This window comes from Spirabiliibacterium mucosae, from assembly GCF_014884965.1.
In the GTDB taxonomy this organism is placed as follows: Bacteria; Pseudomonadota; Gammaproteobacteria; order Enterobacterales; family Pasteurellaceae; genus Spirabiliibacterium; species Spirabiliibacterium mucosae.
The window spans coordinates 54979-112649 of sequence record NZ_JABTBO010000001.1 but is presented as its reverse complement, the minus strand read 5'-3'; the positions used below and the strand labels follow the sequence as shown (position 1 = coordinate 112649).

The following is a 57671-nucleotide window of genomic DNA, read 5'->3' as shown; positions in this document are numbered from 1 at the left end:
CGCTTTTTAGAAAACTTTTTCCGCCTACCTGAGGCCTTCCGCGCGCTAGAAAACACGCTGCGCGAAACGCTGCGCCAACGCATCACCCGTGGCAAGGTGGAGTGCAGCTTGCGTGTTGAACTTAAAAACCAAAGTGCGGTTGAGCTGCAACTCAACCAAGCCCTTGCCAGCCAAGTGGTGCAGGCGCTGCAATGGGTCAAAACGCAAGCGGGCGAGGGGCAAATCAACCTGATGGACGTGCTGCGCTACCCGGGTGTGGTGGAAACGCCCGAGCAAGACATTGACCAAATCAGTCAAGATTTGTTGGCGGGCTATGATGCGCTGCTCAACGATTTTGTTGCCGCCCGCGCCCGCGAAGGTGAGAAGTTGCGCAGCGTGATTGAAAGCCGCCTGCACGCCATCAGCGCCGAGGCCGCCAAAGTGCGCGCCCAAATGCCTGATATTCTGCAATGGCAACGCGCCAAGCTGCAACAACGCTTCGACGACATTCAACTGCAAGCCGACCCGCAGCGATTGGAACAAGAAATGGTGCTGCTGGCGCAGAAAATTGACGTAGCCGAGGAGCTGGATCGCTTGAATATGCACGTGCAAGAAACGCTCAACATCGTGCAAAAAGGCGGCGCAGTCGGCCGCCGGCTGGATTTCATGATGCAAGAGCTCAACCGCGAGTCCAACACCTTGGCCTCAAAATCCATCAACCCCGACATCACCAACGCCGCCGTTGAACTCAAAGTCCTCATTGAACAAATGCGCGAGCAAATTCAGAATATTGAGTGATAAAACCGAAAAAAAACCGCACTTTAAAAGTGCGGTTTTGAGCAAAGTGCGGTTATTTTTGCTCGTCGCGAGTGGTGGTGAATACCGCTACAGATTGTTTGATAGGGCTGCTAGGGTATATTGGATCAGCCATTTTTAGAGTACCTGCGGCTTCTTCGCCACTTGGTCCGTAGAAATGACCTTCATAGGTTAAGTCTTTCCACTCAGATTTGCCGCCAGTGGCTTTACCTCTAAAGACAACCTCATCTTCATAAGTCCAATCATTCATTGCTGTCTCTATCTTCGATTTTTCAAGTGTAATATCACTAACCGAACTTTTGGCATCTTTAAGATCGGTAATTTTGCCTTCCACTGTTTTTTCGGCAAAATCGGTATTTAAGATAACATTACCGTTCAGCGCATTAGCGCCTTTGATTGTTCCGTAATATTTTGCAGAACCTTCTTGTGGTAGCGCATTGATGTCATCGAGCGGTGTACCATAAATGTCTGAAGCGGTGCGAGCATCAAAGTCGGCAAAAATGATGGTCGAATAAATATTGTTGTAACCATACTCTGTTTTGCGTAAGTTACCAACACCATGCGTTGGTAAAGTAAAATCACCCAATGGTAAATTGACAAAGCCTTCCTCGTTTTCAACATTGAGCGAAGCGCCATCCCCCATGACAACATTGACGTCTGCCGTATAGTAACGCTCTTCGCCATCATAATTTTGGGCTTGCAACGATTTAGCTGAATCTTGGTAATTGCGTTGATTAAAGGCCTCAATTTTCTCAGCGGTGATTTGTGCTTCAGTTTTTTCACCCGCTGGTGGCGCGATCGGTTCTGCTGGTTTGGCAGGCTCGACTGGCGGCTCAGGTTGGGCTGGATTTATTGGCTCGGCAGGTTTTTCAGGTTCTGCAGGTTTTGCGGGTTCAGCTGGTTTTGCGGGCTCGGCAGGTTTTTCAGGTTCTGCAGGTTTTGCGGGTTCAGCTGGTTTTGCGGGCTCGGCAGGTTTTTCAGGTTCTGCAGGTTTTGTGGGCTCGGCAGGTTTTTCAGGTTCTGCAGGTTTTTCAGGTTCAGCCGGTTTTTCAGGCTCGGCTGGTTTTTCAGGTTCAGCCGGTTTTGTCGGCTCTGCTGGTTTTTGGCCTCATCGGCAGGCGCGGCAGGTTTTTTTCCTCTTGTGTGGTGGAGCCTTGATCAACCGCACTTTGATTATTTTGACTGTTGCTCGCGGGTTTTTTATCCGCGTTTGTTTTTGTGCGCTGGTGTTAATCGGCTCTTTCGGTTGTGGCTGATCATTGCTTGTGGACAAGCAGCCCGTTGCGCCTAGGGCAACGAGAATACAAAGTGCGGTTTTTTTCGGTAAATTAAACATCTCTACTCCTTAAGGTTGTGGTTAGAAAGTCGCTTCAATCATAAAGCTGAAATAACGCCCAGGGGCACTAAAGCGGCCGATGCCTGCGTGGGTTTTGTTGTCAACGCGGTTGACGGTGCCAAACTCACGAATGCTACGCAGCGCATTCCAGGTGTAATAACGCTGATTAAATAGGTTAAACACGCCTGCTCGCACGGTGAGGTATTTATTGAGCTTGTAGTGCCCGTTGAGATCAACCGTAGTGTAATGGCGTGAATGAGTGGCATAGGGCCATGGTTTATACACGTCACTGTCACTGTGGAAGGTGTCTTGCGGTTTTTTGCCAGCAGTGTAGGTGATGTGCGCGGCCAAGCTCCATTTGTCTTCAGGCTGTTGATAACCCAGAGCGAATGTGCCCGAAAATGGATCTAGCTCATTGAGCGGAATATACACGCCTGAATCGTGCAGCTGGCGGCCTTTTGTATAGCTGGCATTCAGTGCGGTATAAAGCCCTTGTGGCGCACCGATGTTTGATAATTCCAAACGGCCATTGAACTCTATGCCCGCCACTTCAGCCTTGCGGCGGTTGATGTTTTGATACGCAGGGGCGTCTTCGTTACGCCAGTTTTTATTGACGGGGTCCCAAAACGGCACCGCTTGTTTGCCGAGATAAGCAAAATCAATAAAGTTATTGTAGCGGGTATAAAAGCCTGAAAGCTGCCCAAAACCCCATTCACTTTGATGAGCAAGACCTAGCTCAAGGTTGTGTGATTTTTCTGCTTTAAGCTCAGGGTTGGCTTTGACATAAAAATCAGGGTGAGGGAAGTTGAACCAGATTTCATCGGTGGTGGGCGCACGAAAGCCTGAGCTGTATTTGCCCAGCAAGTTAAAGCCCGCAGGCAGCTGATAGCTAAACGACAACCCTTGGCTAAGTGCTTGGAATTTTGCCTGGCGGTTGAGCAAATTGAGATCCGCCATCGCGGTGATGAATTTGTCGTTGGCCAGCGGCTGGCTTTTAATCCAATCATAGCGGATGCCGGCATTGAGTTTGAGTTTTTCACCAATTAGGAATGTGTTATCCCAAAACAGGCTGCGATTGTTGGATTTTGCTTCAATCAAAAATTCCTCTTCGCCTGTGTTGGTGGTTTTGATATTGGTATCAAACATCCGCACAAAGTACGAGAAATTTTCATTTTCATTGCGCGAGCGCCCAGCGCTGATGCCCGTTTTGATTTGCCACAGCCAATTGTCAAAGGCGAGCAGTTTTTCGGTGGTCAGCCGCGCTTGGTCAAGGGTTTGCTTGATGCTGCGATAAATGTAGTAAACCTCACTGTTGATGCCACTTTGGCTCTTGCTGATGTCTTCGGCCATATCCCAGCTCATGGTGTCCATGTTGATTTGCTGGTGATTAAACGTGAGTTTTAAGGTATCCCACGGGCCGTTTTCTAACGTGTTTTCATATTCAATGCCATAGCGCTGGCGGTAGCTGACATCGTTGCGCTTACGCAGCTCATTGCTTGGATTTCCTTGCCAGTCGGCCGTCCACAAATTGGAATATTCTTTGGTATAGCTGTCTTTGCGATAATCTTCAAACATCGCGTTGAGATAATGCTGGGCGTTAAAGCGGTAGCCTAGGCGTACCAAGCCACTTTTTGCCATATAATCTTGTGGGTCTGGCTCGCCGCGCACTTTGCCCACTGCACCATAATGGCCACTGCCACCGGTTGGATCATAGACGCGATCGGGTGATTTTAATGGCGCAACGCCGGCGTTATCATGGTTTTTCACCTCATGCCCATCGCGACGGGTTAACACGGCGAGGGCATCAAAGCCGTTGTATTGCCCCGCGGCGGTCACACTGCGCATCCACTCACGGTTTTTACCACTGTAGGCGCCTTTTGCGCTGAGGTAGTAGGGCTTGTCTTGCAAGAAATCTTGCGCTTTTTTGGTTTCGTAATTCACCGCACCACCTAACGCACCGCTGCCAGAGGCCAGCGAATCGGCGCCTTTTTTGATGGTGATTGTGCTGATGTTTTCAAGCTCCGCGGCATTGCGGTTGGCATTGAAATTGCCATAAGCGCCAAACAACTCTTGGAAGGCACTCGATGAGCGGCTTTCCGCCTGCGGCAAGCCGTCCACGTTAATAGCAACGCGGTCTTTATCCACCCCGCGAATGCTAAAGCCGTTTGAACCCGCGCGGCCGCCTTCCACTACGCTCACACTGGGGTTATAGCGCACCATGTCGTGAATATCTTGGCTTAAAGTGCGGTCAAGCTGTGCGCGCGTGGTGGACACTTCACCGAGTTTTTCTGTGAGTTATTCGGCCTGTTTATTTTGCTCGCCTTGCACCACAATGGTGTCGAGTTGCTCATCGGCGTGGGCGGTGAGTGCTACCAAAAGTGCGGTGCTAATTACAGATAATGAAAATCGTTTTTGCATGGTCAACCTCATTTATCCACTTGCGCGCCACCAAAGGCGGCGTTCAATGTTTTGTTATCAAATTCCGCCTTGCCGCCAATTTTGTCCCCCACATGGAACGAGCCCCACGCGGTGTTGCCAAAAAATGCGCCATCAACTCGGCCTTGTTGCCCTTCAGATTCCACTTTGCCTGCAAAGGTGTTGTCTTTAATGGCGACATCATTGAAGTTGATATCCCCGCCAAAATCCTTGTTGCCGACGATTTTGCCTTCGAGCTTTTTCTGGTCAAAATCCGCCACCAACACAGACCGCACTTTGACTTCATCTTTGTTGTATTCGCCAGCTGGCGTGTAGGCAGAGGTGACAGGCGCATTGTTGCGATAGCGCACGCCGAGCACTTCATAGCTCGCGCGGCCTTTTTCAGCCCAGGCGTTGAATTTCTCTTTATCCGCGAGTTTGCCACCAACAAAAAAGTCAGTCTCGCCTTGCGGAGAGACGTAAACGCCGTAGCGGAAGTCACTGCCTGTGTTCATGGCTGGGAAGCTAGTGCTGTTGGGGCTGCCTTCACAACACACAAAAATTTGCCCGCCGTTATCCAGCGCCTGGGTGGTGTGTTTGGTGCGCATGGCCAGGGATTTGCCGTAAAAGCCAGATGGCACAATCATAGTGGCAAAAGTGGTGAACCGATAAATTTTGCCATCGGGTGCTTGGTAGGCGAAACCTTCCGCGTTTTCGTATGAAAAGTCTTTGCTAAAATCCGATTGAATATAAAAAATCTTGCCTTGCTTTGGTGCAACGGTGTGGACAGGCGTTAACCGTTGTTTTTGTGTAAATGCCTTGGCCGTTGGAATGTCAGCCACCGCGGTGGGCGCGCTGACATCGCTACCGCCTGAACATGCCACCACAGCCAGTGAAAGCGAAACGACAGAAAATGCTGCATATTTTTTGCATAAAGGGTTCCTAGGTTATTTCACAACGATAAATTTTTCCAATGATAATGATATTAATTATTATTTGCAATAGTAAATTATTTCCCCCCGCTCACCAAATCTGCAATTGTGGCTGATGGATTCGCAATTGTGGGTTGATGGTGTACACTGGGGGTGTTTAAAAAGGAGCGTTTATGAAAAAACAAATTGATCAAACATTTTAAAAAGTGAAGGTTACATTAACGGTGCGTTTGTCCAAGCCAGTGATGGGGCACGCTTTGCGGTGCGCAACCCCGCCACGGGGGAGGTGATTGCGCAGGTGAGTGATTGCACAGTGGCAGACGCGAAAAAAGCGATCGCCAGCGCCAAGGCGGCGCAAAAAGCGTGGGCGGCGCTGACAGCCAAAGTGCGGTCGGATTATTTGATGGCGTGGCATGATGCGGTGATGGCCAAGCAAAACGAGCTTGCCGCGTTGCTCAGCCTTGAGCAAGGCAAGCCGCTGCAAGAGAGCATGGGCGAGATTGCCTATGGCGCGAGTTTTATCAAGTGGTTTGCCGAAGAGGGCAAGCGCGCTTATGGCGAGATTGTCCCGCAGGATAAGGCCGATCGCCGCATTTTGGTGCTCAAGCAACCAATTGGAGTGGTGGCGGCAATTACACCGTGGAACTTCCCGAATGCGATGATCACCCGCAAAGCCGCCCCTGCCTTGGCGGCGGGCTGCACCATGGTGCTGAAACCCGCGCAAGAAACGCCGCTGTCTGCCTTGGCGTTGGCGCAATTGGCGCATGAGGTTGGTATTCCTCAAGGCGTGTTTAACGTGCTGCCGAGCACTCACTCCGCCGAAGTGGGCAAGGTGTTGAGCGAGCACCCTGATGTGCACAAACTCACCTTCACCGGCTCCACCCGCGTGGGCAAAATTTTGATGGAACAATGCGCCAGCACGGTGAAAAAGGTCGCCCTCGAGCTGGGCGGCAATGCGCCGGCGATTGTGTTTGAGGACGCCGATCTTGATAACGCGGTGGACGGCGTGCTGGCGTCGAAATTCCGCAACGCGGGGCAAACCTGCGTGTGTACCAATCGAATTTATGTTCAGCGCGGCATTTTGCCGCAATTTGCTGAAAAATTTGCACAAAAAGTGCAGTCGCTGCGTGTGGGCGAGGCCTTTGAAGACGGCGTGGACGTCGGCCCTTTGATTAGCGACAGCGCGCTGGAAAAGGTAGAAGATCACATTCAAGATGCCCTAAGCCAAGGCGCTGAGCTGCATTGTGGCGGGCAGCGCCATGCACGCGGGCAGACTTTCTTTGAGCCAACGGTGCTCTCTGGCGTGACGCAGGCGATGAAAGTGGCGAAAGAAGAAACCTTCGCGCCATTGGCGCCGATTTTTGCCTTTGACGATGAGCAAGAGGTCATCGACATGGCCAATGACACGGAGTTTGGCTTGGCGGCTTATTTCTTCACGAAAGATTACGCGCGCATTTGGCGGGTGAGCGAGGCGCTGGAGTACGGCTTGGTGGGCGTTAACGAAGGGCTGATTTCCACCGAGGTGGCGCCATTTGGTGGCGTGAAGCAATCAGGCATTGGGCGAGAGGGCGCGCGTCAAGGCTTGGATGAATTTATGGAATGGAAATACGTTTGTTTGAAAGTGTGACGGAAAGTGCGGTTCGACCGCACTTTTTGTTTTACGAGCAACATCGTAAAAAAAGCGGAAAATCTAGCCGTTGGGGCAATATTGCGGTACAATCCGACAATTAATTTTTGTGATAAAAAAGACTGCTAAGAGAGCCTTTTTGTAGATGAACAACATTCGTAACTTTTCGATTATCGCCCATATCGACCATGGCAAGTCAACCTTGTCTGACCGTTTGATTCAAACCTGTGGTGGGCTGTCTGACCGTGAAATGGCCGCACAGGTGCTGGATTCGATGGATTTGGAGCGTGAGCGCGGGATAACCATTAAAGCACAAAGTGTCACGCTCAATTACACCGCAAAAGACGGTGAAACCTATCAATTGAATTTTATCGACACCCCAGGGCATGTGGATTTTTCGTATGAAGTTTCCCGCTCGCTGGCCGCCTGTGAAGGCGCGCTGTTGGTGGTGGACGCTGGCCAAGGGGTTGAGGCGCAAACGCTAGCCAACTGTTACACCGCCATCGAAATGGATCTCGAAGTGGTGCCGATTTTAAACAAAATCGACCTGCCGGCCGCTGAGCCTGAGCGCGTGGCGGAAGAGATTGAAGATATCGTTGGCATTGATGCCATTGACGCGGTGCGCTGCTCGGCCAAGACAGGCGTGGGCATTGATGACGTGCTCGAAGAGATTGTTAAGCGCATCCCCGCGCCACAAGGCGACCCCGACGCGCCACTGCAAGCGTTGATTATCGACTCGTGGTTTGACAACTACTTAGGCGTGGTGTCATTGGTGCGGATTAAAAACGGCACGCTGAAAAAAGGCGATAAAATCAAAGTGATGAGCACGGGCATTGCCTATGGCGTGGACCGTTTGGGTATTTTCACCCCGAAACAACTCGACACCACAGAGTTAAAGTGCGGTGAAGTGGGCTGGATTGTTTGCGGCATTAAAGATATTTTGGGTGCGCCAGTGGGGGATACCCTCACGCTGCAACACAACCCTGCCAGCGCACCGCTGCCAGGCTTTAAAAAGGTCAAACCGCAGGTTTACGCCGGCCTCTTCCCTGTCAGCTCGGATGATTATGAATCATTTCGTGATGCGCTGGGCAAATTGAGCCTTAACGATGCCTCGCTGTTCTATGAGCCTGAAAACTCGACCGCACTTGGCTTTGGCTTCCGTTGCGGCTTTTTGGGCTTGCTGCACATGGAAATTATCCAAGAGCGGTTGGAGCGTGAGTATAACCTGGATTTGATCACCACCGCACCAACGGTAATTTATGAAGTGCAGCTCACCGACAACACGGTGGAGTACGTGGACAGCCCGGCAAAATTGCCGCCGCTGAACAACATCGCTGAAATTCGCGAGCCGATTGCAGAGTGTAATATTTTGGTGCCGCAGGATTACCTCGGCAATGTAATCACCTTGTGCGTGGAAAAACGCGGCGTGCAGACCAACATGGTCTACCACGGCAACCAAGTGGCGCTGACCTATGAGATTCCGCTCGGTGAAGTGGTGCTGGATTTCTTCGACCGCTTAAAATCCACCTCACGCGGCTATGCCTCCCTTGATTATGGCTTTAAGCGTTTCCAAGCCGCTGACATGGTGCGGGTGGATATTATGATCAATGGCGATCGCGTGGATGCGCTGGCGCTGATTGTGCACAAAGACAACGCGCCGTATCGCGGGCGTGAGCTGGTGGAAAAAATGAAAGAGCTGATTCCGCGCCAGCAATTTGATATCGCCATTCAAGCGGCGATTGGCAACCATATTATTGCGCGCTCAACGGTGAAACAGCTGCGTAAAAACGTGCTGGCGAAATGTTATGGCGGTGATGTCAGCCGTAAGAAAAAACTGCTGCAAAAACAAAAAGAGGGTAAAAAACGGATGAAATCCCTCGGTAACGTTGAGGTGCCACAAGAGGCGTTTTTGGCGATTTTACATGTTGGTAAGGACTAACAGGAGAGTGTATGTCTAAATTCTTTCTGCCCATTTTACTTGTCGGTGGCTACATTTTTTGGCGCTTTTTAGATAGCCAAAATTTGCCGAACACGTTTTCGATTTTGTTAATTGTGTTCACGCTGATTTCAGGCGCGGTGTGGTGTTATAACCGCTTTTCGCTTGCGCCAAAACGCCAACGCCAAATCGCCCGCCTAGAGCAACGTTCAGGCAAAACCTTGAGCGAAGAAGAGCGCGCGCAAGTGGAGCCGTTATCTGAAGGCAGTGAGTTTGTCGCCTCTCTTTTCCCCGTGTTGGCGATTGTGCTGTTTGTACGTTCGTTTTTATTTGAGCCGTTTCAAATCCCGTCAGGCTCAATGGAGCCCACCTTGCGCGTGGGGGATTTTTTGCTGGTGGAAAAATACGCCTACGGCATTAAAGACCCGATTTTTCAACACAAGCTCATCCCAACCGGTGAGCCTAAACGCGGCGATGTAGTGGTGTTTAAAGCGCCACCGCAACCGAATGTGGATTACATCAAACGCGTGGTCGGCCTGCCGGGTGATCGCGTTCGTTATGAGCAGCAATCGGGCACTTTGAGCGTGACACCGGCGCAGTGTGACGCCACGCCTTGCCAGCCACAGGTATATCAATACAGTGATGCCAAACCGAATCCTGAGTTTTTCTACCACGGCAACGCGCAACTTGAAATGACAGAAAACGGCGCGGTGAGCCACCAAGTGTTGCTCAACCCAGTGCGTTTTTATTACGACGCGGCCTATTTCAAGCAGCCGAATTTGCCAGCCGGCGAGTGGGTGGTGCCTGAAGGAGAATACTTCATGATGGGCGATAATCGCGACAACAGCGACGACAGCCGCTTTTGGGGCTTTGTGCCAGAGCAAAACTTGGTTGGCAAAGCGCGCTGGATCTGGCTAAGCTTGGACAAAAAACAAGGCGAGTGGCCAACGGGCATTCGCGCAAGCCGCTTTTTCACCAGCGTTGAATAGGACACAGCCATGCAACAAGACCTTGACCGCTTGCAACGCAAATTGGGTTATCAATTCACACAAATTGGCTTGTTAAAACAAGCACTAACCCACCGCAGTGCAGACAGCAAGCACAACGAACGCTTTGAGTTTTTAGGCGATTCGATTTTAAATTTCATCATCGGCGAGGCGCTGTTCCACCAGTTTGGCCGCGTGGATGAAGGCGATTTAAGCCGCATGCGTGCCACCTTGGTGCGTGAGCAAACCTTGGCGGTGCATGCCCGCCGCTTTGGCTTGGGTGAGTATATGCGCTTAGGGCCAGGTGAGCTGAAAAGCGGCGGCTTTCGGCGTGATTCCATTTTAGCCGACTGCGTTGAGGCCATTATTGGCGCGATGTATCTCGACTCAAACTTTGAGACCGTGGTGGGCGTGGTGCGCGCGTGGTATCACGATGATTTAGCTAACATTAAACCGGGTGAAAACCAAAAAGACCCCAAAACACGCCTGCAAGAGTATTTGCAAGGCAAACACTTACCCCTGCCGAGCTATGAGGTGGTGGCCATTGAGGGTGAAGATCACAATCAATCCTTCAAAGTGCGCTGCGATGTGCAAAGCCTTTCCATGACCGCACTTGGCCTTGGCCAAAGCCGTCGCAAGGCAGAACAAGCCGCCGCTGAGCAAATTTTAGCGCAGGTTTTATAAGAGAATTTATGACACAGATGCAACAACAGCCCACTTATTGTGGCTTTATCGGCATTGTCGGGCGCCCAAATGTGGGCAAATCGACTTTGCTCAACCGCCTTTTAGGGCAGAAAATTTCCATCACCTCGCGCAAGGCGCAAACTACGCGCCACCGCATTTTAGGGATTGACACTGAAGGCGCCTATCAAGCCATTTATGTCGACACCCCAGGGCTGCACATTGAAGAAAAGCGCGCTATCAACCGCTTAATGAACCGTGCGGCGAGCAGCACCATTGGTGATGTGGACTTGATCTTTTTTGTTGTGGACGGCACCCATTGGACGGCTGACGACGAGATGGTGCTCAACAAGTTGCGTAACTCCCGCGCGCCTGTGATTTTGGTGATCAACAAAATTGATAACATCAAAAATAAAGACGAACTGTTGCCGTTTATCACCGAGATGGAGCAAAAACTCCATTTTAAAGCGATTGTGCCCATCTCTGCCACCCACGGCAACAATGTTGACCAGCTCAAAAAGCTGGTGCGGGAAAATCTGCGTGAAGGTGTGCACCACTTCCCTGAAGATTACATCACCGACCGCTCCCAGCGCTTTTTGGCCTCTGAAATTATCCGCGAAAAACTGATGCGTTTTATGGGCGAGGAGTTGCCGTATTCCGTGACGGTGGAAATTGAGCAATTTAAAATCAACCCGAAAGGCGTGCTGATTATCCACGGGCTGATTTTGGTTGAGCGCGACGGGCAGAAGAAAATGGTGATCGGCAAACAAGGGCAGAAAATCAAAACCATCGGCATGGAAGCCCGCGCCGATATGGAACGTTTGTTTGAAAGCCAAGTGCACCTGCAGCTGTGGGTGAAGGTGAAATCTGGCTGGGCCGACGACGAGCGCGCGCTGAAAAGCCTCGGCTACAGTGAAGATTAGTTGAATATTAAATACCCGTTTGCAAGCCGTAAATGGGTATTTTTTTATGTGCTGACCGCACTTTTATTTTATGTTGTTATGAAGGACCTTATGAACACGTTGCTTTATCAAGTTGAAGACAAACCACCTTTTTTATTAAGCCTGCTGCTCGGTGGGCAGCATCTGCTAGCCGCACTTGGTGGCATTATTGCCGTGCCGCTGGTGATCGGCAATGTTTTGCAGCTGCCCACCTCGGATACCATTATTCTCGTCAATGCCGCGTTGCTGGTCTCGGGCATTGTCACTATGATTCAATGCCAAGGGCTGGGGCCGGTGGGCATCCGCTTGCCGAGTGTGATGGGCACGAGTTTCACCTTTGTGGCTGCGGCACTGGCGATTGGCTTTAGCCAAGATGGCGTGAGCGGCATTTTGGGCGCCTCGCTGGTGGGCTCATTGGTGATGATTGTCGGCAGCTTTTTTATGCCCGTGATTCGCAAACTCTTCCCGCCAGTGGTCACCGGCACTGTGGTGATGATGATTGGCTTGAGCTTGATTCCTGTGGCGGTGGACTGGTTCGCGGGCGGCCAGCGCGGTGATGCCCATTATGCCGACCCCGCCAATTTGGCGATGGCAACCTTTGTGTTGCTGATTGTGGTGGTGTTGGTGCAGTGGGGCAAGGGGATTTTCTCCGCCGCCGCGATTGTGATTGGCATGCTCGCCGGCTATGTGCTCTGCCTGGTGTTAGGCTGGGTGGATTTTTCAGGCGTGCATCAAGCGCAAGCCTTCGCGCTGCCCAAGCCGCTGCATTTTGGCTTGAGCTTTCCCATCTCGGGCATCATCGGCATGAGCATTGCCTTTTTGGTCACCATTGTTGAATCGAGCGGCAACTTTCTCGCACTTGGCAACGCCACGCAAACGGAGATCACGGGCAAACACCTGCGCGGTGGCGTGCTGTGCGACGGCTTGGGCTCGGCCTTTGCGGCGTTGATGTCCACCACGCCGTTTTCGTCGTTTTCCCAAAATATTGGCGTGATTTCACTCACTGGCGTGGCCAGCCGCTATGTGGTGACCATCACGGGCGCCTTGTTGGTGCTCGCGGGGCTCTTCCCTGTGTTTGGCGCGTTGATTGTCTCCATCCCGCTGCCAGTACTTGGTGGGGCGGGGTTAATGATGTTTGCCATGATTATCGCCGCCGGCATCCAAATGCTTGACCAAGTTGAGCGCAACAAGCGCAACGGCTTGATTATCGCCATCTCCATTGGCTGCGGCTTGGCGGTCACCACTCGGCCTGAGATTTTAGACAAATTGCCTGAATTCGTGAAAGAAATTTTCGGCTCAGGCATCACCGTTGGCTCGCTGTTGGCGCTGATTTTAAACGCGATTTTGCCGCAAGAATTGGGCGCGCGCGAGGAGGCCTAGCCCTTGCTAAAGTGCACTCGGCAGGCTAACATAGCGCCATGAGCGACACATGGCAGCGGGGCTTTGTGCTCCATCGCAGCCCCTATAACGAAAGCAGTTTGATTGTCTCGTTGTTTACTGAACACAACGGGCGCATGAGCGTGCTGGCAAAAGGGGCGAGAGGCAAGCGCTCCAATCTTAAAAGCCTGCTGCAGCCGTTCACGCCGCTGTTGCTGCGCTTTACAGGCAAAGGGGATTTGAAACTCTTAACCAAAGCCGAGGCCGCCGCACTGGCCTTGCCGCTGGAAAATACCGCACTTTTCAGCGGCTTTTATGTCAATGAATTGCTCTCTCGCGTGCTGGAGCCCAACACCGCCTACCCGCAACTGTTTGATGATTACCTCACCTGCCTGACCGCACTTTGCCAAGCAGGCGAGCGCGTTGAGCCAGCGCTGCGCTGCTTTGAGTTCAAGCTCTTGCGCGCGCTCGGTTATGGTGTCGATTTCACCCACTGCGCGGGCACGGGCAAGCCTGTTGAGCGCGAGATGTTTTATCAATACCGCGCCGAAAAGGGTTTTATCGCCTCCATGCTCGACAACCAACAGCGCTTTCAAGGTGCGGCCTTGCTGGCGTTTGCCGATCTTCAATTTGACTCGCCTGAGGTGTTGCAAGCGGCCAAGCGCTTTACGCGCATGGTGCTCAAGCCGTATCTCGGTGCGCAGCCGCTGAAAAGCCGTGAGCTTTTTTTAGCGCAAAATTTGCACTCAAAATCGCCATAAAGCGTTGGCAAGCGCCGAGCTTATCGGTAAACTTAAGGGCATTGTCCAGTGGCGTGTGATTAAGGGAGAGGCTTGTGAATTTGCGTGTGAAGCCATTGTTGCGTTTTATCTTAGCAGGCATGTGTGCCTGGAGTGCTAGCGCCTATGCTGAGCAGACGGTGTTGCTCAAAGTGCGCGGCATCGACAACCCAGAGCTTTACAACAACGTGCGTATTCACCTCTCGCAATTGAGCAACGACGAGGCCGACGGCTCCGAGCGTTATCAATACTTAGTCAGCCAAACCATTGAAAACGCGCTGCGTGCGCTGGGTTATTTCGACAACACCATTCGCTACACTTTTGTCCCGCGCGCGGGCGTGAAAGATTTGCTCTATGCCGATGTCACGCTGGCCAAGCCGGTTAAACTCGGTGAAAACGAAGTGTCTATCATCGGTGAAGCGGCGAAAAATCAGGCCTTTATTGACTTGAAAAAAACGATTCCACCGGCGGGCACGATTTTAAACCAAGGCACTTATGACGATTTTAAATCCGCTTTGCAAACCTTGGCGGTGAAACAAGGCTACTTTGACGCGGACTTTCAAATTTCACAACTGCTGGTGATGCTGCAAGAGCATTTGGCGATTTGGCATATGATTTTTGACAGCGGTGAGCGCTACCACTACGGCGAAGTCACCTTTGAGCACTCGCAAATCCGCGAAGATTACCTGCGCAATATGCTCAATATCAAACCAGGCGATCCGTATTTGATCAACGATCTCTCGACCTTGACCGCCAATTACACCTCCACCAACTGGTTTAGCTCGGTGCTGTTGCAGCCGAACCTCAACCCAGAGGACAAACGGGTGGATTTGAACGTGTTGCTGCGCCCGAAAAAGAAAAACAGCATGGAGGTCGGGATTGGCTATGCCACCGACGTGGGGCCACGGCTGCAACTGAGCTGGAACAAGCCGTGGATCAACAGCCGCGGGCACAGTTTCCGCAGCAGTTTTTACCTCTCCAAGCCGCAGCAAACGGTGGAGATGACTTATAAAATCCCGCTGTTGAAAAATGCGTTGAAATACTATTATGAATACTCCGCCGGCCTTGACCGTGAGCGCACCAACGACACCCATTCCGACACCGTGACGCTGGCGGGCTTGCGCTATTGGAAGCATGACAGCGGCTGGCAATATTTCCTCGGCCTGCGCGCGCGCTATGATGCCTTCACCCAAGCGGATGTGTCTAACCGCACTTTGCTCATTTACCCTACCGCGGGGCTAAACCGCACCCGCATTCGCGGCGGCATGTTCCCAAGCTGGGGGGATGCGCAAAACATCACCTTCAACCTCGGGCAAAAAATTTGGGGCTCGGATGTGAATTTTTTCAGCGTGCGCGCCAGCTCGGCGTGGATCCGCACCTATTTTGATGACCACCGCATTTTGCTGCGCTTTGACGCGGGCTACATGAAAAGTGCGGATTTCAACCGCATCCCGCCGGCATTGCGCTATTTTGCTGGTGGCGATCGCTCCATTCGTGGTTATGGCTATAAAAAAAATCTCGCCAAAAGACAAAAACGGCAAGCTCGTCGGCGGCTCACGGCTAGCCACAGCCAATTTTGAGTACCAATATCAAGTGTACCCAAATTGGTGGGGCGCCGTGTTTTATGACACTGGCCTTGCCGCCAACAGCTACAGCCGCAAAGAGCTGCGCTCGGGCGCCGGTGTTGGCGTGCGTTGGGCCTCACCTGTGGGCGCGGTCAAGCTTGACATCGCCACCCCTGTACGTGATAAAGACGGCAGCCACAACATTCAATTTTATATCGGATTAGGGACAGAACTCTAATGGCAGAACACGACACGCAAGCACAAACGCCTGACAACCAAGCCGATAATAGCGCACAAGTACCGCGCCCAAAACGCAAGTGCGGTTGGCGTGCGCTGGTGTGCGCGTTGGTGATTTTCTTCTTGCTTATTATCATCGCCCTCGGCGTGTTGCTTGGCACGGGGGCAGGGCAGCGCATGGCATTGCAATGGGCAGACAAATGGCTTGATGCGCTGACCATTGAGCATGTTGAGGGCAATTTCAGCGACGGCTTGGTGCTGAAAAACGTCACCTATGAAAGTGACGGCGTGGCCGTCAACGTGGGCGATGTGCGCGCACAATTGCAGCTTTCGTGCTTAATCAAACGCAAAATCTGCATTGATGATGTTTCGTTAGCGCACGCTAACATCGCAATCGATACCAGCAAGTTGCCGCCGTCGGAGCCATCCCCCCCCGAGTGAGATGAAAAAAATCGACCTGCCGTTGGCCATTGAGGTTAAGCACGTGCAGCTGCAAGATGTTACCACCCAAATCGACAACACTCACGCGCAGCTGGGCGATTTTGAAACCGCACTTACACTGAATAACGACACAGGCTTGACCATTGCGCCAACGCGCATTGACGGCGTGAATGTGGTGATGGCACAACCAGAACAAGAAGCGCAAAACGACATGGCCAAAGCGGTGCTTGACGATCAAGTGGTGGACACCGCCCGCGCGGTGGAGGAAGTAGGCCAGCCAACCCCAGTCAACAACCAAGGTGCGGTTGAGCGCGTGGATTGGGCGGCGCTGCGTGAGAAGTTGCGCGAGCCGCTGTTGGGCTCGCTCAAAGATGTGGTGCTGCCGTTTGCCATGCACCTTGAGGGGATTGAAGCGCAAAACTGGCGCTACCAGCAGCCAAGCGCGGAGGGCGAGCCATTTGAGGTGATAATTGACAACCTCAAACTCAAAGGCCAAGCCGATGAGAGCAAAATCGCCTTAGAGCAGGTGCTGCTTGAGAGCAATTTGGGCAACCTCAACGGCCAAGGTGAGGCCACGTTAAGCGGTGATTATCCGCTTGATTTCCACCTCAACGGTGAGATTTTTGACTTCAACCACCAAGGCGAGCTGTTGCTCGAGCAAAGCCAAATTGACCTCAAACTCAGTGGCGCGCTGGCGCAAACCACCGCACTTTCCCTTGCCGTGCAAGGCGGGGTGAACGCGCAAGTGCAGGGCGACATTCAACTCAGCGAGGCGAAAAATCCGTTTAATCTCAGCCTCACCTCACCGCACTTTCACTACCCATTGGTGCTTACCAAAAACGAACGTGCCGTGATCGCCGCCGACAAGCTGGATTTGCGCGTTAATGGGGATTTGCTCAATTATCACATCGCGCTGGACAGCGCACTGAGCGGGCAATCTCTCCCGCCGCTGCACGCCAAGTTAGACGCCGACGGCGAGCTCACCGCGCTGACCATTCATGGGCTAACCGTGGATGCCTTAAAAGGCCAAAGCCAGCTGCAAGGCCAGCTTGATTGGGCGCAGGGCGTGCGTTGGGAGACCGCACTTTCACTTAATAACATCAACACGAGCGAGTTTGCTAAAGAGTGGGCGGCGGTGCTCAACGGTGGGCTGAAAAGCCAAGGCGTGGTGGACGGCGACACTTGGCAGGCGCAGCTTAGCGAGCTTGACGTGCAAGGCAAGCTCAACGGCCAAAACTTGAGCCTGCGCGGCAATGCGCAAAGCAGCGACAAGCGCCTGCTCAACGCCGATGATCTCACCTTGCTTTATGGCAAAAACACCATCCGCGTGAACGGTTATCTTGATGACCACAGCGACCTGCGGGTGGACATCAATGCGCCGAATTTAACTGGCCTTGTGCCGGGCTTGAGTGCCAGCATGCAGGGCAATGTGTTGTTGCAAGGCGATATCAAAAAGCCTTACGCGGTGCTTGATCTCACCAGCACCAAGCTGGATTTTAACGACTTGCACCTGCGCAACCTCTCGGCGAAAGGCAAAGTGAATGTGAATGAGCAAATTGAAGGCGGGTTGTATATCGACCTGGCGTCATTGCAGATGAACGACATTGCGCTCAAGCAGGCCAAAATCATCGCCGACGGCAGCGAGAAAAATCACAAGCTCAACATTCGCACCCAAGGCGAGCCGGTTTCAGGCACCTTTAATGTGTACGGCAGCTTTGACCGCGCCAAACAAACCTGGGCTGGCACACTGGCGAAAATTCAGCTTGCCTCGCCGGTGGGCAATTGGAAAAATAATCAAAATATCAAACTTGATGTAAACCTCGCTCAAAGTGAGGCGACGGTGGCGGCCCACTGCTGGTTGAACAACCAAGCGCAAATCTGCTTCCCGAAAGCGTTCACCGCCGGCAAAGAGGGCAATGTGCCATTTGCGCTCAAGCAGGTGAATTTGGCCATGCTCAAGCCGTTTTTGGATGAAAAGACCGAACTCACAGGCGTGCTCAGCGGCAGCGGGCAGGCGGCGTGGTTTGCCAACAAACCGTTTGCACTGGATGTGAATATCACCAGCCCTAACATTGCCTTTAAGCAAAAAATTGACTACCGCACGTTTCAAATCGCGCTGGGCAACATCAACGTGACCAGCTCGATTAAAGATAATAACCTGAGCCTGAAAAGTGCCCTTGAGGTCAACAAGCAAGGCAAGCTCAGCACTGACATCACCATCACCGACTTGCCAAAAGGCCGCCAGCTTAGCGGCAACGTGGTGCTCAACGCGCTCCATCTCGGCCCGCTGGTCAACCCACTGCTGGCCAAAGGTGAGCAGTTTAAAGGGGTGGCGAATAGCAATTTAAAACTCGGCGGCAGTTTGCAAGCGCCGCTGCTCAACGGGCAGTTCAACCTCACAGGCTTGGCGCTGAAAATGTTCACAAGCCCCGTTCAGGTCAGCGATGGCCAGCTGAATTTGGCCTTCAACGGCACCTCATCAACACTGCAAGGCGTGTTGAAAACGCCTGATAGCCAGCTCAACTTAAGCGGCGATGCTTCATGGAAAACGCTCGATCAATGGCAGGCGCACCTAAACGCCAACGCCAATCGCTTTAAGGTGACGATCCCGAAAATGGCGCGCCTGGAGGCCAGCCCCAATATTGATGTAGAGGCCGGCCCGAAATTGGTGAAAGTGACTGGCACGGTGGATGTGCCGTGGGCGCGGATCAAAATCGAAGAGCTGCCTGAAAGTGCGGTTGGCATCAGCAGCGACATGGTGATTGTGGATGCCAAAAACAAAGCCAGCGTGCGCAAAGTGGTGGCGCGTAAAGACGGCATGGTGTTCGCCTCTGATGTTAAAGTCAACATCGGCGATGATGTCTTTTTAGACGCCTATGGCCTTAAAGCCAACCTCGTCGGCACGCTTGATGTGCGCCAAGAGAAAAACTTAGGGCTCTACGGCCAAGTGGATATCAAAAACGGGCGCTATAACTCCTACGGGCAAGATTTGCTGATCCGCCGCGGGCAAATCAGCTTCTCAGGCTTAGCCTCACAGCCGTTTTTAAATATTGAGGCGATTCGCAACCCAGAGGCGATGGAAAACAGCAAAATTGTCGCGGGGCTGAAAGTCACGGGCATTGCCGATCAGCCCGACGTGCAAGTGTTCTCCGAGCCTGCAATGTCGCAAGATGAGGCGCTGTCTTATCTCTTAACGGGCCGCGGGCTGGATAACAGCGGTGATGCCGCATCAGGGGCGTCGATTGGCGCGGCGATGCTCGGCCTTGGGCTGTCGAAAGGCGGCAAAGTGGTCGGCGGCATTGGCGAGGCCTTTGGCATTAGCGATCTCTCGCTCGACACCGCTGGCATTGGCGATAATTCGCAAGTGGTGGTCAGCGGCAACATCACTCCACGGCTGCAAGTGAAATACGGCGTGGGACTGTTCCAACCGATTGCTGAGCTGACGCTGCGCTACAAAATCATCCCGCAGCTGTATTTGCAGTCTGTCTCTGGCGTCAACCAAGCGGTGGATTTGTTGTATCAATTTGAGTTTTAACCCAAAGTGCGGTCAGCCAAACCGCACTTTGCTTGTGAGGTGATGATGAACGTTTTATTTATCTGTTTAGGCAACATTTGTCGCTCGCCGATGGCGGAGTACATCTTGCGCGACAAGCTCTCACGCGCTGGCCTTGATGATGTCCGCGTTGACAGCGCAGGCACGGCCGGCTATCACGACGGTGAGGATATGCACCGTTCCACCGCGGCCAAACTGCGCGAGCATAACATCGCGCCAACGGGCTTTGTCAGCCGCAAAATCACCAAAAGTGATATTCAAAACTTTGATTATTTGATTGTGATGGATGCGCAAAACCTGCGCGATGCCGAGCGCCTGTTCGGCAAACACGACAAGCTTTTTAACATCACCGATTTGGTGCCCGATCTCGGCTATGATCACATCCCTGACCCGTGGTATACAGGGGATTTTGAGCAGACTTATCGCTTGCTCGAGCGCTGTTGTGAGGCGCTGCTCACAAAAATTAAGCGTGAGCGGATTTAAGGTTGTTTCTTGTGGATAGTTGCTTTAGTATAAGGCTATGAGCGTGACTTTCTACAATTGATAAGGAGAAATTATGTTTCCAGAACATCGCGATTTAATTCAAAAATTACGTCAAGAAGATGCCCATTTCGCCCGCTTGTTTGAAGAGCACAATGAGTTGGATCATAAAATCAAAGCGATTGAAAGCAACATTGAAATCGGCACCCCTGAAGAGGTGGAAACGCTGAAAAAAGAAAAACTGCTGTTGAAAGACAAACTCTACGCCATCATCAAAGAGGCGGACGGCAAATAGACACAATAAAACCTGCCCTTGGGCAGGTTTTTTTACGCCGATCGTTACTCGGCCAGTTCGCCGGCGGCTTTCACCACAATTTGAATGGCGGTTTCTTCCGCTTGTTTCATGGTGTGCTCGTTCGGGATTTCTTGCTGGGTGCGGTTCACAATCGCCGCGGCCACCATGCCTGCGCGCAAGCCAAGGGCTGAACACATGGTGAACAAGGTGGCAGATTCCATTTCAAAGTTCATCACATTGAGTGATTGCCACTCTTTCAGCGAGCCACGGAAACGGCGGCACACTTTGCCAGTGTAGGTGTCGTAGCGCTCTTGGCCTGGGTAGAAGGTATCAGATGAGGCGGTGATACCAATGTAGGTTTGCTGGCCGCTGGCTTGTGCCGCGTTGTAAAGTGCGGTGGTGCAGGTAAAATCGGCCACGGCTGGGTATTCGAGCGGTGCAAAGTGCTGGCTGGCGCCGTCTAAGCGTACCGCACCCGTAGTGACTAAAATATCGCCAACGTTAATGTGTGGCTGAATGGCGCCAGTGGTGCCGATGCGCAAAAAGGTGCGCACGCCTAATTGTGCCAACTCTTCCACCGCGATGGACACTGACGGGCCGCCGATGCCAGTGGAGCAAACCACCACAGGGTGATTGTTGACATAGCCGAGCCACGAGGTGTATTCGCGGGTGGAGGCTAAAAAGGTTGGGTTGTCCATTTTTTGCGCGATGCGCTCAACGCGCGCTGGGTCGCCTGGCACAATCGCCACTTTCGCGCCTTGCAAGTCAGCTTTGGTTAAGCCTAAGTGAAAAACATCTGCCATAATCAAATCCTCTTATTATTGTTGTTAAAAATCAGGCCAGTTTATCGCAAAGTGCGGTCAAAAACTTAGAGCTGGCTCAAATTTTTACGGTTTGATGTCGCGCAAAATCGGGTTTTGCATTGAAATGAGCGTTTCGGTTGACTGAATTTCATCAATCAGCTGAATTTTGCTCGCCAGTACATGGTGGAGCTCTTCAATAGTGTGGGTCATCACCTTGATAAAAATCGAATAGTTGCCCGTGGTGTAATAGGCCTCAACCACCTCATCAAAGCTCTCGAGCTTTTTGATCACGGTGTCGTAGTCTTTCGCGCTTTTGAGAATAATCCCGATAAAGCAGCACACATCATAACCGAGCTTGCGCTCGTTCAACCGCACTTTGGTGCCCTCAATCACGCCAGATTGGCGCATTTTTTCCACCCGCACATGAATGGTGCCTGGGCTGACGCCAAATTGCTTGGCCATTTCAGCATAGGGCGTGCGCGCATCTTGGGTTAACACTCGCAAAATTTGTTGATCGAGTGCATCAATTTGACCGAATGATTGCATTTTTTGCTCCGTTATTGATTTTTATTCAAAAATTACACCATTATTTTATATGATTTCTATATAATAGCAAAAAACTTTAAAAAGTCTTGGTGAAATTGCTTTTTGTATTGAATAAGGCTAAAAAAATTAGATAATAACCGCAGTTTTAACCCAATGAGTAAAAATAATATGAAAAAATCATTTATCTTACAACAACAAGAAATCAGTTTTGTGAAGGACACCTTTGCACGCAAATTGCGTGAACATTTAGGCATTGTTGAAGTGACAGGCCCGCTGTTGAGCCAAGTGGGTAATGGTATGCAAGATAACTTATCGGGCGTGGAAAACGCCGTGCAGGTGAAAATCCGCCAAATTCATGGCTTGCGCTTTGAAGTGGTGCACTCACTGGCGAAATGGAAACGCCACACCCTCGCGCGCTTTGACTTCCAACCTGGCGAAGGGCTTTATGTCAACATGATTGCGCTGCGCCCGGATGAAACCAGCCTTGACCGCACTCACTCGGTGTTTGTCGACCAATGGGACTGGGAAAAAGTGATCCCACAAGGCCGCCGCAACCTCGATTATTTGAAAGAAACCGTGCGCGAGATTTATGCCGCAATGCGTGAAACCGCACTTTTAGTGGAAGAAAAATACGGCACTAAGAGTTTTTTGCCTGAAGAGATCACCTTTGTCCACAGTGAAGAGTTGGTCAAACGCTTCCCGAACATGAACGACAAAGAGCGTGAAAGCGCGATTTGTAAAGAGCACGGCGCGGTGTTTTTGATCGGCATCGGTGGTGCGCTCTCAGACGGCAAGCCGCATGATTTGCGCGCACCTGACTACGATGACTGGACAACCCCAAGCGAAGGCGAATACAAAGGCCTCAACGGCGACATTTTGGTCTGGAACCCAGTGATGCAATCGGCCTTTGAGATTTCTTCTATGGGTATCCGCGTGGATGAAACCGCGCTGCGCAAACAGCTGGCGATTAGCGGCACGGAAGACCGCCTTGAGCTGCCATGGCACCAAGATTTGGTTAACGGCAAACTGCCATTGTCTATCGGCGGTGGCATCGGCCAATCACGCATGGCGATGTTGTTGTTGCAAAAAGAGCACATCGGCCAAGTGCAAGCGAGCGTGTGGCCAAAACAGGTCACCGACGAGTTTGAAGATATTTTATAACCTGCCAATCGCACTTTGCCCCTCAAAGTGCGGTTTTTTGCTTTCTCGCTGACAAATCCTGCGCCTTGCTTTATGATAGCTCTCATTTAAGGGAGATTATTATGACACTCTGGCAGTTATTGTTTTCATTTCGCGGGCGGCTTAATCGCACCGGCTTTTGGCAAGGCGTGGGCATTTGCGCGCTGGCGCTGTTATTAATCGCCAATGTTTTGCCGCTACCAGCGCTGTTTGCGCAAACCCACACCGCACTTTTAGCCTCCTTGATGCTTGCCCTCATTATCTATTGCTTGTGCGCCGTGGTGGTCAAACGCTTGCACGATCGCAACCGCTCGGGCTGGGCGGTGTTGATGCTGGCTTTGCCGATTTTAGGCTACGTGTTATCACAACACAGCCAAGGCGCGATGGCGTGGGCATTGGGGCGCTTTTTCCCGCTGTTTTTCGTGATGTTATTTGTGCTTGATTGGGGCGTGTTTTTAGGCAAAACTGAACCCAACCGCTTTGGCTCGCGCGGAGTGTCATTGAAATGGAAAGACTAATTCGCCACGCCCTCACGCCATTGCTGGCGCTATGCTTAACCGGCTGCATTGCCACTGGCGAGCGCAAGCTGGCATTTGTAGGCGTGCAAGGCCAACCGCAGGTGGTGGCATTCAGCGGTGAAAAGCCGGCCATTTCCGCGCATATCCAGGGTCAAACACTCGCGCTGCAACAGCTCGGCGGGCACCAAATTTTGCTGGCTATCAATCACCACGATGCAATGCAAAGTGCGGTCAAACCGCGTGACGTGAACTCGCTGACGCTCTATGAAATTGCGCCCGCGGGCTTTATCGAGGTGTTTGAGCTCAGCCAGCCGCGCCTTTGTCAGGCCTATTTGGCGCACAGATCCGTTGCGGTGGCGCACGCGCTGAGTTTTGGCATTCGTGAACTCAATGCCGTCGGCCAGCGACCGCACTTTTGGGGGCAATGGCCGCTAAAAGATGATAAACTAGGCAGTTTAAGCCACGCCAAACTCACCCGCGAGCAGCTCTCGCAAGAGGAAACCGCGCGCCTTGTTGCCGGCAGCGCACGCAAACTGGCGTCTTTTTTAACCTATATTTGCCAAACAGGCACAAGTGAGCAGCCATGGAATTAAATTATCACAAAACCCATTTTTTAATGAGTGCGCCGGATATCCGCCACCTGCCCGACGACAGCGGGATTGAAATTGCCTTTGCCGGGCGCTCGAATGCGGGCAAATCCACCGCGCTGAATGTGCTGACCAATCAAAAAAACCTCGCGCGCACCTCCAAAACGCCAGGGCGCACCCAGCTTATCAACCTGTTTGAGGTGGAATCAGGCTGCAAAATTGTCGACCTGCCAGGCTATGGCTATGCCGCTGTGCCCGAGAAAATGAAATTGCAATGGCAGCAAGCGCTGGGCGAATATTTGCAAAAGCGCGAATGCCTTGGCGGCGTGGTGATTTTGATGGACATCCGCCACCCGCTCAAAGATTTAGACCAACAAATGCTGCAATGGGCCGTGGGGGCGGATTTGCCCGTGTTGTTGCTGCTGACCAAAGCGGACAAAGTCGGGCAAAAAGAGCGCAGTAAGCAAATCAAAATGGTGCGCGAGGCGATTTTGCCCTTCCAAGGCGATGTGCAGGTGGAGGCGTTTTCCAGCTTGAAAAAGCTCGGCGTTAATGCGCTTTCCGCCAAGCTCAATCAGTGGTTTGCCCCGCAATTGGCCGCACAAGATCAAAGTGCGGTTGCAGATAACGGATAACAATATGCTAAACAAAACAATCGATTACCTGCCAGGGCTGATTTTAGCCGGCCTTATCACCGCCTTGGCCTACTGGCTCAACGCCAACCACATCGGCGCGAGCATCGGCATGAGCGCGCTGACCTTTGCGATTTTGCTCGGCATGGTGGTGGGCAACACTGTCTACGGCCGTGTGGCCAACACCTGCCATAGCGGCATCACCTTTGCCAAAGGCATTTTGCTGCGCGCAGGCATCGTGCTTTATGGCTTTCGCATCACGTTTCAGCAAATCGACGCGGTGGGGCTCAATGCCATCGCCAGCGACGCGATTATGCTCATTAGCACCTTTTTCTTAACTTTTTATCTCGGCTACAAATGGCTGAAAATCGACAAGCAAATTGTTTATTTAAGCGCGGCTGGCTGCAGCATTTGTGGTGCGGCGGCGGTGATGGCCAGCGAGCCGGTGGTGCGCGGTGAATCCCACAAAGTGGCGGTGGCGATTGCCATTGTGGTGATTTTTGGCACCATTGCAATGTTTGTTTACCCGATTTTGTACCCACACATGGTGGCCTATCTCAGCGATCACCAATTTGGGATTTATATCGGCTCAAGCGTGCACGAGGTGGCGCAAGTCTACGCCGCTGGCGGCAACATCAACCCGCAGGTGGCCGACAACGCGGTGATCACCAAAATGATCCGCGTGATGATGCTAGCCCCGTTCTTGCTGGTGCTCTCTTACGCGTTGGCGAAAGAAAGTGCGGTTGGCGGCAAGCGCAAAATCAACATCCCGTGGTTTGCGGTGTTTTTTATTTTAGTCGCGGTGCTCAACTCCTACCCAATCGTGCCGGCGCCTGTCGTTCACTTTTTGGTGGAATTAGACGGCATTTTATTGATGATGGCGATGGCAGCCCTTGGCGTGACTACCCACATCGGTGCCATCAAACAAGCGGGCGCCAAGCCGTTGGTGCTCGGTTTTTTGGTGTTTATTTGGCTGGTGGTTGGCGGCTTTGCGGTCAACCTGGCGATGCAGCAACTGTTTTAACCTAAGGGGGCGCGATGAAAAAATGGACCGCACTTTTCACGCTCGTGCTTCTCGCCGCTGCTGGCGTGGGCGTGTGGGGCTATCATCAAGTCACCACCTTGGCGAAAAGCCCTATTCACGCTAAGCCTGACCAATTGCTGACGATTGAAAAAGGCACCACGGGCAAAAAGCTCGGCGAATTTTTACACGCTCAAGGGCTGATGGAGTGCAGCGCGTTTTTCCCGTTGCTGTTAAAGCTCAAGCCTGAACTGGCGGCGGTGAAAGCGGGCACGTATTCATTGCAAGGGGTGAATAACCTAAGCGAGCTGCTCACGAGACTGGCCAGCGGCAAAGAGGCACAATTTGCCTACCGCGTGGGCGAGGGCGATACCGCCAAGCAAGTGCTCGCTGCCTTGGCAAGTGCCGCGCATTTAAGCCAAGATCAACGCGAGAGTGAAACCGCACTTTATCACGCACTCGGCCTGCCAGCCGAAAGCCCTGCCAAACTTGAGGGCTGGCTGTATCCTGATACGTATTACTACACCGCGGGCTCAAGTGCGGTGGCGCTGCTTAAACGCGCCAGTGACAAAATGCAAAGTGCGCTCACACAAGCATGGGCGGGGCGTGACAAAGACCTGCCGCTGAAATCGCCCTATGAAATGTTAATTCTCGCCTCGATTGTGGAAAAAGAAACCGCACTGGATGACGAGCGCGGGCAGGTGGCGGCGGTGTTTATCAATCGCCTGCGCAAAAATATGCGCCTGCAAACTGACCCAACGGTAATTTACGGCATGGGCGAGCGCTATCAAGGCAATATCCGCCGCGCTGATCTCAACGAGGTAACGGCCTATAACACCTACCAAATCGATGGCCTGCCGCCCACGCCAATTGCGATGCCAAGCGTGGCCTCCCTAGAGGCGGTGGCGCACCCGGCGCAAAGCAACGCGCTCTATTTTGTTGCCAACGGCCAAGGCGGGCACACCTTTAGCAACACCTTGGGTGAACACAACCGTGCGGTGGCGCACTATTTACAGCAATTACGGAAGCAAAAACATGACAACGCCACAAGGTAAATTTATCGTGCTCGAGGGCTTGGAAGGCGCGGGCAAAACCACCGCGCGCGAGGCAGTGGTGCAGGCTTTGCACAGCCTAGGCGTGCAGGATATCGTCTTCACCCGTGAGCCAGGCGGCACGCCACTGGCGGAAAAACTGCGCGAGTTGATTAAACACGGCGTGGACGGTGAAGAGGTGTGCGACAAAGCCGAATTATTAATGCTTTACGCCGCGCGTATCCAGCTGGTGGACAACGTGATTAAGCCAGCGCTCGCGCGTGGCCAATGGGTGCTCGGCGACCGTCACGATCTCTCCTCGCAAGCTTATCAAGGCGGCGGGCGCGGGCTTGACCGCACTTTGCTTGCCACCTTGCGCAACGCCGTGCTGGGGGATTTCACGCCCGATTTAACGCTGTATCTCGACATTGACCCTGCCCAAGGCTTGGCGCGTGCGCGTTCACGCGGCGCGTTGGATCGCATTGAGCGGGCGCAGTTGAGCTTTTTTGAACGCACCCGCGCGCGCTATTTAGAACTGGTTGCCCGTGACCCCAACGCGAGGGTGATTAACGCAGGGCAGGCGCTCGAGCAGGTGACAGCCGACGTGCAAAGTGCGGTTCGCGCGTGGTATGCCAAGGTGGTGGCGTGATGTACCCGTGGCTTGAGGCAACCTTTGCCGCCCTTGACCGCACTTTTGCCCAAGGTCATGGCCACCACGCGTTATTGCTCAAAGCCCAAACGGGCCTTGGCGTCGAGCAGCTGCTCGCGCGCGTGGCGCAAGGCATTTTATGCCGCCCCGCGCCGGGCCTTGAGGCGTGTGGCCAGTGCCATGATTGCCAGTTAGCACTCACTCACAACCACCCCGATTTGCATTTGCTCAGCGCCGAGGCGGGCAAAACCGTCAGTGTCGAGCAAGTGCGTGAGGTGATCGCGCAGTTACAAAACCACGCCCAGCAAGACGGTAACAAAGTGGTGCTTATCCCGCAGGCGGAAAAGCTCACCGAGGCGGCGGCCAATGCGCTGTTAAAAACGCTAGAAGAGCCGAGTGATAACACCTACTTTTTGCTCGGCGTAGACGCCAGCCAGCCGCTGATGGCCACCATTCACAGCCGTTGTCAGGCTTGGACACTTGCCACCCCCGCGCGCGATGTGGGGCTGGCGTGGCTGACGGCTCAAGGTGTGGCGCCAAGCGTGGCCGAGGTGGCGCTCAATCTCAGTGCGTTGCGCCCAATCAAGGCCAAAGCGATGATTGAAGCCGAGCAGCTGGCCACGCGCAAGCCATTTTTGCGCGCTTTTTGGGCGTTTATCCAAACTCGCGATGTCAGCGCCTTTTCAGCACACTTTGCGCTCAATGACAACAGCGTGCTCGACGCGCAACTGGCATGGCTGGAAAGTGTTTTCAGTGATTGCATCAAGTGCGCGCTGGGCATTGAGCAGGGCTGGGTGAACAGCGATTTAACCCCTGGCATCAAGCGCTTGGTGGCGCAATATTCAACGCAACAGTTTATCACCGCGCACGATTATGCCGCCACGCTGCGGCGCGATTTGCGCGACATCACCTCGGCTAACGCAGCATTGTTGGTGCTGGATTTTTTAACCAAATTAATTACCGATGTATTTGAGGTTTAAGTGTTTATTGTAGATTCCCACTGTCATCTCGACAGTCTTGATTATGAAAATGTGCATCACAACATCGACGACGTGCTCGACAAAGCGCGCGCGCGTGATGTGCGCCATGTACTTTCCATCGGCACCACATTAGGCGGCTTTGAGGCGATTTATCCGCAACTGGCTAAGCGTGATAATGTGTCACTCTCCTGCGGGCTGCACCCGCTTAACATTGAGGACGAGCCGTTTGATCGCGAGCGCTTGTTGAAACTCGCCTGCGACCCCAAAGTGGTGGCGATTGGCGAGTGCGGGCTGGATTATCATTACAGCATTGAAAATAAAATGGAGCAGCAGCGCATTTTTGCCGAGCAAGTGGCGGTGGCGAACGAGCTGCACAAGCCGCTGATTATCCACACCCGCGAGGCGCGTGAAGACACCATGGCGATTTTGCACGAAGGCCAAGCGCAAAAGTGCGGTGGCGTGCTGCATTGCTTTACTGAAAATCAATGGATGGCCGACCAAGCGCTTGATATTGGCTTTTACATCTCCGTTTCGGGCATCATCACCTTTCGCAACGCGCAAGACATTCGCGATGTGATTGAAACCGTGCCCCTTGAGCGATTGCTGGTGGAAACGGATTCGCCTTATCTCGCGCCCGTGCCGTATCGCGGCAAGCAAAATCAGCCAGCCTATGTGCGTGAGGTGTGTGAGTATGTTGCCACGCTGAAAGGCGTGAGCGCTGAGCAATTGGCGGAAATCACCACCGAGAATTTTGAGCGTTTGTTTGGCTGCAAAGTGCGTTAGTTTTTCGCCCACTTGTGATAAACTAATTCAATAGCATTGTCACCAAGGAGTTATGAATGCGTCGTTTTATTTCACTGTTTTTTATTTTAGTCACCTTGATTATTCACGGGGTGCTGTTTGCAGGCGTGCACTATTTCTTCCCGCATTATCAAGTGGCGAACGTCTCCGGCGTTGAGGTTAAACGCGTCGACAAAGACGGCCCGATCACCAAAGCCAACCCGGCCGACGGCCCAACCCGTGATGTCTATTATGTTTACACCCAAAAACCGGGCACCGATAAAGTGATGGTCTATCGCAACGAAGACACCCGCTGGGGCTTCCCGTTTTATTTCAAATTCAACTCAGCCGACTTGCAAGCCAAGGCTTCCGCCTTTGCCGCCGAGAAAAAACTGGTACAAATCAAATACTACGGCTGGCGGATTGTGATGTTTGACGAATTCCGCAACATGGTGTCTATCAAAGCTGTTGAGCCAGGCACCGAGCCAGGCTGGCCGATTGCCAGCTACGTGGCGTATTTCTTCTTATTGCTGACACTGTTTTTATCGATTCAATTTATCCGCGGCTGGTTTGTCAGCGAGCGGCGCTAAGCGATAAAAACAAAAGTGCGGTCAACTCAGACCGCACTTTTTTTATGCGCAAAAATGGTGGATTAATTTCGCCAGCAGCTCGCGGGTGGGTTCGATAAATTTGGCGTCTAAAAATTCATCGGGCTGGTGGGCTTGTTCGATGGAGCCTGGGCCGAGCACCAGCGTTGGGCAGAGTTCTTGAATGAAGGGTGCTTCAGTGCAGTAGTTGACGGTGTCGGCCTTTTCGCCGATCAGTTTTTCCACTACCTGCACCACCTGCGCACTGTGCTCGCACTCATAGCCTGGGATGGGATCATAAAGTGCGGTCAGCTGCACGCGATCGCCCCAACGTTCCATCAGTGGCGCTAGGGCTTGCTGCATCATCTCGTTTAAATCTTCCAATTTCAAATTTGGCAGCGGGCGGATGTCAAACTGCAGCTCGCAGCAGGCGCAAATGCGGTTGAGCGCATCGCCGCCATGAATGTTGGCCAAATTCATGGTCGGATAAGGGATGGCAAAGCCGTCGTGGTGAAAGTGCGTTTTCAAATGGTTACGCAGGTCAATCAGCTTGGCGGTGGCCTCGTGCATAATCTCAAGGGCGTTGACGCCGCCATCGGGGTTGCTCGAGTGGCCCGATTTGCCTGTTACGCGAACGGCACTGCCGATGTAGCCTTTGTGGGCGCGGATGGGCTTGAGCGAGGACGGCTCACCGATAATCGCGCAATCGGGGCGAATGTGGGCGTGCTTGGCAAAGGTGCGCGCGCCGAGCATGGTGGTTTCTTCATCGGCGGTGGCAAGAATGCGCAGCGGCTTGCTCAGCTTGGTTAAATCCATGTTCGCCAAGGTGTCGACAATAAAGGCGAAAAAGCCCTTCATGTCCGCCGTGCCGAGGCCGTAGAATTTGCCGTCTTTTTCCGTTAAGGTGAACGGGTCAGAGTGCCAGCGGCCTTCATCAAACGGCACGGTGTCGCTGTGGCCAGCGAGCAGCAAGCCGCCTTCGCCCTCACCGAGGGTGGCGAGCAAGTTGAATTTGTTGCGCGAGTGGGCAATGGGCAACACCTCGCAGCGAAAGCCTAGGCTTTCCAGCCAGCTGGCGAGGGTGTCAATCAGCGCGCGGTTGCTGTTGTCTTCGCCTTCGACCAGGCTGGAGACGGTGTTGTGGGCAATCAAAGTGCGGTAAAGCGCAAGAAACGGCGGCAGTGGCATAACTTCTCCTTTCAATTAACGCCACCAACATACTCAATTTTCGCACTACTCGCAATAAAATTTCGGTGAGTGTGGCAATATCAGCAAAATTGGTTACAATACTGAAAATCAACCAAAAAGGGGGCTGGATGCTCAACGCTGTGATTATCGGCGCAAGCGGCTACACGGGGGCAGAGCTTGCGCGCATTTTGATGTTACACCCACAATTTCGCTTAACCGCACTTTATGTCTCACACCAAAGTGCGGATGCCAACAAAGCACTCAGCGCGCTTTATCCGCAGCTGTGCGGCTGTGTTGATTTGCCACTGTTGCCGCTTGACGACATCGCGGCCATCGCCGAAAGTGCGGATGCGGTGTTTTTGGCCACCGCCCATGAGGTCAGCCACGATCTCGCACCGCACTTTTATGCCAAAGGCTGCCAAGTGTTTGACCTCTCCGGCGCGTTTAGGGTCAATGATCGCGACTTTTACCCGCAATTTTATGGCTTTTCGCACCAACATCCCGATTTATTGCAAAGTGCGGTCTACGGCCTGCCAGAGTGGACGGCCGAGCAGATTTCACGCACCAATTTGGTCGCGGTGGCCGGCTGCTACCCAACAGTGTCGCAATTGAGCCTTAAGCCATTAATTGAAGCGAATTTGCTTGACGACACCGCGCTGCCCGTGATCAACGCGGTGAGCGGCGTGAGTGGCGCAGGGCGCAAGGCGAGTTTGACCAACAGCTTTTGCGAGGTGAGCTTGCAGCCTTATGGCGTGTTCACCCATCGCCACCAGCCTGAAATTGCCAGCCACTTGGGGCGCGAGGTGATTTTTACACCGCACTTGGGCAATTTCAAACGCGGCATTTTAGCCACCATCACCGCCAAATTAGCGAGTGGCGTGAGTGAGGCGGACGTGCAACGCGCGTTTGAGCAAGCCTATGCCAACGCGCCACTGGTGCGGTTATGCACCGCGCTGCCGGCGGTGGCGCAAGTGCAGCATACACCGTTTTGCGACATTGGCTTTCGTGTGCACAATGGGCATGTGATCGTTGTCGGGGCGGAAGATAACCTGCTTAAAGGCGCGGCGGCGCAAGCGGTACAGTGTGCGAATATTCGCAATCAATTTGAACAAACACAAGGATTGCTCCCATGCAACCAGTCGTAGTGAAAGTCGGCGGCGCGCTGCTGGATAACCAGCAGGCGATGAGCAATTTGCTGAGGGCACTTTCTCAATTTCGTCAGCACGCCCGCCGCGAGGTGGTGATTGTCCACGGCGGTGGCGTGGTGGTGGACAATTTAATGGCGCAGCTCAATTTGCCCGTGCGCAAAAAGGGCGGTTTGCGCATCACACCCGAGAGCCAAATCACGCCCGTGGCAGGTGCATTGGCGGGCAGCGCTAATAAAGCGCTGCTCTCACAGGCGCTCACGCATAATCTCAACGCCGTGGGGCTGTGTTTGGCCGATGGCAACATGACCCGCGCGTGGCAGTTTGACGTCGATTTAGGCCACGTGGCGCACGTTGAGCCTGGGGACGCCACCTTGCTGCGCACCTTGCTTGGCGCGGGCTTTTTGCCACTGATTAGCTCAATTGGCATTGACAACCGCGGGCGGCTGATGAACGTCAACGCCGATGAGGCGGCGGCCTGCATCGCCAAATTATTGTCCGCACAACTGGTGTTGCTCAGTGACGTGCCAGGCGTGCTTGACGGCCAAGGGCACTGCATGGCAACGCTCAACCGCGCGCAGATTGATGAGCTGATTGCGCGCCATATTATTCGCGATGGCATGGCGGTGAAAGTCAATGCCGCTTGGCAGGCGGCGTGTGATTCAGGCCAGCCGGTGACCATCGCCAGCTGGCAAGACAGCGACAAACTGACCGCACTTTTGCATGGCGATGCGGTCGGCACAACGATTACCACACATTAAAAATAGAGGATAACATTATGGCACTATGGGGCGGGCGCTTTACCCAAGCAGCGGATGCGCGATTTAAGCAATTCAACGATTCATTGCGCTTTGATTATCGGCTGGCCGAGCAAGACATTGAAGGCTCGATTGGCTGGTCGAAGGCATTGGTCAAGGTCGGTGTGCTCAGCGCGCAGGAGCAAAGCGCGCTGCAAACCGCACTTGAGCAATTGCACCAACGGGTGAGTGAAAACCCAGACATCATCTTGCAAGACGACCACGAAGACATCCACAGCTGGGTGGAGAGCCAATTGATTGAGCAGGTGGGCGATTTGGGCAAAAAATTGCACACGGGCCGCTCGCGCAACGACCAAGTAGCGCTGGATATCAAACTGTGGTGCAAGCGCCAAGTCACTGAGTTGCAAAAGGCGATCCGCGCACTGCAACGCCAACTGGTGGCCACCGCCGAGAAAACCCAAAGTGCGGTTATGCCGGGCTACACCCACCTGCAACGCGCCCAGCCGGTGACTTTCGCCCACTGGTGCTTAGCCTATTTTGAAATGCTGGAGCGTGACTACACCCGATTGCGCGATGCGTATCAGCGCATGAACACCTGCCCGCTGGGTTGCGGCGCGCTGGCTGGCACCGCCTATGCCGTTGACCGCGAGCAGCTCGCGCGCGATCTCGGCTTTGACAGCGCCACCAATAACAGCTTAGATACCGTTTCCGACCGCGATCATATTTTGGAACTGCTCTCCATTGCTAGCATCAGCCAAGTGCACCTTTCGCGCTTTGCTGAGGATTTGATTATCTTCAACAGCGGTGAGGCCAATTTTGTGGAGCTTTCCGATCGCGTCACTTCAGGTTCGTCTTTGATGCCACAAAAGAAAAACCCCGACGCCTGTGAGCTGATTCGCGGCAAAACTGGCCGCGTGGTTGGCGCGCTGACAGGTATGTTGGTGACCATGAAAGGCTTGTCGCTGGCGTATAACAAAGATATGCAAGAAGACAAAGAGGGCATTTTTGACGCGCTCGACAGCTGGCACGCTTGCCTGGATATGGCCGCACTGGTGCTGGATGATATTAAAGTCAACGTGGAAAAAACCAAAGACGCCGCGCTCAAGGGCTATTCTAATGCTACTGAAATGGCGGATTATTTGGTCGCCAAAGGCATTCCGTTTCGTGACTCGCACCACATTGTGGGTGAGGCGGTGGTCTATGCCATCAATCAAGGCAAAGCGTTGGAAGCGCTCAGCGTGGACGAGTTTCAGCAATTTAGTGATGTGATTGGTGATGATGTTTACACCGCACTTTCACTCGACTCTTGCCTGGCGCAGCGCTGCGCTAAAGGTGGCGTGGCACCTGAGCGAGTAGCCGAGGCGATTGCCGAGGCCAAAGTGCGGTCGGGGCAGGATTAATGCAAAAACACCCGCTAGACGAGCTCGATCTCAACGCGGAGATCGCCAAAATTCACTGGCACGAGCTGCAAGTTCACTTTGCCCGTGGGCGCGTGATTTATATCGCGCCAACGCTGGATTTGGTGGACGTGGCAGGCCAAATGCTGCAAGACAACAGCGCGCAGATTGCCACACTGATTGAGCAAGGGCAGATTCACGCTGTGACAAACGCGCAAGCGCAGCAGTTTTATGCTCACAATCCGCTATTGTGGGCAGTGGTGCTGCCGCCGTGGGTGCTGGTGCAAGAGATTGCCAAGCGGCAATAAGGAGAAAAAATGGGATTTAATCAACCGTTTCGCGCGTTGGCCTCAGATTTAGACGGCACGCTGCTCAACGTACACCACTACGTGGGGGACTTCACCATTGAAACCCTACAGCGCCTAGAGCGCCAAGGTGTGGACATTGTGCTCGCCACTGGGCGCAGCCAGCCGGATGTGGCAGGCATCATCAAACGCATGGGGCTTAAACGCGGCGTGATGATCACCTCAAACGGGGCGCGCATTCACGACATTAATGGCAACTCGCTTTATGCCCAGTTTTTGCCGCAAGCAGCCGCCCGCGCGCTGGTGTCGCTGCCTTATGACGCGCAAAATGTGGTGATGAACACCTACCAAAACGGCCAGTGGTTTATTAGCCAAGCGGTGCCCGAGTTTGAGTGCTATTTCAAAGACTCTGGCTACAGCTACACCGTGGTGGATTTTGCCGAGCATGATTTGTCGGCGTGCGAAAAAGTGTTTTTCATCGCCCGCGAGCCCGAGTTTTTAGAACCAATTGAGCGCCAAGCGCGTAAGCAGTTGGGCGAGAGCATCAGCGTGACCCACTCCGGTCCGCGCTGCGTGGAATTTATGCAACACGGCGTGAGCAAAGCCACCGCGCTGGCAGCATTGCTTGAGCAGCGTGATTATACCTTATCCGATTGCATCAGCTTTGGTGATGGGCTAAATGATCTTGCCATGCTGCAAGAGGTCGGCCGCGGCTGCGTGATGGGCAACGCTGACCCACGGCTGAAAGCGCAAGCCGGTGGGCTTGAGGTGATTGGCACCAACGCCAACGAGTCGGTGGCGGCCTACCTGCGCGCCTTGTTTGGCGTGTGACCGCACTTTGGCTATATCATGAAATTCGTCTTGCTCATCGCACTCGGCGCCAGCATCGGCGCGGTGTGCCGCTGGTTATTATCGCTGTGGCTCAACCCACTCGGTGAGCACCTGGCACTGGGCACCTTGGTGGCCAATGTGGCAGGCTGCTTTATCATCGGGCTGGCTATGGCGGCCTTTTTCAGCCACCCCAACACCAGCGCCGAGCTGCGTGTGTTTCTCGTCACCGGCTTTCTCGGCAGCCTCACCACCTTTTCGCGTTTTCAGGCGAGGTGGTGGAAAAGTTGTTAAGCGACAAATGGCTCAACGCCTTTGGCGTCATCGCCCTGCACTTAGGATTTGGACTGGCGTTCACCGCACTGGGCTATGGTTTGTGGCGCTGGCTGCATTAAAAAACCGCACTTGAGTTAAAGTGCGGTTTTGTTTAGGCGATGAGTACGTTATTGACGCTTTTCAGGGCCGTAGTAGGCGTCGGTGAGGATGTCCACCATGTCGTCTACCAGCGGCAAGCGCGGGTTGGCAGGAGAGCATTGGTCTTCAAACGCTAGCAGCGCAATCTCGCGGCGTGCGTCAAGCCAGGTTTGCTCGTCCAAGCCTTGCGCTTTAAACGACATCTCAATGCCAACCTTTTGCGCCAACTCGGTGCAGGCTTTGGCAAAGGATTCCACCCCTTCCGCCGGTGTGCTGGCTGGCAGGCCAAGCATTTTGGCGATATCTTGGTATTTCACATCCGCTTTGTAGAAGTTATATTTCGGCCATGTGGCTGTTTTTTGCGGGCGTGTGCCGTTGTAGCGAATCACATGCGGCATCAAAATCGCATTGGTGCGCCCATGCGGAGTGTGGAAGTGGCCGCCAATTTTGTGCGCCAGTGAGTGGTTCATGCCCAAAAAGGCGTTGGCAAAGGCCATGCCCGCGATAGTGGAGGCATTATGCATCCGCTCGCGCGCTTCAGGATCAGACGCGCCGTTTTTCACTGAGCGCTCTAAGAATTCAAACACCAGTTTAATCGCTTGCAATGCCAGCCCGTCGGTGAAGTCATTCGCCAAGGTTGACACATAGGCTTCTGTGGCGTGGGTGAGCACATCCAGCCCAGTGTCAGCAGTCACTTTCGCTGGCACCGTCATGGTGAAGGAGGAGTCCACAATCGCCACCGTTGGGGTGAGGGAGTAGTCAGCGATAGGGTATTTTTTATCGCCTTCGGTGATCACCGCAAATGGTGTCACTTCAGAGCCGGTGCCCGAGGTGGTTGGGATGCCGACAAAGCGCGCTTTGCGCCCCAGTTCTGGGAATTTGAATGCACGTTTGCGGATATCCATGAATTTTTGCACCAAATCGCGGAAGTCCACTTCAGGCTGCTCGTAGAAGAGCCACATCACCTTCGCGGCATCCATTACCGAGCCACCGCCGAGGGCGATGATGGTGTCAGGGCGGAAGCTGCGCAACAACTCGGTGCCGCGGCGCACGGTTTCAATGCTTGGGTCTGGCTCAACGTCGGCAAACAGTTGATAAGTCACGCTGTTGCGGCGCAGGTTGAGTTGTGCCACCACTTTTTCGACAAAACCGAGGTCAACCATCGAGCGGTCGGTGACGATCACGGCTTTTTCAACGCCTTTCATCGATTTCAAATATTGGATGGAATCGCGTTCAAAGTAGATTTTAGATGGCACTTTAAACCACTGCATATTGTTTCTCCGTCTGCCCACACGTTTGATGTTTAAAAGATTGACCGCACTGACATTGTTGCCCACGGCATTTTTGCCGTAGGTGCCGCAACCCAGTGTCAAAGATGGCAAGAACGAGTTATACACATCGCCAATGCCGCCAAAGGTGGACGGCGAGTTCCAAATCACGCGGATGGCTTTGACCAATTTGCCGAAATTTTTCGCAAGTTCGGCATCTTGGGTGTGAATCGCAGCCGAGTGGCCAAGACCGTGAAATTCCACCATCTGCTCAGCCATTTGCAAGCCCTCATCGGTGCTGTTGGCTTTGAGAATGGCCAACACGGGCGAGAGTTTTTCGCGGGTTAATGGCTCATTTGGGCCCACTTCGGCACACACGGCGGCGAGGATGTTGGTTTTCTCAGGCACAGAAAAGCCCGCTTGCTCGGCAATCCAGTGAGCGGATTTGCCTACCACGTTCGGGTTGAGTTTGGCGCCTGCGCAGTTTTGGCTGTTGGCCTTAGCGCCGAAGATAAAGTCTTCCAACAGCGCTTTTTCTTTTTATTGACAAAATAGACGCCGTAGGATTTCAGCTCCGCGATAAAATCGTCATAGATTTCTTTATCGATAATCGCTGCCTGCTCACTGGCGCACACCATGCCGTTATCAAAGGATTTCGACATCACAATATCGTGCGCCGCTTGTTGAATGTTGGCGGATTTCTCCACATAGGCTGGCACGTTGCCCGCCCCCACGCCCAAGGCGGGCTTGCCGCAAGAGTAGGCCGCCTCCACCATCGCGTTGCCGCCGGTGGCCAAAATAGTGGCAATGCCAGGGTGCTTCATCAACGCGCTGGTGCCTTCCATGGACGGCGTTTCAATCCATTGAATGCAGTTTTCTGGCGCGCCAGCTTTCACCGCAGCTTCATACACAATGCGTGCGGCGTGAGCGGAGGATTGCTGGGCAGAAGGGTGGAAGGCAAACACAATCGGGTTGCGGGTTTTCAAGGCGATCAGGGATTTGAAAATCGCGGTGGAGGTTGGGTTGGTGGTTGGCGTAATGCCGCAAATCACCCCCACTGGGTCGGCAATTTCGGTGATGCCAGTCACGTCGTCTTCGCTGATCACGCCCACAGTTTTCAAATGGCGCATATTGTTGACCACATATTCGCAGGCGAACAAATTTTTGGTCGCTTTGTCTTCAAACACGCCGCGGCCGGTTTCTTCCACAGCGTGCATGGCTAAAGCGCCGTGTTGGTCAAGGGCGGCAACCGAGGCTTTCGCCACAATGTAGTCCACTTGCTCTTGGTTGAGCGCACGAAATTGCTCCAAGGCCACCAAGCCTTTTTCAACCAATTGATTCACTTCAGCTTGCGCAGGGTTCACCTCAGCGGCTTGCGTTGCTTTTTTCATTGATTTCTCCTAAAAGTTGATAATTATTTAACTGGAAAAAATTATAAAACGAGGAGGTTAAACGTGTCAGCACCCACGCAAGCGATAAGCTGATTTAGATCAAAAAAACAAAAAATTTCAAAATCGAAAAGCGATTGTGAAAATGCCGACCGCACTTTACAATAAAGCATCACAACCAAGGAGCGCCCCATGAACGACCAACAACGACTGCAAGAAACCCGCGACATTATCGCCGACCTGCTCAATGACGGCAGTGACCCAACCGCACTTTATATTATCGAGCACCACGTCTCCCACAATGATTTCGACAAGCTCGAAAAAATCGCCGTCGACGCCTTCAAAGCGGGCTTCGAAGTCTCCGAAGCCGAAGAGATGGAAGACGAACAAGGCAAGCTCCTTTTCTGTTTTGATATCATCAGCGAAATTGAACTCAAAGCCGAGCTTATCGACGCCCAACAAACCCAACTCCTCCCGCTTATCGCCAAACACCAAGGCCACTACGACGGCTGGGGCACCTACTTCGAAGACCCCAATGCCGACGACGATGAATACGGCGATGACGGTGAATTTTTTGATGATGAGGAGTGATTTGAATAAGCCTAGCCCCCGCTAGGCTTTTTCTTCTCTTGGGCTTTCGTGCTATGATGGCCATTTTGAGTAAGATGATGGGCGTGCGGTGATTTCGTTTCAGAATTTGACATTAAAGCGTGGTGTGAATACGTTGCTCGAGGGCGCGAGTGCGTCGATTAACCCTGGGCAGAAAGTGGGGTTGGTGGGCAAAAATGGGTGCGGCAAGTCAACGTTGTTTGCGTTGCTGAAAGGGGAGATTAGCCCCGAGGCGGGCGATGTGCAGCTGCCGAGCCAGTGGGCGTTGGCGTGGGTGAATCAAGAAACGCCAGCGCTGGATATTAGCGCGATAGATTATGTGCTGCAAGGTGATCGTGAATACATTGCCTTGAGCGAGGCGTTGGCGCAGGCGAATGCGCAAAACAACGGTGAGCAAATCGCGCTGTTGCACGACAAGCTCGACCACATCGATGCGTGGACAATTCACGCCCGCGCGGCCACGCTGCTGCACGGCTTGGGGTTTGATAATGCGCAATTGCAAAGTGCGGTCAAATCGTTTTCAGGTGGCTGGCGGATGCGGTTGAATTTGGCGCAGGCGTTGCTGTGTCGCAGCGATTTGTTGCTGCTCGATGAGCCAACCAACCACTTGGATTTGGACGCAGTGATTTGGCTTGAGCGCTGGCTGAGCCGGTATGCGGGCACGTTGGTGATCATCTCCCATGACCGCGATTTCCTCGACCCGATTGTCAACAAAATTGTGCATATTGAGCAGCAAAAGCTGTTTGAGTACACGGGTGATTATTCCTCCTTTGAGGTGCAGCGCGCGGCGAAATTGGCGCAGCAACAAGCACTTTATCGCCAGCAGCAGCAAAAAGTGGCGCATCTGCAGCATTATATCGACCGTTTCAAAGCCAAGGCCAGCAAGGCCAAACAAGCCCAAAGCCGCGTGAAGGCGCTGGAGAAGATGGAGCTGATTGCGCCTGCCTATGTGGATAACCCTTTTCGTTTCGCGTTTCGCCCGCCGCTGTCATTGCCCAACCCTATTATTACGCTGGAGAAAGTCAACGCGGGTTATGATGACAAGGTGATTTTAAACTCGGTGAAGCTCAACTTGGTGCCGGGCTCGCGCATTGGGCTGTTGGGGCGCAATGGCGCAGGGAAATCGACACTAATCAAACTGCTCGCGGGTGAGTTGACCGCACTTTCAGGTGAGGTGGGCTTGGCTAAAGGCGTCCAGCTGGGCTATTTTGCGCAGCATCAGCTGGACACTTTGCGCGCGCAAGAAAGTGCACTGTGGCATTTGAGCCAAATAGCCCAGGATAAAACCGAGCAGGAGCTGCGCGATTATCTCGGCGGCTTTGCCTTTCACGGTGACAAAGTCAAGCAGGCAGTGTGTGAGTTTTCAGGCGGCGAGAAAGCGCGCCTTGTGCTGGCGCTGATTGTGTGGCAGCGGCCAAATTTGCTGCTGCTTGACGAACCGACCAACCACTTGGATTTGGATATGCGCCAAGCGCTGACTGAGGCGCTGGTGGACTACCAAGGCTCGCTGGTGGTGGTTTCCCACGACAGGCACTTGCTGCGCAATACGGTGGATGATTTTTATTTGGTGCATGACGGCTGCGTTGAGCCGTTTGATGGCGATATTGGGGATTATCAAAAATGGCTCAATGACGCCAACCTTGAGGCCAATCGTAGTGAAAAAGACGACAAGCGCGAGGCGAAAGAGCTAGGCCTTAACCGCAAAGAGCAAAAACGCCTTGAAGCGCAACTGCGCCAGCAAAGTGCGCCGCTGCGTAAAAAAATCACCGCACTTGAGCATGACATGGCGCAGTTAAGCGAAAGCCTTGCCGAGATTGAATCACGGCTGGCCGACAGCGCGCTTTATCAAGCAGAAAACAAAGCCACGCTGACCGCGCTTTTAAGTGAGCAAGTGACGCTGAAAAAGCAACTTGAAGACGTGGAGGCCGATTGGCTGGAGTGCCAAGAGCGCCTTGAGGCGATGATGACGGCTAGCGAATCCGGCGGCTGAGCACGGAATTGCTGCGCTTGCGTTTGATGATAATCCGCCCAACCGCATTAAAGCCTGCTTTGCGATAGAGCTGATAGGCGCCTCGGTTGAGCGGGTTGACCGCCAGCACAATTTCGTTGTATTGCGGTGAGAGGTTATAAATGATCGGGTCAAGGTGTTCAGGGCGCAGGGATTCGAGCGCGATGCCTTGGCCTTGATAGTCTGGGTTAATTGAAAACGAGCGCAGCAAAATGGCCTGATTGTTGTCGGTATAGGCCAATTTGTGGTGGCTGCGGTCGAGAATAAAAAAACCAACCGCTTTGCTATCGAGCAAAATCGACACTGCCGTCATGCCACTTTCAAGCAGCAGCGTTTGCCCCATAAACCATTGCCATGGCTGGAGTGTGTATTGCGCTTGATCAGGGGGCAGTTGATAGTTCACAAGATCATCAAAATGTGAAAAATTGTATTTTTCAACGCGAATCATTGTCGTGGTGTTGTCTGTTTTTACGTCGATATGTTTATTAAGTGAGCATTAAGCCACAAATGAGAGCAGATCGCAAGCGAACTTCAACGATTAGTGTGATTGGTGAATAAGATGGGCGAAATGGTCGGTATGAAACCCACGGCTGGCCATAAATCGCCAGGCTTTTTGTTGCCCTTTGAGATCCAGCGCCTTGTGGCCAAATTTTTTGTGAAAGACACTGTCTGCCAGCGCAAACCAGTCAATCTCCGCCTCTTCAAAGCACAGCGTGCTGAGCTGGCTGTCGATGCCTTTTTGCTTGAGCTCTTGACTAATGCGTACAGGCCCATAGCCGCGCTGGGCACGAAAGCGGATAAAGCTTTGGCAAAAACGCGCATCGCTTTGCCAGCCATGTTGCTGGCAATGGGCGAGCACTTCGTCAATGCTGTGTGCGTCAATGGCTTTTTGCTGCATTTTTTGCGCAAGCTCGCAGGCGGAATAATCACGTCTTGCCAGCAGGCCAACAGCGTAGTGCAAAGCGGCTTTATCCATAACAATCATCAAAGTGCGGTTTGACCGCACTTTGCCTTTGCTTATTCTTCCACAAATTCCTCAACAGCGTCATCGTCGCTTTCAATCGCAGCGGTCAGCGCTTGTTGTGGGTTTTGCAAAATTTCTTGGCGCAATTTTTGCTCCATTTCTTGCGCGATAGCTGGGTTTTCTTTCAAGAATTTAATTGAGTTGGCCTTGCCTTGCCCAATTTTTTCATCGTTGTAGGAGTACCACGCGCCGGATTTTTTCGCGATTTTGTGCTTCACGGCTAATTCTAACAGCTCACCTTCACGCGAGATGCCTTCGCCGTACATAATTTGGAATTCCGCTTGGCGGAACGGCGCGGCGACTTTGTTTTTCACCACTTTCACGCGGGTTTCGTTGCCGATCACCTCATCGCCTTCTTTCACCGATCCTGTGCGGCGGATATCTAAACGCACAGAGGCGTAGAATTTCAGCGCGTTACCGCCGGTGGTGGTTTCTGGGTTGCCGAACATCACGCCGATTTTCATCCGAATTTGGTTGATGAACACCACCAAGCAGTTGGCGTTTTTGATGTTGCCGGTGAGTTTACGCAGCGCTTGCGACATCAAGCGGGCTTGCAAGCCCATGTGGGAGTCTCCCATGTCGCCTTCAATTTCAGCTTTTGGTGTCAAGGCCGCCACGGAGTCGACAATCACCACATCCACCGCGCCTGAGCGCACGAGCGCGTCACAAATTTCCAGCGCTTGCTCGCCGTGGTCAGGTTGTGACACCAAAAGGGAGGTGACATCGACACCCAGTTTGGCAGCATAGATTGGGTCAAGGGCGTGCTCGGCATCAATAAACGCACAGGTTTTGCCGGCCTTTTGCGCTTCGGCAATCACAGACAGTGTCAGGGTGGTTTTACCTGAGGATTCAGGCCCGTAAATCTCAACGATGCGTCCCATCGGCAAGCCGCCGATGCCCAAAGCTAAATCGAGCCCCAAAGAGCCGGTGGAAATGGCCTCAACATCCAAAGTTTTGTTGTCGCCAAGGCGCATGATTGAGCCTTTCCCGAATTGTTTTTCAATTTGACCTAAAGCGGCTTCAAGTGCTTTTTGTTTATTTTCGTCCATTTTGTCCTCAAACGATGTTTGCCTGTGTCAACATAATGGCTGTATTATACTGTATAGTTATACAGTATCAAGAGCTAAAATGATCTTTTTTTGAATTTGTGAACTTTATTCCAAATTATGACGCTAGATCGCAGCGAAATATCCTAGTATGATTTGATTTTTACCCACGAAAGGTGCGCCCATGCCACAAGACGATGTCAGCCAACACACGCCTATGATGCAGCAATATTTGCGGATTAAAGCTGAAAACCCCGACGTGCTGCTCTTTTATCGCATGGGCGATTTTTACGAACTGTTTTATGACGATGCCAAAAAGGCCTCGAAGCTGATTGATATTTCGCTCACCAAGCGCGGGCAGTCCGCTGGCCAGCCGATCCCGATGGCGGGCGTGCCTTATCACGCCGTTGAGGGCTATTTGGCGAAGTTGGTCAAACTCGGTGAGTCGGTGGCCATTTGTGAGCAAATTGGCGACCCCGCGGCAAGCAAGGGGCCGGTTGAGCGCAAAGTAGTACGCATTGTCACCCCCGGCACACTCAGTGATGAAGCGCTGCTGCCCGAGCGGCAAGACAACCTCATCGGCGCGATTTTTGCCAACAAAACAGGCTATGCCATCGCCACGTTGGACATGGCTTCGGGGCGCTTTCAAATCAGCGAGCATAGCGATAAAGCCGCGGTGAAATCCGAGTTGCAACGGCTCAATGTGGCGGAGCTGCTCTACCCTGAAACCTTTGACGACATGGCGCTACTTGAGCCTTATTCAGGCCTGCGCCGGCGCGCGGAATGGGAGTTTGATTATCAAACAGCGATTGACCGCCTTACCCGCCAATTTGGCACGCAAGATCTCAGCGCCTTTGGCGTGCATGAGGCAAAGTGCGGTCTGTGCGCCGCGGGCTGCTTGTTGCACTACGCGCAAGAAACTCAGCGCACCGCACTTTTGCATATTCAGTCGATTTCGCTGCTTAAATCAAGCGATTACATTGAGCTGGATGTGGCCACCAGGCGCAATTTGGAGCTGACGCAAAATTTAAGCGGCGGCACAGACTACACGCTGGCGTGGGTACTGGACCGCTGCATCACGCCGATGGGCAGCCGCTTGCTTAAGCGCTGGATTCATCACCCGATTCGCCAGCGCGAGCGCTTGTTGGCGCGCCAGCAGGTGATTAAGGCGCTCATCAATGACGATATTATCGCGCCGCTGCAAAGCCTGCTGCGGGAGGTGGGTGACATGGAGCGCATTCTCGCGCGCTTGGCGTTGCGCTCCGCCCGCCCGCGGGATTTCACTCGCCTGCGCAGTGCCTTGGCGCAATTGCCTGATATCAAGCAGATGTTAAATGCCAGCCAAACGGCGGCGTTGAGTGCGATTTCGCAGCAGATCGACGATTTTACCGCACTTTATGATCTTTTAGTGCGCGCGATTGTGGAGGTGCCGCCATTGTTAATTCGCGATGGCGGCGTGATTGCCGAGGGGTACAATGCCGAGCTTGACGAGTGGCGCGCCCTGAGCGCAGGCGCGACGCAATTTTTGCAAGATTTAGAAGCGCGCGAGCGTGAAGCCACGGGGCTCGATAGCCTTAAAATTGGTTATAATGCTGTGCATGGCTATTTTATCCAACTCAGTCGCGGCCAGGCGCAGCGCGCGCCGATTCACTATGTGCGCCGGCAAACGCTGAAAAACGCTGAGCGCTACATCATCCCTGAGCTGAAAACCTACGAAGACAAAGTGCTGAAAGCCAAAGGTGCGTCGCTGGCGCTGGAAAAGCAGCTGTATGACGAACTTTTTGACGTGCTGTTACCGCACTTGGGCGCGCTACAGCAATGCGCCGCCACACTTGCCCGCCTCGATGTGTTGGCCAATCTTGCTGAGCGTGCGCAAGCGCTGGATTACCGCGTACCGCACTTTAGTGATCAACGCATTGTGCACATCGAACAAGGCCGCCACCCAGTGGTGGAGCAGGTGATGAGCGGGCCGTTTATCGCCAATCCGTTGGTGCTTGACGAATCTCGCCACTTTTTGATTGTCACCGGCCCCAACATGGGCGGGAAAAGCACCTATATGCGCCAAACGGCGTTAATCGTGTTGCTGGCGCACATCGGCAGTTTTGTGCCAGCCACCCGTGCGGTGATTGGGCCGATTGATCGCATTTTCACCCGCATTGGCGCCTCGGACGATCTCGCCTCAGGCCGCTCAACCTTTATGGTGGAGATGAGCGAAATGGCGACCATTTTGCACCAAGCGAGCAAGCACAGTTTGGTGTTGATTGACGAAATTGGCCGTGGCACGTCCACCTACGACGGGCTGGCGCTGGCATGGGCGAGTGCTCAGTGGCTGGCACAAAAAGTGCGGTCGCTGACCTTATTCGCGACCCACTATTTTGAGCTCACCGTGCTGCCAGAGCAGTTTAAAGGCGTGTTTAACGTGCATTTAGACGCCCTCGAGCACGACAACACCATCGCCTTTATGCACAGTGTGCAAGAGGGGGCGGCGAGCAAAAGTTATGGCTTAGCGGTGGCCGCACTGGCTGGCGTGCCCAAAGCGGTGTTGACCCTCGCGCGCCAAAAGCTGGCCAGCCTTGAGGCCAATTCAACGGCGGCGGAGGAGAGCCAACATGCGGTGCAGCCGCTATTGCCGCTGGAGAGTGCGCCGAGCCCACTGCTGGCGCAACTCAACGCCCTAGACCCCGATGAACTCAGCCCAAAGCAGGCGCTGAGCGTGCTTTATCAACTCAAGGCGCTTGCCTGTGAACACAACCAATAGGAGCGACTATGGCACTGGCCTCTTTATTAACCTTGCTTGATGACATCACCGCCGTGCTCGACGACGTGGCGCTGATGACCAAAGTTGCCGCCAAGAAAACCGTGGGGGTGGTCGGCGACGATCTAGCGCTCAACGCCAACCAAGTCACGGGTGTCAACGCCGAGCGCGAGCTGCCGGTGGTGTGGGCGGTGGCGAAAGGCTCGTTGTTAAACAAATTGATTTTGGTACCCTTGGCGCTTTTGATTTCCTATTTTTTACCCAGCGCCATCCCTTACCTTTTGATGATCGGCGGGGCCTATTTGTGCTTTGAAGGCGTGGAAAAAATTGCTCACAAAGCGCCCGCCAAAGACGAAGGCGAGCGCGGCCTTAGCGCACTCACGCCCGAGCAAGAAAAGGCCAAAATCAAAGGCGCTATCCGCACCGATTTCATCCTCTCGGCTGAAATTGTCACCATCGCTTTGGGCATGGTCAGCGAGTATGAACTGCTCACCCAAACCTTGGTACTGGCGCTGATTGCCGTGGGCATGACGGTGTTTGTTTACGGCTTAGTGGGGGTTATCGTCAAGCTCGATGACGTGGGCCTATGGCTGATGAAAAAGCAAAGTGCGGTCAGCCAAGCCGTTGGCCGCGGGATTATCCGCGTGATGCCGTATTTTATGCGTGCGCTTAGCGTGGTTGGCACGCTGGCGATGTTTTTAGTCGGCGGCGGCATCATTGTGCATAATCTTGACATCTTGCATCACGCCTTTGCCGACTACGGCCTCGATAGCGGCATTTTGAACCTCATCGCCACTGTGATTTTCGGCGTGCTGTGCGGCGGTGTGATTTTGCTTGCCACCAAACTCCTGCCGAAAAAAGCCTAAAAAACCAAAGTGCGGTTAGCCGACCGCACTTTTACTTCATAAAATGTGACGCAGCCCACAAAACCGCACTTTTCATATAGAACTTGAAACATTGTTTTATTAACATATTCGCATTTGATTGGATTATAAAACAGCAATTGTTAAGGAGTTTACTATGGGGTTAAATCGTCGCACATTCCTCGCGGGCACCGCGGGGGCTGGGGTGTTGTTCGCATTTTCTGGCGTGTTTAAAGCCGTTGCGGCCAGCCGCCCACAACTGAGCGCAGATCAATACGCACAACTGTGCGTGCGCTGGGGGGATATCATCACCGGGCGCAACCTGCTCAAAGAAGGTGATGAGCGCTTTGCCAAAGCCATCGGCGGCTTAGATCGCAAAGTGGAAAAAACACTTGCGGATTTAATCCGTGAACCGAACCGCACCAGCGTGTTCAAAGCATTTGATTTGACAGAAGAAAAATCACCAGCCATTACCAAAACGGCGCGTGGCGCGTTGGATTTGGCGCTCGGCTGGGCAACACCTGGGTCAAAATACTATCAAAAAGACGACGTGCTGCAAGATGCAATTGCCGCGCTGCGGGATTTCTTGAAATTGCGCTATCACCCAGGGCAAGACGAATACGGCAACTGGTGGGATTGGGAAAGCGGCGCCTCACGTGCGGTGGGCGACATGATGTGTTTGTTGCACGACAAACTGCCAAGTGATGTGATGCAAGCCGCCGCCGCGGGTGTGAACTTCTTCGTGCCAGACCCATGGTTCTTGCGCACCACCAATGCCGCCGGCTCCGACAGCAAAGCCGGTGATAAAACCCTCGCCACGGGTGCCAACCGCCTTGACCTTTCCCGTGCGGTGATTTGTGCCGCCTTGGCCACCCAAAATCCAGAGCGCGTTTACCACGCCTTAGAAGGCTTGCCTGAAACCTGGAAATTAGTCACCGAAGGCGATGGTTTCTATCAAGACGGTTCTTTCATTCAACACAATACGATTCCTTACACCGGCTCTTATGGCGATGTGTTAATCAGTGGTTTAGCGATGATTTTTGGCTTGGTCAGCCATTCGACCTTTGAAGTGCCAGCCAAACAATTAGAACAAGTTTATTGGACAGTTGATGAAGCCTTTATTCCAGTGATTGTGGACGGGCAAGTGCTTGACTGCGTGCGTGGCCGCTCAGTTTCTCGCATCACTGAACCAAGTTCAATGCACGGCGCGTCAATCATGAAAGCGATTTTGCAACTGGCCCAAGGCGCGCCTGAAGCGATTGGCAAACGCTGGAAGAGCATCTGCAAAGGCTGGATTGAGCGCAACACCTACGATCCACTGGCCACCAAAGGCTCGATTCCGTATTTGGCGTTGGTGGGTGATGTGTTAGCCAGCGGCGAGAGTGCGCCGGCGAGCAAAACACCGAAAATGTTCAACTCGATGGACCGCTTAGTCCACCGCACAGGCACGTGGTCGATGGCCATTGCAATGTGCAGTAAACGCATTGCGTGGTATGAATGCGGCAACCAAGAAAACGAACTGGCCTCACGCACCGGCTCTGGCATGCGCTATTTGTATCTGCCAGATGACATGGGGCAATTTGAAAACGGCTTTTGGCCAACCTTGGATTACGCCGCACCGGTGGGCACCACAGTCGACACTCACCCACTTGAGCGCCAAGCCGCGGGCGAATGGGGCCACGAAACACCGGATAACCTCTGGACAGGTGGCGTGACCTACAATGGCTTTAGCTTTGCGGGCATGGATTTGATTGGGCCGGATAAAGACGGCTTGCACGCACGCCGCGTGTGGTTTGGCAGCCCTGAAGGCATGCTGGAAATGGTCAGCGATGTCAAAACTGACGCCGAGCAAGCATTGACCGTAGTCGAAGGGCGCAATTTGGGTGAAAAATCCGACAAAGCCTGGGTGATTGACGGTGAAAAAGTGCAAGGCGAGAAAACCCTCAACGCACCAAAATGGGCGCACTTAGACGGCGTGGCCGGTTACGTGTTCTTGCAATCAGGCGAGGTGAAAGCGCAAGTGGCTGAACGCAGCGGCTCTTGGATTGAAATCAACCCAGCGCGCAAAGCCGCGGGCGCTGAAGACAAACTCACTCGCCAATGGGCCTCATTGCACTTTTTGCATGACAAAAAAGCCAGCCCTGCCGCGTGGGTAATTTTGCCACAAGCCAGCCAGGCGGACACTGAAAAACACGCGAAAAGCAGCAAGTTTGCAGTGGTGCAAAACGATGCCAAAGCGCAAGTGGCCAAGCATGACAACCTCACAGCATGGGCGGTGTGGGAAAAAGGCCAATACGGTGAGTTGAGCTTTGAGCAACCGGCAATTGCCTTGTGTGATAAAACCGCTGAAGGCCTGCAATTGTTACTCTCTGACCCAACCCAAAACGCCACACAAATTCGTGTGAGCGTGAAAGGCAAATGGGACGTGGCCAATAACGAGCGCGTTAAAGCGCAACAAAACGGTGATGCCACCGTGTTGACCGTGGATACCAAAGCCTTGGCCGGTCAAGCGGTTGCAGTGCAATTGCGCAAAGCCTAATCTCATCTGAGAAAACAAAAGTGCGGTGTTGACCGCACTTTTTATTTGAGTGAAGACAATTCAGGCATCACGTTGTGCCCGCGCGCGTGGAGAAAATCCAGCGTGGCCTGCACACTGCGATTGATGATGCGCTCAACAGGGAAGTCGATTTGCTCGAGCATCGCCCAGGCTTGTTCAAAGCCGCCGAGGTAGCTGGCAAAGTGTGAGTCGGATCCTAGCGCAATCAGGCCGCCTTCCTCTAGAATGGCTTTAGCAATCGCCAAGCAATGGGGCGCGCTGCCTTGGCGCGAGTGCACCAGCGAGGAGTTGTTGATCTCCAGCGCCACATTGTGCGCATGAGCTGCTTGCACCACAGGGGCGATCTCAATTGGAAAGCGCGGGTTGCCCGGGTGGGTGATAACATCCACCAAGCCACTTTGAATGGCGTTAACCAAGGCGTGGGTGTTAGCGCGTTTGTCATCAGGGGCGATGTCGGGCGCGTGCAGGCCAGCGAGGATAATATCCAAACTGCCGCGCATGCGATCGTCGCAGTCAATGTCGCCTTGCTCGTTGAGAATATTGGCCTCAATCCCGCGCAAAATGCCCACGCCGTCAATCACGCGTGGGATGATGCTCATGTTGGAAAAATGCCACGGGTGGGGCGAGTCCGCCGTGCTTGGGCCGTGATCGGTGGTGGCAAAGAGTTGCACACCGCACTTTTTCGCCTGCGCAACGTACTCCAGCAGCGTGCTGTAAGCGTGGGTGCTGGTCACGGTGTGGGTGTGCAAATCAACAGGAAATCGCATACTATTTGCCTGCCACAAAGCCGACGGCGTCGTAAACCGCACTTAATGTTTTTGCGGCGCGCTCGCGGGCTTTTTCAGCGCCTTCGCGAATGATGCGATCAAGCAGCGCTTCGTCATTGCGGAAGTGGTGAAAGCGCGCTTGCAGCTCGCTGAGCATGGTGGCGACTTCATCGGCGACCGCACTTTTAAGGTGGCCATACATTTTGCCTTCAAACTCAGCTTCAAGCTCGGCAATCGGCTTGCCTGTCACGCCAGAGAGAATCTCGAGCAAGTTTGACACGCCCGCTTTGTTTTTCACATCGTATTTCACCACCGGCGGCTCGTCGGAGTCGGTCACGGCGCGCTTGATTTTTTTCGCCACCGCTTTTGGGTCCTCTAAAAGGCCAATCACATTATTGCGATTGTCATCTGATTTTGACATTTTTTTCGTCGGGTCCAGCAGCGACATCACACGCGCGCCCGCTTTCGGGATAAAGGCCTCTGGAATGGCGAACGGCGCGTTGTAAAGCGAGTTGAAACGCTGGCCGATATCGCGCGAGATTTCCAAATGCTGGCGTTGGTCATCGCCCACGGGCACCAGGTTGGCTTGATAGAGCAAAATATCCGCCGCCATCAGCACAGGGTAGGTGAACAAGCCGACGTTGACATTTTCTTCATAACGGGCGGATTTGTCCTTGAACTGGGTCATGCGGTTCATTTCACCAAAATAGGTGTAGCAGTTGAGCACCCACGCCAGTTGCGTGTGCTCCGGCACGTGGGATTGAATAAAAATGGTGCTTTTGTTCGGGTCAATGCCACAGGCGAGGTAAAGCGCAAGGGTGTCAAGCGTGGCTTTGCGCAGTGTGGCGGGGTCTTGGCGCACGGTGATGGCGTGAAGGTCAACAATGCAAAATAGGCAGTCGTAGTCGTCTTGCAAATTCGCCCATTGGCGCAGTGCGCCGAGGTAGTTGCCGATAGTCAGTTCGCCAGAGGGCTGAACGCCTGAAAATACAATAGGTTTGCTCATGAGGGGTCCTTATTATTTTGCAATCTCGAGGAGTTGGGCGAAATCATCACACACCCAGTCAGGCTTGGATTCGCTGATCGGAATATTGTAATTATAGCCGTAGGTCAAGCCCACCACGGGGCAGCCGGCGTTGTTGGCAGCGAGAATGTCGTTGCGCGAGTCGCCAACAAACAGCAACTGTTTTGGATACACGCCAAATTTGCCACACAAATAGAGCAGCGGCGCCGGGTGCGGCTTGATGCTCGGCAGGGATTGCCCGCCAAGAGTTTCGCTAAAGAGCTGGTCAATGCCAAAAGCCTTGAGCACCGGCACAACGTGGCGGGTTGGCTTGTTGGTGACAACCGCCAGCGTGTAGCCGCGCGCTTTCAGCGTTTCCAAGGTGTCTTTCACGTGCGGGAAAAGGCGGCTTTTGTTGCAGATGTTTTCGCCGTAATAGTGATTGAAGCGCTCTTTAATGTGGGCGACCGCACTTTCATCAAGCTCGGCTTGTGTCCAGGCAATCGCGCGGGAAATCAACACATCGGCACCATTGCCAATCCAGGTGAGCACCAGCTCTTCAGGGGCTTGCGGCAAATCATGCTCGGCCAGCGCTTGGTTGACCGACAAGGCTAAATCAGGCAGGCTGTCGACCAGCGTGCCGTCTAAATCAAATCCAATAATTTTAAATTGACTCATCTTATTCTCTTATTTTTTCACCTCAGCGAGGTTGGCGCGCATGGCGTCAATCACTGATTTATAATCATCTTGTTCAAAAATGGCGGAACCTGCCACAAACATATCCCCACCGGCTTGGGCAATCTCACCAATGTTGTTGACTTTCACGCCGCCGTCCACCTCAAGGCGGATATCAAAGCCGCTTGCATCAATGCGTTGGCGCACTTGTTGGAGCTTTTCCAGCGTGCTTGGAATAAACGACTGGCCGCCAAAGCCTGGGTTGACCGACATCAGTAAAATCACATCGAGTTTATCCATCACATAATCAAGATAACTCAGTGGCGTGGCGGGGTTGAACACCAGCCCGGCCTTGCAGCCGCAATCGCGAATTAATTGCAAAGTACGGTCGATGTGCTCGCTCGCCTCAGGGTGGAACGTGATGTAACTTGCGCCCGCCTTGGCAAAATCAGGGATGATGCGATCAACGGGTTTGACCATCAAATGCACGTCAATCGGTGCGGTGATGCCGTAGTTGCGCAGCGCTTTGCACACCTGCGGGCCGAAGGTTAAATTGGGCACGTAGTGGTTGTCCATCACATCGAAGTGGATCACATCGGCGCCCGCGCGCAGCACCTCGGCCACATCGTCGCCAAGGCGCGCTAAATCCGCCGATAAAATAGACGGAGCGATTAAATATTGCATAGTGTACCTTTATGATTTTTCAAAACGCGTTAAGATAGTTTACTACAGTTGAGCAAACACTGTGAAATAAATTCACGGAAATCACACAAGGAGTGGCGCGTTATGGCCTTTGATGCAAGCAAAATCACCTTTTTTGAACGTTTTGAGCGCGACATTATCGCCGGGCGCAAAACCATCACCATTCGCAATCGCGATGAAAAAGACTACATTCCCAACACCGTGGTGGCGGTCAGCACCTATGAAAACGACCGCCACTTTGCCAACATTCGCATTTTAAGCGTCACGCCGATTGCCTTTGATGCGCTCAATGACGAGCACGCCGCGCAAGAAAATATGACGCTTGAACAGTTAAAAGCGGTGATCAGCGAAATTTACCCGGGTGAAACCGCACTTTATGTGCTGAAATTTGAAGTGGTGGGCTAAAGTGCGGTTATTTTTTGCGATTTTTGCGCCATTTTTTCAATAATGGCTCGCTTTGAATCGGCTCTTCTTGATAGTCAAACACCGGCAGTGACAGCCGGAAATAGATCGCCAACAAACGCAGGCCAAAGCCCGCGATGAGGGTGATGATCACCACCAAATCGTGCGGCACACCAAAGTGCGGTAGCCCCCAATAAATCGCCGCGGCCAACAGTGCAATGCTGGCGTAAAGCTCTTTTTGGAACACCAGCGGAATGCGGTTGCACAACAAATCTCGCAGCACGCCGCCAAAGGCGCCCGTGATGACCGCCGCCACCGAGGCGATGATAAAGCCGTGGCCCATGCTGAGTGCCACCTGCGCGCCGATGATGGAAAACACAATCAAGCCCAAGGCATCGAGCACCAAAAACACGGTGCGGAAATAGCGCATTAGCGGCGCGGTGAACACGGTGGCGACCGCCGCACCCGCTACGATTAAAATATAGTGCGGGTGCGCCACCCAGCCAAGCGGGTAGTGGCCAAGAAGCATATCGCGAATCGAGCCGCCGCCGATGGCGGTCATCGAGGCGATGATGATCACCCCGAAGAGATCCATCTTCTCACGCCCTGCCGCCAGCGCGCCGGTGATGGCCTCGGCGGTGATTCCAATAATGTATAAAATGCTCAGCAGCATAGCGCCCACCTTGAAAATATTGAGCGCATAGACTAAAACGAAATGGCCGAAAAATAAAGTGAAAAGTGCACTCCGCGCGGTGCCTTCTCGCGCATTTTGTGATCGTGGGCTAACTTTGCCACCTTGGCTATGGAATGATGATTTTTTATTCGCTATGATGTAAACAAATTGTTAATGGCAAACTGCATGATCCGAGTAAAAACCCAAGCCTATTGGCGAGCGACCGCACTTTTATCGTTTTCTTCGTTTTTGGTGTTCTGTAATCTTTACACCGTGCAGCCGCTGTTGTCGATGTTTGCTGAGCGCTATCAAGTTGGCATTCAGCTGGCTAACTGGATCTTCGCCGCCGCCTCACTGGGCGTGAGTTTGTGCTTGATCCCGTGGGCGATTTTGGCCGACCGCTACGGGCGGCGCTTGATGATGATTATTAGCCTCAGCCTGACCGCACTTTTCACCTTTTCATTGATGTTTTGTGACTCGATTTCCATGTGGATTGCCCTGCGCTTTTTGCAAGGTGTGGCGCTCGCAGGATTGCCAGCGGTGGCGGTGGCGTACATCAGCGAGGAGTTTGAGCAAAGTGCGGTTGTTTCAGCGGTGGGGATTTACATCGCGGCCAATTCCATCGGCGGCATTTCAGGCCGGCTGATTGGTGGCTTTTTGGCGCAGTGGTTTGACTTGCACGCGCCGATGGTGTTCACGGGCGTTATCACCTTGCTTGGCACCGCGCTGACCGCACTTTACCTCCCGCGTGAGCAGCATTTTAGCCCACAGGCGCTGGGCGTGCGCGCGATGGTCACCAACTTGTGCGGGCATATTAAAAACCCGCTGTTGTGGCGCACTTTTATCATCAGCGGCATCTGCTTTGGGATGTTTATCAATCTCTACTCCGTGGTCGGCTTGCGGCTGCAAGGCGCGCCGTGGCAGTTGAGCACCTCGCAGGTGTCGATGCTGTTTTTGTGCTACCTCTCTGGCACCTTTGCCGCCTCGATGGCGGGGCGCTTTAGCCGCCGCTTTAACGCCCCGCGTGGGATGCTGATCGGCTGGCTGATTTTGATGCTCGGCATTGCTTGCTTGATGAGCAGCTGGCTGTGGCTGATGGTGCTCGGCTTGCTGATTTGCGCCATCGGGTTTTTCTTCACCCATGCGCTCGCCAGTGCCTGGGTGGGCAAAAGTGCCACTCACGCCCGCGCCTTGGCCAGCGCGCTCTACCTCTCTTGTTATTATCTTGGTGCCAGCTTCGGTGGGGATTACCTGCTCGCCGTGTGGCAGCACGCGCCGTGGCACTGGGTGCCGTTGGCGGCACAAGCGCTGTTGTTGATTGTGCTGTGGCTGACCCTAGGGCTTTACCGACGCTGTCAATAATTGAGCAAACTTTACACCAGCTGCAAAGAATTATTGCCATCAGTCTGTTTAATCGTTACACTTTCTTGCCGCTGCCTCACGCGGCACATAATAACGTATAAATAATAATCATCTCTAGGATAACGTATGCAACCATCACTCTCTGTCGATTCACAGCCCACGCCATGGCGTGAGCGGCTGCGTAAATTTGGCCCGGGCATTTTGATGGCCTCGGCCGCCATTGGGGGCTCACACTTGATTGCCTCCACCCAAGCTGGCGCGATTTATGGCTGGCAACTGGCGCTGATTATTGTGCTGGTGAACATTTTTAAATACCCGTTCTTCCGCTTTGGCACGCAATACACCCTACAAACGGGCGACACCTTGCTGGTGGGCTATATGCAAAAAGGCAAAGCCTACATTTGGGCCTTTTTGCTGACCAATTTGGTGATGAGCGTGATCAACATCGCCGCCATTTCGCTGTTGTGCGCGGTGATCATGGGCTTTATGCTGCCTTTCGCCCTGGATGTGCCTGTGCTGACCGTCACCTTGATGCTGGTGAGCACCTTGATTTTGGTGTTTGGCAAATACCGCCTGCTTGATAGCGTGTCTAAAGTGATTATGCTCACTCTCACGCTCGCCACTGTGATTGCGGTGGTGATCGCCTTTGGCCGTGGCGCGGTGGCGCCAACCGATTACATCGGCCCAAGCCCGTGGAACATGGGTGCGCTCGGCTTTATCGTTGCCTTGATGGGCTGGATGCCGGCACCGATGGACATCACCGTGTGCAACTCCATGTGGGTGGCCGCCAAGCGCCGGCTAACCAAGGTGTCCTACAAAGAGGGCATTTTGGATTTCAACGTGGGCTATTTGACCACTGCACTTTTAGCGCTGGTGTTTCTCGCCCTTGGTGCCTTGGTGCAATATGGCGCGGGCGAAACAGTGCAAATCGCCGGTGTTCAATACGTCGGCCAGCTGATTAATATGTATGTTTCCACCATCGGCGAATGGGCGCGCTGGTTGATTGCCTTCATCGCCTTTGTGTGCATTTTCGGCACCACACTGGCGGTGATGGACGGCTACTCGCGCTGCTCGCTTGAGAGCATCCGCGTGATTTTGCGCAAAAAAGAAAGTCGCCCGACTTATGTCAATTTGATGATTATCTTCAACGTTATCGCTGCGTTGATTCTCATCTTCTTTTTCAAAAACGCCCTCGGCCCGATGCTGAAATTCGCCATGATCATGTCGTTTGTCTTCGCGCCGGTTTATGCGTGGCTCAACTTCAGCCTGGTGCGCAGCGGTGAGCATCGCGTCAGCGGCTGGCTGTATTGGCTCTCGATTGCAGGGCTCATTTATCTCATCGGCTTTGCGCTGTTGTTTGTGGCGCAGCAATTTGGCGTGATTTAACGCCAGTGAGTGCGCTCACCCACAGCGCACGTGTGTATTTTCACTTGCAGGTAAGCCTGCAAGATAGCTTAAGGAGCAGTTATGCAACCATTCACACAAAACATGCCATCAACGTGGCACACTAAACTGCGCGCCCTCGGCCCTGGCATTTTGATGGCCTCGGCCGCCATTGGGGGCTCGCACTTAATCGCCTCCACCCAAGCTGGTGCCATCTATGGCTGGCAGCTGGCGCTGATTATCGTGCTGGCGAATTTATTTAAATACCCGTTCTTCCGCTTTGGCGCGCAATACACCTTGGATAAAGGTGAAACCTTGCTCGACGGCTATATGAAAAAGGGCAAAGGGTACATCTGGGCGTTTTTGATCACCAATCTGATCATGAGCGTGGTCAATATCGCTGCGGTGGCGCTGCTGTGTGCGGTGATCACCAGTTTTATTTTGCCGTTCCATGTTGATGTGCCAGTGCTCACCGTCAGCGTGGTGATTGTCAGCACCGTGATTTTGGTGATGGGTAAATATCGCCTGCTTGACGGCGTGTCCAAGCTCATCATGCTAACACTCACTATTGCCACCGTGATTGCTGTGGCGATTGCCTTTAGCCGCGGTGCGGTGGCACCTGCCGATTACATCGGCCCAAGCCCGTGGAACATGGGCGCGCTGGGCTTTATCGTGGCGTTGATGGGCTGGATGCCAGCGCCGATGGAAATCACCATTTTCAACTCCATGTGGGTGGTGGCGAAATCGCGCCTCTCGCCGGTGTCTTACCGCGACGGGATTTTTGATTTTAACGTGGGCTACATCACCACCGCACTTTTAGCGCTGGTGTTCCTCGCCCTCGGTGCCTTGGTGCAATTTGGCGCGGGTGAAACAGTGCAAATCGCAGGCATGAAATACGTCGGCCAGCTGATTGATATGTATGTTTCCACCATCGGCGAATGGGCGCGTTACCTCATCGCATTTATCGCCTTTGTGTGCATTTTCGGCACCACCTTGGCGGTAATCGACGGCTACTCACGCGCCACGCTCGAGTGCTTGCGCATCATGCTGCACAAAAAGCACAGCCGACCAAGTTTTGTGAATTTGTCGATTATCCTCAACGTGGCCGCCGGCCTTGTGATGATCTTCTTCTTCAAAAACGCCCTCGGCCCAATGCTGAAATTTGCCATGATCATGTCGTTTGTCTTTGCGCCTGTTTACGCTTGGCTCAACTTCAGCCTCGTGCGTGGCGGCGAGCACCGCGTCACCGGCTGGCTCTACTGGCTGTCGATCGTCGGCCTCATCTATCTTGTCGGCTTCGCGCTGTTGTTCATCGCGCAACAACTTGGCGTGTTTGCTTAAATGATAAAAGTGCGGTTTTTGTGACCGCACTTTGATTTTTCACTTTTTTATTTTCCTCTGCTTGCGTCACCTTCTTGGCGAACATCTCGCTAGCGCATCATCATAAAACATCACAAAAATG

At 53.3% G+C, this 57671-nt stretch carries 52 protein-coding genes and 3 pseudogenes (1 of these 55 running past the window's edge); 39 read left to right on the top strand and 16 right to left on the bottom strand.

Annotation, left to right across the window (positions count from 1 at the left end; translation table 11 throughout):
• Positions 1-777, top strand: partial view of a YicC/YloC family endoribonuclease gene (locus HPC37_RS00595; protein WP_208121311.1) — the 3' portion only. The gene continues 87 nt to the left of window position 1, outside the view; the window shows 777 of its 864 coding nt (coding positions 88-864); its start codon lies beyond the left edge, outside the window; it ends in the stop codon at positions 775-777.
• 52 nt (positions 778-829) lie between these two features.
• Here the strand turns inward: HPC37_RS00595 and HPC37_RS00590 are convergent, their stop codons facing one another.
• Positions 830-1498: a factor H binding protein domain-containing protein gene (locus tag HPC37_RS00590; protein ID WP_208121310.1), complete on the bottom strand. Its 669-nt coding sequence runs from the start codon at positions 1496-1498 to the stop codon at positions 830-832.
• 109 nt (positions 1499-1607) lie between these two features.
• On the opposite strand from HPC37_RS00590, the gene HPC37_RS00585 reads away from it, so the two are divergent.
• Complete coding sequence (locus tag HPC37_RS00585; protein WP_208121309.1) at positions 1608-2051, top strand: collagen-like protein; 444 nt, start codon at positions 1608-1610, stop codon at positions 2049-2051.
• 101 nt (positions 2052-2152) lie between these two features.
• Here HPC37_RS00585 and HPC37_RS00580 read toward each other — a convergent pair whose 3' ends face one another.
• The 3 genes from HPC37_RS00580 to HPC37_RS00575 are packed head-to-tail and all read right to left on the bottom strand — an operon-like array spanning position 2153 to position 5430.
• Positions 2153-4405, bottom strand: coding sequence for a TonB-dependent hemoglobin/transferrin/lactoferrin family receptor (locus HPC37_RS00580; protein WP_208121308.1), 2253 nt, complete (start codon positions 4403-4405; stop codon positions 2153-2155).
• A gap of 21 nt (positions 4406-4426) precedes the next feature.
• Positions 4427-4549 carry a hypothetical protein gene (locus HPC37_RS11045; RefSeq protein WP_282435382.1) on the bottom strand — a complete coding sequence of 41 codons (123 nt, stop codon included), beginning with the start codon at positions 4547-4549 and terminating at the stop codon, positions 4427-4429.
• Positions 4550-4557: 8 nt separating this feature from the next.
• Positions 4558-5430 carry a transferrin-binding protein-like solute binding protein gene (locus tag HPC37_RS00575; RefSeq protein WP_208121307.1) on the bottom strand — a complete coding sequence of 291 codons (873 nt, stop codon included), beginning with the start codon at positions 5428-5430 and terminating at the stop codon, positions 4558-4560.
• 244 nt (positions 5431-5674) lie between these two features.
• On the opposite strand from HPC37_RS00575, the gene HPC37_RS00570 reads away from it, so the two are divergent.
• The 12 genes and pseudogenes from HPC37_RS00570 to HPC37_RS00515 all read left to right on the top strand — a co-directional run bounded on the left by HPC37_RS00570 (position 5675) and on the right by HPC37_RS00515 (position 20376).
• Positions 5675-7105, top strand: coding sequence for an NAD-dependent succinate-semialdehyde dehydrogenase (locus HPC37_RS00570; RefSeq protein WP_208121361.1), 1431 nt, complete (start codon positions 5675-5677; stop codon positions 7103-7105).
• 145 nt (positions 7106-7250) lie between these two features.
• Entirely contained in the window at positions 7251-9044 is a 1794-nt protein-coding gene (gene lepA, locus HPC37_RS00565; protein WP_208121306.1) for a translation elongation factor 4, read from the top strand.
• Positions 9045-9055: 11 nt separating this feature from the next.
• Positions 9056-10030, top strand: coding sequence for a signal peptidase I (gene lepB / locus HPC37_RS00560; protein WP_208121305.1), 975 nt, complete (start codon positions 9056-9058; stop codon positions 10028-10030).
• A 9-nt stretch (positions 10031-10039) separates the two neighbouring features.
• Positions 10040-10711 (top strand): ribonuclease III, encoded by a 672-nt coding sequence (rnc, locus tag HPC37_RS00555; RefSeq protein WP_208121304.1) that lies wholly within the window; start codon positions 10040-10042, stop codon positions 10709-10711.
• An 8-nt stretch (positions 10712-10719) separates the two neighbouring features.
• Positions 10720-11631, top strand: coding sequence for a GTPase Era (gene era / locus HPC37_RS00550; protein ID WP_208121303.1), 912 nt, complete (start codon positions 10720-10722; stop codon positions 11629-11631).
• Between the two features lie 90 nt (positions 11632-11721).
• Positions 11722-13029 carry a uracil-xanthine permease family protein gene (locus HPC37_RS00545; RefSeq protein WP_208121302.1) on the top strand — a complete coding sequence of 436 codons (1308 nt, stop codon included), beginning with the start codon at positions 11722-11724 and terminating at the stop codon, positions 13027-13029.
• 38 nt (positions 13030-13067) lie between these two features.
• Positions 13068-13787 (top strand): DNA repair protein RecO, encoded by a 720-nt coding sequence (gene recO, locus HPC37_RS00540; protein ID WP_208121301.1) that lies wholly within the window; start codon positions 13068-13070, stop codon positions 13785-13787.
• Positions 13788-13906: 119 nt separating this feature from the next.
• A pseudogene (gene tamA, locus HPC37_RS00535) lies at positions 13907-15608 on the top strand (autotransporter assembly complex protein TamA).
• On the top strand, positions 15608-16048 hold the full coding sequence (locus HPC37_RS00530; protein ID WP_208121300.1) for a hypothetical protein: 441 nt from the start codon (positions 15608-15610) through the stop codon (positions 16046-16048). The pseudogene tamA and the gene HPC37_RS00530 overlap by 1 nt, the downstream one beginning before the upstream one ends.
• Before the next feature lies 1 nt (position 16049).
• Entirely contained in the window at positions 16050-19583 is a 3534-nt protein-coding gene (tamB, locus tag HPC37_RS00525; protein WP_208121299.1) for an autotransporter assembly complex protein TamB, read from the top strand.
• A 39-nt stretch (positions 19584-19622) separates the two neighbouring features.
• Positions 19623-20084 (top strand): low molecular weight protein-tyrosine-phosphatase, encoded by a 462-nt coding sequence (locus HPC37_RS00520; protein WP_345789987.1) that lies wholly within the window; start codon positions 19623-19625, stop codon positions 20082-20084.
• Between the two features lie 73 nt (positions 20085-20157).
• Positions 20158-20376, top strand: coding sequence for an HP1242/YdcH family protein (locus HPC37_RS00515; protein ID WP_208120032.1), 219 nt, complete (start codon positions 20158-20160; stop codon positions 20374-20376).
• 44 nt (positions 20377-20420) lie between these two features.
• Here HPC37_RS00515 and udp read toward each other — a convergent pair whose 3' ends face one another.
• Both udp and asnC read right to left on the bottom strand, forming a co-directional pair.
• Positions 20421-21179: a uridine phosphorylase gene (gene udp, locus HPC37_RS00510; RefSeq protein WP_208121297.1), complete on the bottom strand. Its 759-nt coding sequence runs from the start codon at positions 21177-21179 to the stop codon at positions 20421-20423.
• Positions 21180-21263: 84 nt separating this feature from the next.
• Positions 21264-21725, bottom strand: coding sequence for a transcriptional regulator AsnC (asnC, locus tag HPC37_RS00505; RefSeq protein WP_208121296.1), 462 nt, complete (start codon positions 21723-21725; stop codon positions 21264-21266).
• Positions 21726-21893: 168 nt separating this feature from the next.
• Here asnC and asnA point away from each other — a divergent pair, with 168 nt between their 5' ends.
• From asnA to HPC37_RS00455, 10 genes are all read left to right on the top strand, one after another.
• Positions 21894-22886, top strand: a complete 993-nt coding sequence (gene asnA / locus HPC37_RS00500) for an aspartate--ammonia ligase (protein WP_208121295.1) — start codon at positions 21894-21896, stop codon at positions 22884-22886.
• 101 nt (positions 22887-22987) lie between these two features.
• The gene (locus HPC37_RS00495; RefSeq protein ID WP_208121294.1) at positions 22988-23422 is read left to right on the top strand and encodes a DUF805 domain-containing protein; all 435 of its coding nucleotides are present in this window, start codon (positions 22988-22990) and stop codon (positions 23420-23422) included.
• Positions 23410-24015 (top strand): hypothetical protein, encoded by a 606-nt coding sequence (locus tag HPC37_RS00490; RefSeq protein ID WP_208121293.1) that lies wholly within the window; start codon positions 23410-23412, stop codon positions 24013-24015. The genes HPC37_RS00495 and HPC37_RS00490 overlap by 13 nt, the downstream gene beginning before the upstream one ends.
• Entirely contained in the window at positions 24006-24644 is a 639-nt protein-coding gene (yihA, locus tag HPC37_RS00485) for a ribosome biogenesis GTP-binding protein YihA/YsxC (RefSeq protein WP_208121292.1), read from the top strand. Before HPC37_RS00490 ends, yihA begins: the two co-directional genes overlap by 10 nt.
• 4 nt (positions 24645-24648) lie before the next feature.
• Positions 24649-25665, top strand: coding sequence for a YeiH family putative sulfate export transporter (locus tag HPC37_RS00480; protein WP_208121291.1), 1017 nt, complete (start codon positions 24649-24651; stop codon positions 25663-25665).
• Between the two features lie 14 nt (positions 25666-25679).
• Positions 25680-26717 carry an endolytic transglycosylase MltG gene (gene mltG, locus HPC37_RS00475; RefSeq protein ID WP_208121290.1) on the top strand — a complete coding sequence of 346 codons (1038 nt, stop codon included), beginning with the start codon at positions 25680-25682 and terminating at the stop codon, positions 26715-26717.
• Positions 26698-27342, top strand: coding sequence for a dTMP kinase (tmk, locus tag HPC37_RS00470; RefSeq protein WP_208121289.1), 645 nt, complete (start codon positions 26698-26700; stop codon positions 27340-27342). The genes mltG and tmk overlap by 20 nt, the downstream gene beginning before the upstream one ends.
• On the top strand, positions 27342-28322 hold the full coding sequence (holB, locus tag HPC37_RS00465) for a DNA polymerase III subunit delta' (RefSeq protein ID WP_235961218.1): 981 nt from the start codon (positions 27342-27344) through the stop codon (positions 28320-28322). The genes tmk and holB overlap by 1 nt, the downstream gene beginning before the upstream one ends.
• Positions 28323-29105 (top strand): YchF/TatD family DNA exonuclease, encoded by a 783-nt coding sequence (locus tag HPC37_RS00460; protein ID WP_208121287.1) that lies wholly within the window; start codon positions 28323-28325, stop codon positions 29103-29105.
• 56 nt (positions 29106-29161) lie between these two features.
• The gene (locus tag HPC37_RS00455) at positions 29162-29692 is read left to right on the top strand and encodes a DUF1523 family protein (RefSeq protein ID WP_208121286.1); all 531 of its coding nucleotides are present in this window, start codon (positions 29162-29164) and stop codon (positions 29690-29692) included.
• 42 nt (positions 29693-29734) lie between these two features.
• Here HPC37_RS00455 and argE read toward each other — a convergent pair whose 3' ends face one another.
• Positions 29735-30877 (bottom strand): acetylornithine deacetylase, encoded by a 1143-nt coding sequence (gene argE / locus HPC37_RS00450; RefSeq protein WP_208121285.1) that lies wholly within the window; start codon positions 30875-30877, stop codon positions 29735-29737.
• Positions 30878-31005: 128 nt separating this feature from the next.
• Here argE and argC point away from each other — a divergent pair, with 128 nt between their 5' ends.
• The 6 genes and pseudogenes from argC (at position 31006) to crcB (ending at position 35705) form a co-directional block, all read left to right on the top strand.
• A complete protein-coding gene (argC, locus tag HPC37_RS00445; RefSeq protein ID WP_208121284.1) occupies positions 31006-32022 on the top strand; it encodes an N-acetyl-gamma-glutamyl-phosphate reductase in 1017 nt (338 codons plus the stop codon).
• The gene (argB, locus tag HPC37_RS00440) at positions 32007-32783 is read left to right on the top strand and encodes an acetylglutamate kinase (RefSeq protein ID WP_208121283.1); all 777 of its coding nucleotides are present in this window, start codon (positions 32007-32009) and stop codon (positions 32781-32783) included. Before argC ends, argB begins: the two co-directional genes overlap by 16 nt.
• Positions 32784-32800: 17 nt before the next feature.
• Complete coding sequence (argH, locus tag HPC37_RS00435; RefSeq protein WP_208121282.1) at positions 32801-34180, top strand: argininosuccinate lyase; 1380 nt, start codon at positions 32801-32803, stop codon at positions 34178-34180.
• Complete coding sequence (locus tag HPC37_RS00430; RefSeq protein ID WP_208121281.1) at positions 34180-34485, top strand: DUF2288 domain-containing protein; 306 nt, start codon at positions 34180-34182, stop codon at positions 34483-34485. Before argH ends, HPC37_RS00430 begins: the two co-directional genes overlap by 1 nt.
• Before the next feature lie 9 nt (positions 34486-34494).
• Positions 34495-35313, top strand: a complete 819-nt coding sequence (locus HPC37_RS00425) for a Cof-type HAD-IIB family hydrolase (RefSeq protein ID WP_208121280.1) — start codon at positions 34495-34497, stop codon at positions 35311-35313.
• Between the two features lie 18 nt (positions 35314-35331).
• Positions 35332-35705 (top strand): annotated as a pseudogene (crcB, locus tag HPC37_RS00420) (fluoride efflux transporter CrcB).
• A 48-nt stretch (positions 35706-35753) separates the two neighbouring features.
• On the opposite strand, the pseudogene adhE reads toward crcB, so the two are convergent.
• Positions 35754-38383 (bottom strand): annotated as a pseudogene (gene adhE / locus HPC37_RS00415) (bifunctional acetaldehyde-CoA/alcohol dehydrogenase).
• Positions 38384-38572: 189 nt separating this feature from the next.
• On the opposite strand from adhE, the gene rraB reads away from it, so the two are divergent.
• Together rraB and HPC37_RS00405 are read left to right on the top strand one after the other, a co-directional pair.
• Positions 38573-38971: a ribonuclease E inhibitor RraB gene (gene rraB, locus HPC37_RS00410; RefSeq protein WP_208121279.1), complete on the top strand. Its 399-nt coding sequence runs from the start codon at positions 38573-38575 to the stop codon at positions 38969-38971.
• 88 nt (positions 38972-39059) lie between these two features.
• Positions 39060-40979 (top strand): ABC transporter ATP-binding protein, encoded by a 1920-nt coding sequence (locus HPC37_RS00405; protein WP_208121278.1) that lies wholly within the window; start codon positions 39060-39062, stop codon positions 40977-40979.
• Here HPC37_RS00405 and HPC37_RS00400 read toward each other — a convergent pair.
• The 3 genes from HPC37_RS00400 to recA all read right to left on the bottom strand — a co-directional run bounded on the left by HPC37_RS00400 (position 40960) and on the right by recA (position 43070).
• Entirely contained in the window at positions 40960-41400 is a 441-nt protein-coding gene (locus tag HPC37_RS00400) for a GNAT family N-acetyltransferase (RefSeq protein WP_208121277.1), read from the bottom strand. The two genes, HPC37_RS00405 and HPC37_RS00400, sit on opposite strands and share 20 nt — an antisense overlap.
• A 135-nt stretch (positions 41401-41535) precedes the next feature.
• A complete protein-coding gene (gene recX / locus HPC37_RS00395; RefSeq protein WP_235961208.1) occupies positions 41536-41973 on the bottom strand; it encodes a recombination regulator RecX in 438 nt (145 codons plus the stop codon).
• A 41-nt stretch (positions 41974-42014) separates the two neighbouring features.
• A complete protein-coding gene (recA, locus tag HPC37_RS00390) occupies positions 42015-43070 on the bottom strand; it encodes a recombinase RecA (RefSeq protein WP_208121275.1) in 1056 nt (351 codons plus the stop codon).
• Positions 43071-43251: 181 nt separating this feature from the next.
• Here recA and mutS point away from each other — a divergent pair, with 181 nt between their 5' ends.
• The 3 genes from mutS to HPC37_RS00375 all read left to right on the top strand — a co-directional run bounded on the left by mutS (position 43252) and on the right by HPC37_RS00375 (position 49224).
• Positions 43252-45825 carry a DNA mismatch repair protein MutS gene (mutS, locus tag HPC37_RS00385; protein WP_208121274.1) on the top strand — a complete coding sequence of 858 codons (2574 nt, stop codon included), beginning with the start codon at positions 43252-43254 and terminating at the stop codon, positions 45823-45825.
• An 8-nt stretch (positions 45826-45833) separates the two neighbouring features.
• Positions 45834-46688: a DUF808 domain-containing protein gene (locus HPC37_RS00380; RefSeq protein ID WP_208121273.1), complete on the top strand. Its 855-nt coding sequence runs from the start codon at positions 45834-45836 to the stop codon at positions 46686-46688.
• A gap of 154 nt (positions 46689-46842) precedes the next feature.
• Positions 46843-49224, top strand: coding sequence for a polysaccharide lyase 8 family protein (locus HPC37_RS00375; RefSeq protein WP_208121272.1), 2382 nt, complete (start codon positions 46843-46845; stop codon positions 49222-49224).
• Positions 49225-49265: 41 nt separating this feature from the next.
• Here HPC37_RS00375 and HPC37_RS00370 read toward each other — a convergent pair whose 3' ends face one another.
• Genes HPC37_RS00370 through rpe form a run of 4 tightly spaced genes read right to left on the bottom strand, consistent with a single transcriptional unit; the run spans position 49266 to position 52371 of the window.
• Positions 49266-50009 (bottom strand): phosphatase, encoded by a 744-nt coding sequence (locus HPC37_RS00370; protein WP_208121271.1) that lies wholly within the window; start codon positions 50007-50009, stop codon positions 49266-49268.
• Position 50010: 1 nt separating this feature from the next.
• A complete protein-coding gene (trpS, locus tag HPC37_RS00365; protein WP_208121270.1) occupies positions 50011-51015 on the bottom strand; it encodes a tryptophan--tRNA ligase in 1005 nt (334 codons plus the stop codon).
• 12 nt (positions 51016-51027) lie between these two features.
• Positions 51028-51690: a phosphoglycolate phosphatase gene (locus HPC37_RS00360; protein ID WP_208121269.1), complete on the bottom strand. Its 663-nt coding sequence runs from the start codon at positions 51688-51690 to the stop codon at positions 51028-51030.
• A 9-nt stretch (positions 51691-51699) separates the two neighbouring features.
• On the bottom strand, positions 51700-52371 hold the full coding sequence (gene rpe, locus HPC37_RS00355) for a ribulose-phosphate 3-epimerase (RefSeq protein ID WP_208121268.1): 672 nt from the start codon (positions 52369-52371) through the stop codon (positions 51700-51702).
• A gap of 102 nt (positions 52372-52473) precedes the next feature.
• On the opposite strand from rpe, the gene yqfB reads away from it, so the two are divergent.
• Positions 52474-52794 carry a N(4)-acetylcytidine aminohydrolase gene (gene yqfB, locus HPC37_RS00350; protein WP_208121267.1) on the top strand — a complete coding sequence of 107 codons (321 nt, stop codon included), beginning with the start codon at positions 52474-52476 and terminating at the stop codon, positions 52792-52794.
• Between the two features lie 7 nt (positions 52795-52801).
• Here the strand turns inward: yqfB and HPC37_RS00345 are convergent, their stop codons facing one another.
• Complete coding sequence (locus tag HPC37_RS00345) at positions 52802-53464, bottom strand: trimeric intracellular cation channel family protein (protein WP_208121266.1); 663 nt, start codon at positions 53462-53464, stop codon at positions 52802-52804.
• A 186-nt stretch (positions 53465-53650) separates the two neighbouring features.
• Between HPC37_RS00345 and HPC37_RS00340 the strand changes: the two genes are divergently transcribed.
• The 3 genes from HPC37_RS00340 to HPC37_RS00330 all read left to right on the top strand — a co-directional run bounded on the left by HPC37_RS00340 (position 53651) and on the right by HPC37_RS00330 (position 57550).
• Positions 53651-54826, top strand: a complete 1176-nt coding sequence (locus HPC37_RS00340) for an MFS transporter (RefSeq protein ID WP_208121265.1) — start codon at positions 53651-53653, stop codon at positions 54824-54826.
• A gap of 126 nt (positions 54827-54952) precedes the next feature.
• The gene (locus tag HPC37_RS00335) at positions 54953-56212 is read left to right on the top strand and encodes an NRAMP family divalent metal transporter (RefSeq protein WP_235961207.1); all 1260 of its coding nucleotides are present in this window, start codon (positions 54953-54955) and stop codon (positions 56210-56212) included.
• Between the two features lie 81 nt (positions 56213-56293).
• A complete protein-coding gene (locus HPC37_RS00330) occupies positions 56294-57550 on the top strand; it encodes an NRAMP family divalent metal transporter (RefSeq protein ID WP_208121264.1) in 1257 nt (418 codons plus the stop codon).
• Positions 57551-57671: the final 121 nt, after the last annotated feature.

Excerpts from the sequence above, each read along its gene's own strand:
- HPC37_RS00455 (WP_208121286.1), top strand. The coding sequence starts at position 29,162 with ATGCGTCGTTTTATTTCACTGTTTTTTATTTTAGTCACCTTGATTATT.
- HPC37_RS00480 (WP_208121291.1), top strand. The coding sequence starts at position 24,649 with ATGCTAAACAAAACAATCGATTACCTGCCAGGGCTGATTTTAGCCGGC.
- argC (WP_208121284.1), top strand. The coding sequence starts at position 31,006 with ATGCTCAACGCTGTGATTATCGGCGCAAGCGGCTACACGGGGGCAGAG.
- yihA (WP_208121292.1), top strand. The coding sequence starts at position 24,006 with ATGGAATTAAATTATCACAAAACCCATTTTTTAATGAGTGCGCCGGAT.
- HPC37_RS00380 (WP_208121273.1), top strand. The coding sequence starts at position 45,834 with ATGGCACTGGCCTCTTTATTAACCTTGCTTGATGACATCACCGCCGTG.
- asnC (WP_208121296.1), bottom strand. The coding sequence starts at position 21,725 with ATGCAATCATTCGGTCAAATTGATGCACTCGATCAACAAATTTTGCGA.
- mutS (WP_208121274.1), top strand. The coding sequence starts at position 43,252 with ATGCCACAAGACGATGTCAGCCAACACACGCCTATGATGCAGCAATAT.
- tmk (WP_208121289.1), top strand. The coding sequence starts at position 26,698 with ATGACAACGCCACAAGGTAAATTTATCGTGCTCGAGGGCTTGGAAGGC.
- holB (WP_235961218.1), top strand. The coding sequence starts at position 27,342 with ATGTACCCGTGGCTTGAGGCAACCTTTGCCGCCCTTGACCGCACTTTT.
- HPC37_RS00360 (WP_208121269.1), bottom strand. The coding sequence starts at position 51,690 with ATGAGTCAATTTAAAATTATTGGATTTGATTTAGACGGCACGCTGGTC.
- udp (WP_208121297.1), bottom strand. The coding sequence starts at position 21,179 with ATGGCAGATGTTTTTCACTTAGGCTTAACCAAAGCTGACTTGCAAGGC.
- rnc (WP_208121304.1), top strand. The coding sequence starts at position 10,040 with ATGCAACAAGACCTTGACCGCTTGCAACGCAAATTGGGTTATCAATTC.
- HPC37_RS00345 (WP_208121266.1), bottom strand. The coding sequence starts at position 53,464 with ATGCTGCTGAGCATTTTATACATTATTGGAATCACCGCCGAGGCCATC.
- rpe (WP_208121268.1), bottom strand. The coding sequence starts at position 52,371 with ATGCAATATTTAATCGCTCCGTCTATTTTATCGGCGGATTTAGCGCGC.
- HPC37_RS00425 (WP_208121280.1), top strand. The coding sequence starts at position 34,495 with ATGGGATTTAATCAACCGTTTCGCGCGTTGGCCTCAGATTTAGACGGC.
- HPC37_RS00370 (WP_208121271.1), bottom strand. The coding sequence starts at position 50,009 with ATGCGATTTCCTGTTGATTTGCACACCCACACCGTGACCAGCACCCAC.
- lepB (WP_208121305.1), top strand. The coding sequence starts at position 9,056 with ATGTCTAAATTCTTTCTGCCCATTTTACTTGTCGGTGGCTACATTTTT.
- HPC37_RS00330 (WP_208121264.1), top strand. The coding sequence starts at position 56,294 with ATGCAACCATTCACACAAAACATGCCATCAACGTGGCACACTAAACTG.
- HPC37_RS00335 (WP_235961207.1), top strand. The coding sequence starts at position 54,953 with ATGCAACCATCACTCTCTGTCGATTCACAGCCCACGCCATGGCGTGAG.
- HPC37_RS00490 (WP_208121293.1), top strand. The coding sequence starts at position 23,410 with ATGGAAAGACTAATTCGCCACGCCCTCACGCCATTGCTGGCGCTATGC.
- lepA (WP_208121306.1), top strand. The coding sequence starts at position 7,251 with ATGAACAACATTCGTAACTTTTCGATTATCGCCCATATCGACCATGGC.
- HPC37_RS00515 (WP_208120032.1), top strand. The coding sequence starts at position 20,158 with ATGTTTCCAGAACATCGCGATTTAATTCAAAAATTACGTCAAGAAGAT.
- rraB (WP_208121279.1), top strand. The coding sequence starts at position 38,573 with ATGAACGACCAACAACGACTGCAAGAAACCCGCGACATTATCGCCGAC.
- trpS (WP_208121270.1), bottom strand. The coding sequence starts at position 51,015 with ATGAGCAAACCTATTGTATTTTCAGGCGTTCAGCCCTCTGGCGAACTG.
- tamB (WP_208121299.1), top strand. The coding sequence starts at position 16,050 with ATGAAAAAAATCGACCTGCCGTTGGCCATTGAGGTTAAGCACGTGCAG.
- recA (WP_208121275.1), bottom strand. The coding sequence starts at position 43,070 with ATGGACGAAAATAAACAAAAAGCACTTGAAGCCGCTTTAGGTCAAATT.
- HPC37_RS00375 (WP_208121272.1), top strand. The coding sequence starts at position 46,843 with ATGGGGTTAAATCGTCGCACATTCCTCGCGGGCACCGCGGGGGCTGGG.
- mltG (WP_208121290.1), top strand. The coding sequence starts at position 25,680 with ATGAAAAAATGGACCGCACTTTTCACGCTCGTGCTTCTCGCCGCTGCT.
- argH (WP_208121282.1), top strand. The coding sequence starts at position 32,801 with ATGGCACTATGGGGCGGGCGCTTTACCCAAGCAGCGGATGCGCGATTT.
- HPC37_RS00430 (WP_208121281.1), top strand. The coding sequence starts at position 34,180 with ATGCAAAAACACCCGCTAGACGAGCTCGATCTCAACGCGGAGATCGCC.
- era (WP_208121303.1), top strand. The coding sequence starts at position 10,720 with ATGACACAGATGCAACAACAGCCCACTTATTGTGGCTTTATCGGCATT.
- HPC37_RS00340 (WP_208121265.1), top strand. The coding sequence starts at position 53,651 with ATGATCCGAGTAAAAACCCAAGCCTATTGGCGAGCGACCGCACTTTTA.
- HPC37_RS00495 (WP_208121294.1), top strand. The coding sequence starts at position 22,988 with ATGACACTCTGGCAGTTATTGTTTTCATTTCGCGGGCGGCTTAATCGC.
- HPC37_RS11045 (WP_282435382.1), bottom strand. The coding sequence starts at position 4,549 with ATGCAAAAACGATTTTCATTATCTGTAATTAGCACCGCACTTTTGGTA.
- argB (WP_208121283.1), top strand. The coding sequence starts at position 32,007 with ATGCAACCAGTCGTAGTGAAAGTCGGCGGCGCGCTGCTGGATAACCAG.
- HPC37_RS00530 (WP_208121300.1), top strand. The coding sequence starts at position 15,608 with ATGGCAGAACACGACACGCAAGCACAAACGCCTGACAACCAAGCCGAT.
- recX (WP_235961208.1), bottom strand. The coding sequence starts at position 41,973 with ATGGATAAAGCCGCTTTGCACTACGCTGTTGGCCTGCTGGCAAGACGT.
- argE (WP_208121285.1), bottom strand. The coding sequence starts at position 30,877 with ATGCCACTGCCGCCGTTTCTTGCGCTTTACCGCACTTTGATTGCCCAC.
- HPC37_RS00545 (WP_208121302.1), top strand. The coding sequence starts at position 11,722 with ATGAACACGTTGCTTTATCAAGTTGAAGACAAACCACCTTTTTTATTA.
- recO (WP_208121301.1), top strand. The coding sequence starts at position 13,068 with ATGAGCGACACATGGCAGCGGGGCTTTGTGCTCCATCGCAGCCCCTAT.
- asnA (WP_208121295.1), top strand. The coding sequence starts at position 21,894 with ATGAAAAAATCATTTATCTTACAACAACAAGAAATCAGTTTTGTGAAG.
- yqfB (WP_208121267.1), top strand. The coding sequence starts at position 52,474 with ATGGCCTTTGATGCAAGCAAAATCACCTTTTTTGAACGTTTTGAGCGC.